General features: G+C 52.2%; 43 protein-coding genes (2 of these 43 cut by a window edge). 14 read left to right on the forward strand and 29 right to left on the reverse strand.

Annotated features, from left to right (window positions below; genetic code table 11):
• A protein-coding gene (locus tag ACTJJJ_RS02345) for a hypothetical protein (RefSeq protein WP_440701357.1) crosses the window boundary here: on the forward strand, positions 1 to 192 show its final stretch. The gene continues 495 nt to the left of window position 1, outside the view; only the last 192 of its 687 coding nucleotides appear in the window; the start codon falls outside the window, past its left edge; its stop codon occupies positions 190 to 192.
• Positions 193 to 287: 95 nt separating this feature from the next.
• On the opposite strand, the gene ACTJJJ_RS02350 is transcribed toward ACTJJJ_RS02345, so the two are convergent.
• Positions 288 to 3590 carry a glycosyl hydrolase gene (locus tag ACTJJJ_RS02350; RefSeq protein ID WP_440701358.1) on the reverse strand — a complete coding sequence of 1101 codons (3303 nt, stop codon included), beginning with the start codon at positions 3588 to 3590 and terminating at the stop codon, positions 288 to 290.
• A 450-nt stretch (positions 3591 to 4040) separates the two neighbouring features.
• On the opposite strand from ACTJJJ_RS02350, the gene ACTJJJ_RS02355 reads away from it, so the two are divergent.
• Together ACTJJJ_RS02355 and ACTJJJ_RS02360 are read left to right on the forward strand one after the other, a co-directional pair.
• Entirely contained in the window at positions 4041 to 4226 is a 186-nt protein-coding gene (locus ACTJJJ_RS02355; protein ID WP_440701359.1) for a hypothetical protein, read from the forward strand.
• A 2-nt stretch (positions 4227 to 4228) separates the two neighbouring features.
• Entirely contained in the window at positions 4229 to 4534 is a 306-nt protein-coding gene (locus tag ACTJJJ_RS02360; protein WP_440701360.1) for a helix-turn-helix domain-containing protein, read from the forward strand.
• A 98-nt stretch (positions 4535 to 4632) separates the two neighbouring features.
• Here ACTJJJ_RS02360 and ACTJJJ_RS02365 read toward each other — a convergent pair whose 3' ends face one another.
• Genes ACTJJJ_RS02365 through ACTJJJ_RS02375 form a run of 3 tightly spaced genes read right to left on the reverse strand, consistent with a single transcriptional unit; the run spans position 4633 to position 7929 of the window.
• On the reverse strand, positions 4633 to 7197 hold the full coding sequence (locus ACTJJJ_RS02365; RefSeq protein WP_188931084.1) for a TonB-dependent receptor: 2565 nt from the start codon (positions 7195 to 7197) through the stop codon (positions 4633 to 4635).
• Between the two features lie 47 nt (positions 7198 to 7244).
• Positions 7245 to 7505 (reverse strand): hypothetical protein, encoded by a 261-nt coding sequence (locus ACTJJJ_RS02370; protein ID WP_440701361.1) that lies wholly within the window; start codon positions 7503 to 7505, stop codon positions 7245 to 7247.
• Positions 7506 to 7518: 13 nt separating this feature from the next.
• A complete protein-coding gene (locus ACTJJJ_RS02375; protein ID WP_440701362.1) occupies positions 7519 to 7929 on the reverse strand; it encodes a DoxX family protein in 411 nt (136 codons plus the stop codon).
• Positions 7930 to 8151: 222 nt separating this feature from the next.
• On the opposite strand from ACTJJJ_RS02375, the gene ACTJJJ_RS02380 reads away from it, so the two are divergent.
• On the forward strand, positions 8152 to 9033 hold the full coding sequence (locus tag ACTJJJ_RS02380; RefSeq protein ID WP_440701363.1) for a glycoside hydrolase family 43 protein: 882 nt from the start codon (positions 8152 to 8154) through the stop codon (positions 9031 to 9033).
• Between the two features lie 136 nt (positions 9034 to 9169).
• Positions 9170 to 10831, forward strand: coding sequence for an arylsulfatase (locus tag ACTJJJ_RS02385; protein WP_440701364.1), 1662 nt, complete (start codon positions 9170 to 9172; stop codon positions 10829 to 10831).
• Positions 10832 to 10945: 114 nt separating this feature from the next.
• Here ACTJJJ_RS02385 and ACTJJJ_RS02390 read toward each other — a convergent pair whose 3' ends face one another.
• From ACTJJJ_RS02390 to ACTJJJ_RS02400, 3 genes are read right to left on the reverse strand one after another with little or no spacing between them, the layout of a single operon-like run.
• Complete coding sequence (locus ACTJJJ_RS02390) at positions 10946 to 11743, reverse strand: helix-turn-helix domain-containing protein (protein ID WP_440701365.1); 798 nt, start codon at positions 11741 to 11743, stop codon at positions 10946 to 10948.
• A 6-nt stretch (positions 11744 to 11749) separates the two neighbouring features.
• The gene (locus ACTJJJ_RS02395; RefSeq protein WP_440701366.1) at positions 11750 to 11902 is read right to left on the reverse strand and encodes a hypothetical protein; all 153 of its coding nucleotides are present in this window, start codon (positions 11900 to 11902) and stop codon (positions 11750 to 11752) included.
• On the reverse strand, positions 11883 to 12779 hold the full coding sequence (locus ACTJJJ_RS02400) for an SDR family NAD(P)-dependent oxidoreductase (RefSeq protein ID WP_440701367.1): 897 nt from the start codon (positions 12777 to 12779) through the stop codon (positions 11883 to 11885). Before ACTJJJ_RS02400 ends, ACTJJJ_RS02395 begins: the two co-directional genes overlap by 20 nt.
• A gap of 134 nt (positions 12780 to 12913) precedes the next feature.
• Here ACTJJJ_RS02400 and ACTJJJ_RS02405 point away from each other — a divergent pair, with 134 nt between their 5' ends.
• The gene (locus ACTJJJ_RS02405; protein ID WP_440701368.1) at positions 12914 to 13726 is read left to right on the forward strand and encodes a GntR family transcriptional regulator; all 813 of its coding nucleotides are present in this window, start codon (positions 12914 to 12916) and stop codon (positions 13724 to 13726) included.
• Between the two features lie 6 nt (positions 13727 to 13732).
• Here the strand turns inward: ACTJJJ_RS02405 and ACTJJJ_RS02410 are convergent, their stop codons facing one another.
• From ACTJJJ_RS02410 to ACTJJJ_RS02435, 6 genes are all read right to left on the reverse strand, one after another.
• Complete coding sequence (locus ACTJJJ_RS02410; protein ID WP_440701369.1) at positions 13733 to 14428, reverse strand: SGNH/GDSL hydrolase family protein; 696 nt, start codon at positions 14426 to 14428, stop codon at positions 13733 to 13735.
• A 90-nt stretch (positions 14429 to 14518) separates the two neighbouring features.
• Entirely contained in the window at positions 14519 to 17041 is a 2523-nt protein-coding gene (locus ACTJJJ_RS02415; RefSeq protein ID WP_440701370.1) for a hypothetical protein, read from the reverse strand.
• 12 nt (positions 17042 to 17053) lie between these two features.
• Positions 17054 to 18487, reverse strand: coding sequence for a RagB/SusD family nutrient uptake outer membrane protein (locus ACTJJJ_RS02420; RefSeq protein ID WP_426294956.1), 1434 nt, complete (start codon positions 18485 to 18487; stop codon positions 17054 to 17056).
• An 11-nt stretch (positions 18488 to 18498) separates the two neighbouring features.
• Entirely contained in the window at positions 18499 to 21687 is a 3189-nt protein-coding gene (locus ACTJJJ_RS02425) for a SusC/RagA family TonB-linked outer membrane protein (RefSeq protein WP_440701371.1), read from the reverse strand.
• A 104-nt stretch (positions 21688 to 21791) separates the two neighbouring features.
• The gene (locus ACTJJJ_RS02430; protein WP_440701372.1) at positions 21792 to 23291 is read right to left on the reverse strand and encodes an L-fucose/L-arabinose isomerase family protein; all 1500 of its coding nucleotides are present in this window, start codon (positions 23289 to 23291) and stop codon (positions 21792 to 21794) included.
• A gap of 97 nt (positions 23292 to 23388) precedes the next feature.
• Complete coding sequence (locus tag ACTJJJ_RS02435) at positions 23389 to 24639, reverse strand: MFS transporter (protein ID WP_440701373.1); 1251 nt, start codon at positions 24637 to 24639, stop codon at positions 23389 to 23391.
• Between the two features lie 151 nt (positions 24640 to 24790).
• Here ACTJJJ_RS02435 and ACTJJJ_RS02440 point away from each other — a divergent pair, with 151 nt between their 5' ends.
• Positions 24791 to 25798, forward strand: a complete 1008-nt coding sequence (locus tag ACTJJJ_RS02440) for a glycoside hydrolase family 43 protein (protein ID WP_440701374.1) — start codon at positions 24791 to 24793, stop codon at positions 25796 to 25798.
• 81 nt (positions 25799 to 25879) lie between these two features.
• Here the strand turns inward: ACTJJJ_RS02440 and ACTJJJ_RS02445 are convergent, their stop codons facing one another.
• Positions 25880 to 27076, reverse strand: a complete 1197-nt coding sequence (locus ACTJJJ_RS02445) for an MFS transporter (RefSeq protein WP_440701375.1) — start codon at positions 27074 to 27076, stop codon at positions 25880 to 25882.
• A 267-nt stretch (positions 27077 to 27343) separates the two neighbouring features.
• Between ACTJJJ_RS02445 and ACTJJJ_RS02450 the strand changes: the two genes are divergently transcribed.
• Entirely contained in the window at positions 27344 to 27724 is a 381-nt protein-coding gene (locus ACTJJJ_RS02450) for a hypothetical protein (protein WP_188931048.1), read from the forward strand.
• Here the strand turns inward: ACTJJJ_RS02450 and ACTJJJ_RS02455 are convergent.
• Genes ACTJJJ_RS02455 through ACTJJJ_RS02465 form a run of 3 tightly spaced genes read right to left on the reverse strand, consistent with a single transcriptional unit; the run spans position 27702 to position 29479 of the window.
• Positions 27702 to 28043: an ankyrin repeat domain-containing protein gene (locus ACTJJJ_RS02455; RefSeq protein WP_440701376.1), complete on the reverse strand. Its 342-nt coding sequence runs from the start codon at positions 28041 to 28043 to the stop codon at positions 27702 to 27704. The genes ACTJJJ_RS02450 and ACTJJJ_RS02455 overlap by 23 nt on opposite strands.
• The gene (locus ACTJJJ_RS02460; RefSeq protein ID WP_440701377.1) at positions 27947 to 28732 is read right to left on the reverse strand and encodes a hypothetical protein; all 786 of its coding nucleotides are present in this window, start codon (positions 28730 to 28732) and stop codon (positions 27947 to 27949) included. The genes ACTJJJ_RS02455 and ACTJJJ_RS02460 overlap by 97 nt, the downstream gene beginning before the upstream one ends.
• 42 nt (positions 28733 to 28774) lie before the next feature.
• Positions 28775 to 29479 carry a DKNYY domain-containing protein gene (locus ACTJJJ_RS02465; RefSeq protein WP_440701378.1) on the reverse strand — a complete coding sequence of 235 codons (705 nt, stop codon included), beginning with the start codon at positions 29477 to 29479 and terminating at the stop codon, positions 28775 to 28777.
• Between the two features lie 344 nt (positions 29480 to 29823).
• Here ACTJJJ_RS02465 and ACTJJJ_RS02470 point away from each other — a divergent pair, with 344 nt between their 5' ends.
• The 3 genes from ACTJJJ_RS02470 (at position 29824) to ACTJJJ_RS02480 (ending at position 34603) form a co-directional block, all read left to right on the forward strand.
• Complete coding sequence (locus ACTJJJ_RS02470; RefSeq protein WP_440701379.1) at positions 29824 to 33372, forward strand: two-component regulator propeller domain-containing protein; 3549 nt, start codon at positions 29824 to 29826, stop codon at positions 33370 to 33372.
• A 3-nt stretch (positions 33373 to 33375) separates the two neighbouring features.
• Positions 33376 to 34140: a LytR/AlgR family response regulator transcription factor gene (locus ACTJJJ_RS02475; RefSeq protein WP_188931041.1), complete on the forward strand. Its 765-nt coding sequence runs from the start codon at positions 33376 to 33378 to the stop codon at positions 34138 to 34140.
• Between the two features lie 76 nt (positions 34141 to 34216).
• Positions 34217 to 34603, forward strand: a complete 387-nt coding sequence (locus tag ACTJJJ_RS02480; RefSeq protein WP_188931039.1) for a hypothetical protein — start codon at positions 34217 to 34219, stop codon at positions 34601 to 34603.
• A gap of 28 nt (positions 34604 to 34631) precedes the next feature.
• Here ACTJJJ_RS02480 and ACTJJJ_RS02485 read toward each other — a convergent pair whose 3' ends face one another.
• From ACTJJJ_RS02485 to ACTJJJ_RS02505, 5 genes are all read right to left on the reverse strand, one after another.
• A complete protein-coding gene (locus ACTJJJ_RS02485) occupies positions 34632 to 36323 on the reverse strand; it encodes a glycoside hydrolase family 43 protein (RefSeq protein WP_440701380.1) in 1692 nt (563 codons plus the stop codon).
• Positions 36310 to 37995: a glycoside hydrolase family 28 protein gene (locus ACTJJJ_RS02490; RefSeq protein WP_440701381.1), complete on the reverse strand. Its 1686-nt coding sequence runs from the start codon at positions 37993 to 37995 to the stop codon at positions 36310 to 36312. The genes ACTJJJ_RS02485 and ACTJJJ_RS02490 overlap by 14 nt, the downstream gene beginning before the upstream one ends.
• Positions 37996 to 38043: 48 nt before the next feature.
• On the reverse strand, positions 38044 to 39690 hold the full coding sequence (locus ACTJJJ_RS02495) for a RagB/SusD family nutrient uptake outer membrane protein (protein ID WP_440701382.1): 1647 nt from the start codon (positions 39688 to 39690) through the stop codon (positions 38044 to 38046).
• Between the two features lie 20 nt (positions 39691 to 39710).
• Positions 39711 to 43016 (reverse strand): TonB-dependent receptor, encoded by a 3306-nt coding sequence (locus ACTJJJ_RS02500; protein ID WP_440701383.1) that lies wholly within the window; start codon positions 43014 to 43016, stop codon positions 39711 to 39713.
• Positions 43017 to 43147: 131 nt separating this feature from the next.
• Positions 43148 to 44194 carry a FecR family protein gene (locus ACTJJJ_RS02505; RefSeq protein WP_440701384.1) on the reverse strand — a complete coding sequence of 349 codons (1047 nt, stop codon included), beginning with the start codon at positions 44192 to 44194 and terminating at the stop codon, positions 43148 to 43150.
• Between the two features lie 124 nt (positions 44195 to 44318).
• Here ACTJJJ_RS02505 and ACTJJJ_RS02510 point away from each other — a divergent pair, with 124 nt between their 5' ends.
• Positions 44319 to 44516: a hypothetical protein gene (locus tag ACTJJJ_RS02510; RefSeq protein WP_440701385.1), complete on the forward strand. Its 198-nt coding sequence runs from the start codon at positions 44319 to 44321 to the stop codon at positions 44514 to 44516.
• A 17-nt stretch (positions 44517 to 44533) separates the two neighbouring features.
• On the opposite strand, the gene ACTJJJ_RS02515 is transcribed toward ACTJJJ_RS02510, so the two are convergent.
• Positions 44534 to 45082, reverse strand: coding sequence for an RNA polymerase sigma-70 factor (locus tag ACTJJJ_RS02515; protein ID WP_188931028.1), 549 nt, complete (start codon positions 45080 to 45082; stop codon positions 44534 to 44536).
• Positions 45083 to 45424: 342 nt separating this feature from the next.
• Between ACTJJJ_RS02515 and ACTJJJ_RS02520 the strand changes: the two genes are divergently transcribed.
• A complete protein-coding gene (locus ACTJJJ_RS02520; RefSeq protein WP_440701386.1) occupies positions 45425 to 46807 on the forward strand; it encodes a Gfo/Idh/MocA family protein in 1383 nt (460 codons plus the stop codon).
• Positions 46808 to 46817: 10 nt separating this feature from the next.
• Here ACTJJJ_RS02520 and ACTJJJ_RS02525 read toward each other — a convergent pair whose 3' ends face one another.
• The 6 genes from ACTJJJ_RS02525 to ACTJJJ_RS02550 form a co-directional block, all read right to left on the reverse strand.
• The gene (locus ACTJJJ_RS02525) at positions 46818 to 49331 is read right to left on the reverse strand and encodes a sodium:solute symporter family transporter (RefSeq protein ID WP_440701387.1); all 2514 of its coding nucleotides are present in this window, start codon (positions 49329 to 49331) and stop codon (positions 46818 to 46820) included.
• A 44-nt stretch (positions 49332 to 49375) separates the two neighbouring features.
• Positions 49376 to 50293: a dihydrodipicolinate synthase family protein gene (locus tag ACTJJJ_RS02530; RefSeq protein ID WP_426294938.1), complete on the reverse strand. Its 918-nt coding sequence runs from the start codon at positions 50291 to 50293 to the stop codon at positions 49376 to 49378.
• A gap of 25 nt (positions 50294 to 50318) precedes the next feature.
• Positions 50319 to 51470: a sialidase family protein gene (locus tag ACTJJJ_RS02535; protein WP_440701388.1), complete on the reverse strand. Its 1152-nt coding sequence runs from the start codon at positions 51468 to 51470 to the stop codon at positions 50319 to 50321.
• Positions 51471 to 51506: 36 nt separating this feature from the next.
• Positions 51507 to 52979: a RagB/SusD family nutrient uptake outer membrane protein gene (locus ACTJJJ_RS02540; RefSeq protein WP_440701389.1), complete on the reverse strand. Its 1473-nt coding sequence runs from the start codon at positions 52977 to 52979 to the stop codon at positions 51507 to 51509.
• Positions 52980 to 52990: 11 nt separating this feature from the next.
• Positions 52991 to 56335, reverse strand: a complete 3345-nt coding sequence (locus tag ACTJJJ_RS02545; protein WP_440701390.1) for a SusC/RagA family TonB-linked outer membrane protein — start codon at positions 56333 to 56335, stop codon at positions 52991 to 52993.
• 283 nt (positions 56336 to 56618) lie between these two features.
• Complete coding sequence (locus ACTJJJ_RS02550) at positions 56619 to 57317, reverse strand: FadR/GntR family transcriptional regulator (protein WP_188931003.1); 699 nt, start codon at positions 57315 to 57317, stop codon at positions 56619 to 56621.
• Between the two features lie 310 nt (positions 57318 to 57627).
• Here ACTJJJ_RS02550 and ACTJJJ_RS02555 point away from each other — a divergent pair, with 310 nt between their 5' ends.
• Positions 57628 to 57671, forward strand: partial view of a heme-binding protein gene (locus tag ACTJJJ_RS02555; protein ID WP_229221735.1) — the start only. The gene runs 802 nt beyond the window's last position; 44 of the gene's 846 nt are visible here — the first part of the coding sequence; the start codon lies at positions 57628 to 57630; the stop codon falls past the right edge of the window.

A 57671-nucleotide genomic window follows, 5' to 3' on the forward strand; every position in this document is an offset into this window, starting at 1 on the left:
ATTCGCTTTGTGCTGCACCGGTATTTCCCCGCGGCCGGCGAAGCGGTCCAAAAGGAATTGACCGGCTCTTATTCTTTCGGCTTGCTATTTCAGGGCATTGCCAACCGTGGGAACGATAATAGTGGTGCGCTAAGCCTTGAAGAGGAAAGCGGCTATTACGACCTGAGCGCTCCGTGCCCGCGGACTTGTTAATGGTAGGGGCAAGAATGGTCATGTGTTGTCAGGAATGGGGCAGCACATGACTCTCCCTGACGATACATGACCATTTCCTAATCAACCCATTTGCCTTATTTCGCGGGCGATGCAGCGATCAATTTCACCGGCCCGAGTAAGCCGCTGGGCAGCAACGGGGAATCGGCTTTGTAAAATGGCATTGTCGTAAAAGTGATCTTGTTCGTCACGCCGGGTTGCGCGTCGCCGATCAGCCGGTTCACCCAGGTATTGGTAACCTTCACCTGAATGCTGTTGGAACCTTTTTTCAACGCCTCGGTGACATCTATGCGGAACGGTTTTTTCCAGGTAATACCTACGCTTTTACCGTTGACAACCACTTCGGCCAAGTTTTTGACATCGCCCAGATCCAGCCAGTATCGTGCATTCTTACTGATAGAGGGTGCATTTAAAGTATTTTCATAAGTAGCAGTTCCCGAGAAATACCTGATACCCGCATCCGCATTCTCCGAAAGCGACGTGAGGGCATTCAGCCGGGCCTGTGAGGGAGCGCCCAGGCCCGGCTGGAAGCGGACGGTCCACGCGCCCGTAACGCCCGCGATTTCCGATTCCGCCCAAACCGGCGCAGTGTAAGAATTCGCGGCTGCTTTCGCACTAAAAACGATGAAATAGGCCTGCCAGGAGTCGAATTTCAACGGTATGGTGGTGCGCCCTTCGGCGATGTGGTAGGATACCTTGCTGATTTTTCCGGTTTCGGGGTTCCAGAGTAGCGGGACTTTATCGGTAACCCGGAAGCTGACCTGCGCCTCGTTAGCGTCGTTGCTGCGGTTGTCGAGCCAGTAAATATCGCTGTCGGCCGTTTGGCGGTGCACGTAAAGAATCTTCGCTTTCTCGCCGGTAATGGTCACGTCTTTGGGGGTAATGCTGCTCAAAACGGTTTCCAGCGGCTGTGAGGAGACATTTGAGTTGCGCCAAATCTGGTTTACCAGCGCGCCGAATGCCGAGGCATCGTCGCTCAGGCTGGGGGAGCGTTCGGGTTTTACGCCCGCCACCTTCATGCCGGAAGCTACCAGCTCGCCGATCTTTTGAAGCACCGGCAAAGTCATATTGCGGGCGGTAGAATCGAGCACGAGCAAACGGTACTGTTGCCCCGATGGCGTTACGATAGCGCCTTTTTCTACTTTCAGCATATTTTTGACCACACTCGCATTCGCAAAATCAAAAGCATAGCCTGCCGGGATAGCGGGCAGTTTTTGAGTGGAAATCTGCGTGATATTGGAATTCTCTCCGTAGTAATAGAGCACATCCACCACCGGCTTGCCCTGTTGCAGCATGAAGCAGCTCCTGCCCAGATAATCCATCCACGCCTTCGCCTGCTCGGCCCAGGTTTCCTGTCGGGTGAAATACTGTCCGAATGGCCCCAATGAGAAGCCCGGCTTCTTGTCGTCGAGTGGCTGGTGCACCGAAGTATGGATCACGAAACGGTTCAAACCGGAGGCCATTTCAAGATCGGCGGTGCGTTTCAGCTTTTCAGGATACCAGGTAAATGCATTGCCGACGGACGTCATCGACTCGGCGGCGACGAGATTTTGCCCGTAAATATGTGCTACCGATGCCGATTCGCGGATATCGGCCTCACTACGGACTTCCTCGTCGGCACCGCCCGCCAGGCTGCCGGGCGTCCACATCGCGGCCATCGGGACGTTGGCCTTGCGCTTCACATCCATGCCATCGGCCAGGTAAATGCGCCCGCCCTCGTGCGACTCGGTGTAACGTTTCATTCCCCGGGCCTTCAATGCATCGCCGATGGCCTCGTAATGATTTTCGACGATTAGCTCGCCGATCGTTTTGCGGAAATCCCACAGAAACCGGTCACTTTCCGCCGCACTTTTGACCACTGTCCCCGTGAGGACAGGGATCCACGGTGTAATATCGTAACCACGTCGTTTTTTGAACTCCTCGGGCATCGCTTTCGTCCAGGTCATGTGGCCCGCTTCGTAGCTGTCCAGTACCATATATTGCAACCCTTTCGCACCCATTTGGCCGCCCGTAGCGTCTTTGTACATGTCGAGGTAGGTGTTGATGTACTTCATAACGGCCTCCTTATCCAGCTTGTCCACTTCCAGGCCGGTTGCTTCCGGCGACGCGGGATGGTTTTTGCGACCGGTAAGCGAGTAGCCAAGCCGCACGATCACCCAATTACCGTTCGGTGGGGTCCAGTTCAGGCTGCCGTCCGCACTCATTTTGGAGGTTAGGTCAACTACATCGGTTAGCGGTATGGCATCGGCATCAGGCTGCACAAAGGATGCTGTATTCTCTTTCCACGGGCTGAAACCCGCCTTCTCTTCGAACTGGTCCATTCGATCGGTATTATGGAGCAGGATTTCGGCAACTTGCACGCCCTCCGGCTTCGGTGGCTCCCCGCTGCCGCCGAACATCGCGGCGAACGGATTAGATGGCGGCGGTAGCGTTTTAAATGCAATACGATAGAATCTGGCGGTTACCGGTGCGAATGCCAGGGTATTTTGAGGGACAGTACTGCCTTTGATGGGTGTCACATCGCGGAAGTTCACGCCGTCGTCGCTTACCCGCAACGTCCGATTGTTCGGTGCGCCGTTGAATTCTGCAAGTGCCCCGCCCGAGCTCGCGCCTACGATTGTCAATGCCTTGAAAGTCTGTGGACTATCAAATTCATATTGGATCCACATATCCTGGCCTACTTCCACGGGAGGCAGCAGACTGGTTTTACCCAAATCGCCGTCGGTCAGGTCGGAGACGGAGAATGTGCCGCCGCTGGACGTCACTTTCGGGTTCAGGGAGGTCATAAGCTTGTCGGTAGCCGGCAAGCGGTACGCGATCACCGCAGCGTCGGCATAATAGTCGGGTACTTCCCCGGTAGGTCCGGTAATGCCGCCTTCGGCCGGTAGCGGCACATTCTGAAACTTGCCGGCTACGGGTTTGGGTTGCGGAAGTTTGCCGGTGAATGTCTGGCCGCCAGGTACCCGGGTTTCGGTCCAGACATATTTTTTCATCGCGTCGGCTGCCGGCACCCACGGTCCGCCGGTCACGCTCCATCCGGGCGAGCCGGCAATGGCCATTTCGAGCCCCAGTTTTTCTGCGAGATCAGTAGTGTGTTTGAATGCGTCCTTCCATTCCGGCGTCATGAACACCAGTTTCTTCGGCGTCACATTGGGTGTAAAAAGGCTCGCATCGAAATTCTGGAAACCGCCTATGCCTACGCGTTTCATCCATTCAAGGTCTTTGGTAACGCCTTCCTTGGTGATATTGCCGTTCATCCAGTGCCACCACACACGCGGTTTGGCGGCGTCGGGCGGGGTTTGGAAGCCTTGCCGGAGAGTTGTGGTTTGTCCGAATGCGAGCGCAGGAAGTACCCATGCAAGTAGCGCGAGTTTTTTCATAGTAATATGCTGATTTACTGCCGGAAAACTGGTCTATCGGATGGTGAAGCGGTGATTTTGTGATATCTACTTATAAAATTTAACTGGGATTTTTTTAGATATTGCTAATAGAATCGATCTCGCTCAACATTCCTTTTTGTCAGGAAATGTTTTATATTTGAACTTAACTTATAAGTGAATCGTATCTATTTTGAATTGTATTCCCGGTCGAAGAAGGTAACCGTTTATTCGATCAGATTTGAAGGTTGTCCCGTCACAGAGACCGACCTTTTTCTAGACGAATATTTTGAAAAGGGATTTTTTGAAGACATTCGGTTAATCAGGCGCTGGCTGTACAACATTAAATCCCGCGGAGCACAGCCAAGATTTTTCCGGGCCGAAAACAATGTCACAGCAGGGCCTGTAACTTTTTCCAGGCTGCGGATTTACTGCATAAGGTGTAGTGACAGCATGATCATTTTGGATGGTGGCGGAGAAAAGAAAGGTCAGAAAACGCAGGATGGTGCGGAAACCTGGAAAACGATGAAGCTTATGATGGCTATCGACAAAAAATTGATTGAAAAGATTCGGGAAAAGGCAATTCACTATTCCGACGACCTGATGACCTTGCAGGGAGAACTTTTTGTAGACTTATAATTATGAACGCACTAGACAGAATTACCCCAGATCCGGCAATTGATAAATTCGTGGATACGAGCTTCGATCTTTCAGACCGTATACACGAGATACTGGAAGCTAAGGGAATATCACAGCGAGAATTGGCTGAAATGCTGGGCAAAAAGGAATCGCAGGTGAGCAAATGGATGACCGGCACGCATAATTTTACGATCAAAACACTGGCGTTGCTCGAAGTGAAATTAGGCGCTTCGATTTTTCAAATCACGAGTGGTCCCATTGAGCCATTGAAAAAGAAAAGAGCGGAGCCTGATGATGTAATGGCTTAGGGGACGGGGCGTCTTTTTGGTTTAATACAAAAAATCGGGACGCCCCAATGGAGCGCCCCGATCGACAGTGTTATAATATTCGTATTCCCTTCGAAATCTTAGAAAGAGTAGCGCAATGTTACACCGTAGGTGCGCTGGTCGCCTACGACACCCGCGTACTGTCCGTAGCTGCCCGGAGCTGCAAGGAGCAGTTCGTAATAGTCTTTGTTGAACACGTTTCTTGCCCACACAAAGAACGAAATGCCGTTAGAAGCTCGGAAACCAAGGCGACTGTTGGTCAGCGAGTAACCTTCGATGTTCAGGTATTTGGATGGCGATGGGCTGGATGAGAAGCCTGAGCGGGCGAATACGTCGACACCGAGGAAGTAGTTGCCTTTCAATCCAAGGAATGTACCTTTCACGGTCCCTTCACCACCTACCGATCCCGAAAATTTAGAGATACCTGGCAGTCTGCCACCTGAAATATCCTTGAAAGCCTGCTCGCCACCTACTTCTTCCAAAGGCACGGGAGCGTTTTTGAACTTCACATATTTGCCATCGGTATAAGCTACCGCCGCATTGAACGACAGGTGGCTGAACCGGATATTACCGTCCACTTCCGCGCCTTGAACACGAACTTTCTCAGCATTCGCGAGATACCCGCGGTTTACACCGGGATCAGGAGTCTGAACCTGGGTCTGGAAGTCATTGATGTCGGAACGGAACAATGTCAGGTTAAGAACCGAGTTGGCACTGGGTTTTGTTTTGATACCCAGTTCTTTATGGGCTACGTGCTCTGGTTTTACATTAGCCAGATCGAGCAATACCGCGCCGTTGGCCGTTGGTAAACCACCCACGTTCACACCGATGGGCTTGTAGCCGATCGAATAGGTAGCATAGGCATTGAAGCGGCTGCTGGCTTTGTATTGGAGCGACAACTGTCCTGAGAAGTTACCCTGGTCGTAGTTGGTATTGAATGCCTGGTCGGTATAAACAAGTCTTTTCAGTGCGAGCAATGCCGGGTCGGTCGTTTGCAGGCCACCGTATGTTTTTCGCTCATAGTCTACAACCTTCTTATCGTAGTTGTAACGTACACCAGGCAAAACGTGCAGCTTGTCGGTGATAGCCCAGTCGGCCTGTGCAAAAACAGCCAAGCTGGTGCTTTTAATGCGGTTGGTGGTGCGGATACCGAAGTTATCGAGCAAGCCCGGTGTTTTCCAAAGCTCACTGGTAGTGCTTTGTGCAAAACGCCATTGTGCCGAACCTGCTTCTTCCGTTTGTACCGGATCCGATTTCAAATCTTGCCAAAGGCCGAACAAGCCCACTACGCCGCTGAGTTTCGGAGAGATTTTACCCGAATAGCGGATCTCCTGTGACCATTGGTCGTGTACCGAGTTACCGGAAGAGATCGTGAATACCGGCAATCCAATATAATCGCGGTCGTTAAGCGGAGTCCATTTCCAGAAGCGCCAGGCCGAAGTGGCGGTAAGCGTTCCGTTCCCGATTTTGATATCTGCGTTGGCCGAAACACCACCCAGTCTGTTGTCGGACTTCGAAGGTGTGTCAAGGTCCAATTTGCGTTCGAATGCACTTGAATAGGGGAGTTTGTAGCCCAAATCAGCGATGATCGCGTCGAACTGGCGGTAAGCCGCACGTTTGGTAGGCACCACACCTGCTACCGGCCAGCCGTAACCATTTGGTTTCTGGTCCGAAACATCACCGATTACCGTAATGTTGACTTTGCTGCTTGGTTGGTAAAGGATCTGTCCGCGTACACCGATGTTGTTGATGTCGTTGATCGGCTGTTGCGTATGCTCATTGAAGAACAGGCCGTTGCGCTGCGTACCGGTGAATGAAACGCGTGCCGCAAGTTTTTTGCTGATCGGACCGGTGAATGATCCTTTGGCCTGAATATAACCGAAGTTACCGTAGCTCAATTCAAAGCTGCCGCCTGGATCGAATTGGGCACCGCGGGTGGTAATGTTGAATGCACCGGCAGTTGTGTTCTTTCCGAAAAGCGTTCCCTGAGGCCCGCGAAGTACTTCAATGCGCTCGATATCGATGAAATCCAGGGCGGTAGCTGCCGGACGAGCATAGTAAACGCCGTCGACATAAAAACCTACACCCGGGTCGATACCGTCGTTGGTCAGACCGTAGGTCGAACCAAGTCCGCGAATGTTCAATGTGGTGTTACGTGCGTTTGAAACGTAGAGCTGAACCGTAGGAACGAGTTCTTTCAAACGGTTCACATTGAACGCACCCGCATCTTCCGCTGCCGACCCGCGGATCACGGAGATCGGAATAGGTACTTCCTGTGCCGATTCCTGGCGACGACGCGACGAAATGATCACGTCTTCCAGGTTATCCGCCGAAGGGTCAAGCTTAATAGTTACCCCGCTGCCTTCAATCACTGTCTCTTTCTTGATATAGCCCAAAAACGAAACGACCAGTGTAAATGGAAGTTTCTGACCTGTTACAAGCTGGAACTGCCCGTTTGCATCTGTTGCTGCTCCGTTGGTCGTCCCCTTGATGGTTACGGTCGCGCCGATGAGTGGGGAGTCGGTAGCTGCATCAAGAACCGTTCCGGAAACCGTCGCATTGACGATCGGGGCGTTTTGGGCATGGGCAACAAATGAGGCGAGTAGAATTGCTGAACTGAATAGGGCTTTTAAAAATGGCTTCATAAATGAGGATAGCTTTACTGTTTTTCGATGGTGTTTTTGAGTGGTGGTTACTGCGAAACAGCCTGTCCTAGTGCTGCTTTCGGCGATTCGGACAACAACAGTAAGGTATAATCGGTGGTTTCATATGTAGGGATTGTAAGTTCGGGGACAAAGCTACTGATATTATTAAGTATATAGAAATAGTAGAGTAATATTTTTTTAAAATAATAAACAAAACAGGCCGGGAACATCGTCCGGGCCTGTTTGTAATGCGTTGTAAATGAGTAGACAATACGCTCAATGCCGTCGCCGGACTTGATGCGCGGCATATTGCGGTTTTTGTTAATGCGCCAAGACGGCATTCCGGCCAACGGTATTTCCGGAGTATTTTTCAAGCCGGCGGAACATGGCGTAAGTGACTGAAACCATTACAAATGCAATGATCGCATCGACGGTTGCCGCAAAGCCTATCACCGCCAGTTTAGACACGAATGCAAAGATGATATCGAACAAGATCCCCGCAAAGACCCATTCTTTCAGTCTGTGCAGCTTGTTGGGAGTAAGCAGCACGGCCACGCCTGACAGTTTGAAAACGCCGAGCAGGTAAATGAAATGTGCCGGGTAGCCCAGTTGCACGGTAATGTCCCACACGACGGGGTTTTTGGTCAATTCGAAAAAGCCGCTTGCGCCGAACCAAAGGGAAGTTAATGCCGTGCCTATCCAGTAGATTGTGGTTGTTGTTTTCTGTGTCATGACCTTGATTGTTTTTGAGTGAATGATGACACAAAACTGGCCTGAAATCAGCATCTGCACATGCGCAATCGTGCCGAAATGGACGCATCCACAGCCGGGTTGGACGGCGCGGGTGGTGACATTGGCAACGCGACCGGTGTTTTTTGGTATGGTTTTTACATCAAATGCGTAAACTAAATAGCTGCAATAGGCCGGGAAAGCCGGTTCTTGCAATTTCAGGTTATGGTAAAAGAAGGAAACCCCATTATCCGCAATCCCTACACCGCCGATCCGACGGTGCTTGTCCATGAAGGAACGGTTTATCTCTATACCGGTCACGACGACCCACCTCCCGGCGCCGACGATTACTATATGCAGGATTGGCTCTGCTTTTCTTCCAACGACCTCACGCATTGGACCGAATATTCATCGCCCCTGAAAGCCACGGATTTTCAATGGGCGAGCGGCGACGCCTACGCATCGAAAGTGGTTGAATATCGGGGTAAATTCTATTGGTTCGTATCCGTAACGCACGCGGGAGGGTCTCGGAAGGCAATCGGTGTAGCTGTTTCCGAAAATCCGACGGGGCCATTTGAGGACGCGAAGGGCTCGGCGCTGGTTACCCACGATATGTTACCGGTTAGCGAAAGCGACAAAGCCAACCTCGATCCGACCGTGCTGATCGACGATGACGGACGTTCGTATTTGTTCTGGGGTAATGGGCAATGCTATTTTGCCGAACTGCAAAGCAACCTTACCGGACTTGCCAGCCCGATTGCCGTGATCGATCTCCCCGGATTTGCGGAAGGCGCCCACATTCACAAAAAGAACGGCATCTATTATCTTGCTTATGGCTATGGTTACCCGGAAAAAGTGGCCTACGCGATGAGCCGCAACATCCATGGTCCATGGGAATTCAAAGGTATTCTGAACGAAATCGCCGGAAACTGCGCCACCAACCGGCCTGCGATTGTTGAATTTAACGGCTCGGATTATTTCTTCTATCACAATGGTGCATTACCCGGTGGTGGCAGCCACCGTCGCTCCGTGTGCGTCGACCGATTGTATTATCAAGAGGATGGTTCGATGAGCAGGGTGGTGATGACGACCGAGGGCTTAGGGTGACGTTGCAGGTGTTATAACGAACCCCAAACGCGCGCGGAATGAGTTGATTTAAGTTTATTTTGAATATAGTATATAGGATATATAGAATAAATATATTTTTGTGGCCACATCTCTTGTTACACTTTTTTCCAAAATCATGAAGACCTCTGCATTCTTCGCCCTGGCATTGATGACCTTCTCCGGTGTCGTGGCGCAAAAGAAACCCGCGCCCGACCGGAAAGGCCCGGAAAATCGCCCCAACATTATCCTGATCATGGTCGATGACCTGGGCTATTCGGACATCGGCGCGTACGGTTCCGAAATCAAAACGCCCAATATCGACCAGCTTGCCGGTGAGGGCATCCGCTTCCGCGAGTTTTACAACAACTCCATCTGTGCCCCCACGCGTGCGTCGCTCATCACGGGCCAGTACCCGCACAAGGCCGGGGTGGGGTATTTCAATGTGAACCTTGGCCTGCCCGCTTACCAGGGATATCTCAATAAAGAGTCGCTTACATTCGGCGAAGTACTCCGCAATGCGGGTTACAGCACGCTGCTGAGTGGCAAATGGCACGTCGGCAATGATAGTATCGCTTGGCCTAACCAACGTGGTTTCGACCGTTTCTATGGGTTTATCAATGGCGCGAGCAATTATTATGATATTGGTAAATACGGCAAAGGCCAGCCTGTGGAGCTGGTTGAAAACAATAAGCGCATCAATCTGCCGCCCGATAAATACCTGACCGACGAGATTACCGATCACGCGCTCGGCTTCCTCGACGAGCAAAGCAAAACAGCCAAGCCTTTCTTCCTTTACCTGGCTTTTAACGCCCCGCACTGGCCGCTCCAGGCACCCGAATCGGATATTGCGAAATACAAAGGCCGGTACAGCATCGGCTGGGATTCGCTGCGCAGAGAGCGGATCGAACGCCAGAAAGCATTGGGTATCGCCGACCCGAAACAGGCAATAGCCGTTCGGGATAAGGACGTGACGCCCTGGGATAATGTGCCTTATGATGAAAAATTGCTTTGGGAACGAAAAATGGAGATCTACGCTGCGATGGTCGACCGGGTAGACCAGAACATCGGCAAGCTTCGCGAGAAGCTGAAAGCGCTGAACAAGGACGATAACACATTGATTGTCTTCATTTCCGACAACGGCGCGCAGGGCGGCTACGCAGGCGCATCGCCTCGCAGGCCTCAGCGCAATACCGGCCCGGCGGGTACGGCAGGTTCGTATGTCTACCAGGATCAGCCCTGGGCGTATGTGTCGAACACGCCGCATTCGGCCTACAAGAACAATATGCACGAGGGAGGGATCAGCGCGCCGTTTATCGCCTGGTTTCCGAAGCAGATCAAAGGCGGACAGATCGTAAAAGGTACCGGCCACCTGATCGACCTCGCGCCGACGTTCTATGATTTGGCCAAAGCAGCCTATCCGGCTTCTGAAAAAGGGATTAACATCAATTCGCTTCCAGGCAAAAGCCTCGTGCCCGTGCTCACGGGCAAATCCACAGAGGTAGACCGTGGCGGCGAGCCGATTTTCTGGGAACGCGCAGGTAATAGGGCAGTAAGAAAAGGCAAATGGAAGATCGTTTCGACTTACCCGGCTTACAAATGGGAGCTATACGACCTGGAAACTGATAGGGGAGAAACCACCGACGTAGCCTCTGCGAACCCAAATATCGTAGACCAACTTTCCGCCGACTATTTCCGTTGGGCGGAAAAAACTGGGGTCGTGGAATATGATAAGATCAAGCCGGCCACTCCGATCGGTGCTCCCGCCGAACGGCCGAATCGGAGACCGCCTACTTTTTGAGCATTTGCATAGCGTCCTCGCATGTGCTTCGACTTCGCTGCATGACATCCGGATGTCAATGCTGAGCGAAGTCGAAGCATTTTTGTGAGATGTCACCAAAACGGCCTATTCTCCTCACTCGGTCGGCGCGTAGCCGAATTGCTTTTTAAATGCATACCCGAAATGCGACAGATTTTCAAATCCGGCTTCGAGGTAAACTTCCGACGGACGCCGTTTTTTCTCCCGGATGAGGTAATGCGCCAAGTCCAGCCGCTTTTCGGTGAGCCATTTCTGCGGTGTGGTTTGGAAGGTCTTTTTAAAATCGCGCTTGAAAGTGGTGAGGCTGCGGCCGGTGAGGTAGCCGAATTTAGTCATCGGCAGATTATACATATAATGATGCTCCATAAAATCGGCGAGGTTGATCTTGCCGGGCTCTCCGAAATCGGCCAGTAAGTGATCGATTTCCGGGGCGAGCGTCCTCAAAATGGTAATGGCTTCCGTGACTTTAATAGCTGCCAATGCTTCGGGTAACGGATCGCGCAGGTCGAAATAGGGTACCAGCGACGCCAGGCAGCTTTGCAGCAGCGGATGCTTGCCGAATGTCCTGAACCCGGGTTTGGGTACGGGCTTTACCTCCACTTTATTTTTAGCATAATAATCTTCCAGGCGCTTCGCCGTCAAATGCATTACCACCGATCGATGAGGTAACCCGTCCTTGGGGTAGTTGATTACCGTCACCAGCTCATGCCTCGGAAAGAAAAGCGTATCCCCCGCGCCGAAAAGGTGTGTTTGGCCGCCTTGCACGATCTTCGTTTCCCCCGAAATAAACCAGACGAGCAAATGCTCCTCAAAAAGCACGTCGCTTTTGTGAAAATGTTCGGTAAAACCGGAGATTTTCAGGTCGGGATGAATGTAATGCGCCTCGTGTGCCACCGGTTTTCAGTTTATTTCAAAAGTAATACCTGTCATTTGTTCGCTCAATGTCCAAAGCCTGCGGGCGTTTTCCGGGTCGATGGAATAGGGTTTTACTCCCCGTAATGTCAGCGGCTCATCGTATCGGTGTTCGATGTCGTCATTGTCGATCTCGGCCACATCGGTGTTTTCGCAATATACACCGCCCAACCGCCAGTTGCGGGTTGGTAGCACACCAAACCGTAGTTGCTGCGCCTTGGGGGATTGTTTTTAGCTTCCTGGCTACCTCCGGGTAAATGTTACCGCTGGCATCGTGCGTACCCATTTGCTGGAAAAGCTCCATCGGTGCAACACGGCCAAGGTCGGTGCCATTCACCGAGCCGGGGTGGAGTGAAAATGCACGCACGCCGAATGCTTTTCCCCGCCGGTCGAGCTCCACGGCAAATAGGTTATTAGCCGTTTTGGACTGGCCGTAACCCGCCAGCGTCTGGTATTCCCGGTGTTCAAAATTGGGGTCTGCAAAATCAAACGGGGCGATATGGTGACCGAACGAAGAAACGCTGATCACCCTCGCGGCACCGGCTTGCTTCAACGCGGGCCATAACCTGGCCGCAAGCTGAAAATGGCCCAGATGGTTGGTCGAGAGCTGCGATTCGTAGCCCCGCGCATCCCGTTGGAGCGGTACCCACATAATGCCCGCATTGTTAACCAATATATCCAGCGGACGTCCGGTTTGCAAGAATTTCTGCGTAAAACTGTCGATGGACGCCGGGTCCATCAGGTCGAGGGATTCGACGGTCGTATTCGGAATGCCCGCTACATTGCGGGTCGCCTTGGCCAGGTCCCGGGCGGGGACGATCACGTGCGCGCCGGCTTCCGCGAATGTCCTGGCCGTTTCGAGGCCGATGCCCGCATAGCCGCCGGTGACGATGATGGTTTTTCCGGTGAGGTCAATGCCCCTGATCACATCCTGGGCCGTAGAAAAGGCGTCGAAGCCGGAGCCGATGGGTTGCTGCGCATTGCCAGGGCGAATCTCTGTTGTTGCTGATTGTTTCATAAAAGTCTGATTGTTTTGATGAAACAAAATTAGCCTGACCCGCTCCCGACGGTTTTGTTTTAAAGTCCGATTTTATTTGTTTTAAAGGCCATCCCCAGTGCGCCTGAAAAGCCTGGGCAACAAAACCGGCCGCTATGCCTTTTGCAGCAGGTAATTTTGTTATTTTGGCGACAGATAAACACGACCGCTGGCACCTGATGAAACCGAAATTTGTAAGTATTAGTGATGAAATAATAGAAAGGATCAAATCGGGCGAATTGCAGCCCGGTGACAAGGTGCCTTCTGAGAATGATCTCATCAAAAATTACAAGGTAAGCAATACCACGGCGCGGAAAAGTCTGCTTGAAATTGAAAATCAGGGTTGGGCGCGCCGCATTAAAGGCAAGGGAACATTTGTGCTGAACCGGACGGTTGGCCATCACCTGATCCGCACGTTGGGGTCTATCAATGCCACCCGGCGCGGCTTCCACGAAAGCCTTATCGCCGAGGGCTTCGAGCCGCATAATGTGGTGTTGGAGAAAACGGTGCTCGACGATGGGATATCCTCTGAAATAGGCGGCAAGCATTTCATTATGGATGGGCCGGTGCTGAAAATCCACCAGTTGCGGTATGCCGACGAGGAGATTATCAAGGACGAGATCAAGTATATTTCCCTCACTCTTTGTCCGAAGATCAACCGCATGCCAACGGAGATCTCGTATTTCAAGGTTTATGAAAATACCTATCACCTGCGCATCGACGAGGTGAAGCAGACGCTGAGCACAGAAATCGTGCACCCCGGCTCGGAAGTGGATAATTTTGAATTAACGGCGCCCACACCGATGTTCATCCTCGACAGTGCGGTAATCTGCCCGGACAGCCAGGTGGTGGAAATCGAGCGCTCGTTTTACCGGGGCGACAAATACAAATTCGCTATCAGTGCGAACCCCGATTACCAGAACACCTGATCCGCATTAAAGGAAATAGGGAAGGAGGCTGTTCACAATAAGCGTATGACCGGCCAGATTCGGATGATTGACCGACGACATTACTTCTTTCAGTTTACCCTCTTTCACCACTTTTTGAAAATTGACATAGGGATCGGCGAGACCGGTATGATACTGTTTTGCCAGCTCACGAATTTGCGCTGCGTAGGGATCGAGCGGGTTTGCGGGATCTGAAATATCGATGCGCTGATCGGGCGAAGGCGTTACCAATATTACTTTGATATTTTTCGCCTGCGCGGCGAGAATCATCTTTGCCAATGCTTCACGGGTTTTATCCAAAGGTGAAAACCGGTCATTCAATGCATAATCGATGAAAATCACATCGGGCTGGTGCGGTAACACCTCCGATTCAAAACGCGTCGCACCTTTCAGTGAATTTTCCCCGCCAACCGCCGTCACGATCACATTGACGACGGCGTAAGGATATTTGTCTTTCAATGCCTTCAAAAACAAATTGGGATACGATTCCAGTGTGTGCACTTCATGGTTATCCCAAAAGCCTGCCGGTACCGAATGCCCGTGAAAAACGACGTTAATGCGCCGGTTCTTCGGCCATTGCGTACGCAGTTCGCGTTTTACATCCGATAAATAGGTCGTGTCGGCGACTTGGCCGAAGGCATTGGTAAAAGCAAAGAGCAGGATGGGAAGGAGGTATTTTAGCATGGTTCTTTCGGGGAAATGACTGAATGAGTCAGTAATTGTTAGTTAATTGGTCAGCGGTCCGCTGTCAGCCGTCAACGCGCAGCGCCCTCCTTACCACGACACCACCAGATCCCCCGTCACGTTTTCCACCACGTAATGCTTCCCGAATTTCGGATCGCCAGCCTTGAAGGAAATACGGCCCTCTTTCCACGGGTAGTTGGCATTCAGATAAGCATTGAACTGCTCGGAGCTAATGTTCTCATGCGGATAAATGCGCAAGATAGCATTTTTAAGGCCGGTAATGCGGTATCGCTTGGTAATGCCCATTTCGCCGGAATGCAGTTCTTTCAGTGAAACAATTCCCTCGTTTTGCTCCACAAATACCCGCGATTCGCGGTTCCAGGACGTCGGGAGGCTGTATACCGAATGCCCCTTGTCGAGCTTGGTATCCAGGCCGTTCAGCAAGGGCGCACCTTGCGGAAAGCGGAACTTGTTGCTAATGGTCGTGTTGGGATTATACCCTGCGAAAATGAATGCATTATGGCTTCTGGAAACCGTCAGCACCGGGTTTTTGATCGACGGATCTTCTTTCACGATGTTGAAATCTACTCCAAACTCATGCATGGCATACCTCAGCAGCAGCGGCCCGGTGAAGAGTTGGGAAGGATCGTCGGGTGTCAGTAGTTTTCCTCCTGTGAACTTGCTGGAATTGGTGCCGCGGATATACACCACTTTTCCGCCATTCCATTCCTTTGTACTACGGACCCAGGCTGCATCGCGTTTTTGGCCGCCCTGGCTCATTTGCGCGAGTACTTTGGTGGAGGGGTCTTTCAAATTCTGCACGCGTGTACCCACGCCGCCGCCCGAGAACAATGCATGATGGATGATTTTGTCGGGATAAGGCTTGCCCATCTGGTCAACGGCGTAAACCGAGCTGATACGGAACTCGCCATCGAGCGGCGTCACATTTTGCAGATTCAAAAGTTCGAGAAATGCTTTTCCTGCATGCCCGGCCGGGCCGTATACCATCAGTTTTCCCCCATTTTGAACAAATGAAACCAATGTCTTTTCTAATTCCGAGCCTGCTTCCGGCACAACCGTCAGCAATACCGATTCTTTAAACCTGGCAGGATCGATCTGAATGACTTTTTTAAATGAGGTAGTGGAAATCACCGTGTTGACCGGCAAGCCATTGTTCAATGCCTGGCGGATCAGCCAGTCGCCGTAATAGATTTCGGGGAGGCGATCTTTGTAGCGGAATGCCCAGTCGTAGTACTCGTCGAACGGGTAAACCCACACGAGCGGGCCAGGTGCGGTGGGGGCGTCGTAGCGGGCTTTGAGGATGTGCGGCGTAACTTCGTCGGGCACCTGCGTGGGCATGTTGCCGAAGGAATCGTCGATGCTCAGCAAGTTCAGGTGGCTCGGCAGTTTTACCTCGCCTTTGGCATTCATGCGCGACACGGCCAGGGGTAGGTAAATATCGTGCGGCTCCCGGCCGTAGCGGTCCAGCCAGGGGCTGTTGATCCACCACGGGTCGTGGGTGTAGTAGCGGAAAAGGTAGCGCTCGTCGGGCAGTTCGGCCATTCTCGACATATAGCCTACCATTTCCAGTCCGAAATCGCCGTCCAGTGCCGCCCAGGGCGAGTTGGGGGGCGGCAGTATGTTTTTGTCCTTGTAAATGGATTTAAGATCGACACCGTCGCGTGCCAGGTCGGCACCGGCCGAGAGGTTGGTACCGCGCGTCTGGACCTGCACATCCGGGCATTCGTTCCTGAAAAACTTCCAGAAATCGGCGATTTTGGAACGCGTCGCCGCCAGTTTGTCCTGGTCAAAACCCTTGCCATCAAAAATAGCACCGGTTGACGACCAGCCTTCCACTCCGAAGCCAAAGCCGTTGCTCAGCCAGATATAATCAAAACCCATATCTTGCAATAAGTGACGGCTCTGCCTGCCGAGAAACGTTCCAAACGGCGTGCCTTCGGGGATGCCGTTCGGGAAACCTGCGTAAGGCTGGCTATCGGCTTTCAGGACGGAGTAGCAGCTTACCATCGTATTGTGCCCCATTGCGCTGCCGCCCAGGATTTCGCGGTGGCGGTTGTATTTGAAATCCGATTGGGCGAATTCCGGCCCCGGATCGAACGTTTCGCCGATGCGGATGGGTTTGCCAGTGACCTTCCGCCCCTCCTCCTTTAATGCCTGCACAATGAATTTCAGGTCGCCATAGGTAAATTCCGGCGGGTTTTCGAGATACAAATAGGCCCTTTCATGAATCGAAAGCTCCTTAGGTCCGGAGTTGACCGCATGCCGGGTATTGGGGTTGCCGATATATCGGGCCCATTCCAGCCGTTGGGCAGGATCGCCTTTGTATTCGAGGATTTCGGAGCCGTCGCCGGTCCATAGCATCACCGACACCGTGTCGGCATGCCGTAGCAACGAATGCCACTGCGTGAACATTTCATGGGCAGTTTCCCGGATGTACGCTTGGTCGTTCTTCCGGAAGGGTTTCAGGGAAACTTCCAGGGTAATGTTGTTGAATGGCACACCTTTGAGCGTCGAGGTCTGCGGCTGGGCCGTGGCTGCCAACGGTGCCAGGAGCAACGCGATCCATGCCCGTAAAGTCTTATTTACAATCATTGGTATTAATCGTTAATATCCCGGATTCTGTCCCAGATTTGGATTGATATCGATTTCACGCAAAGGGATGGGCATCAGTACCTCATGGTCAGCTACGGTGAAACTCAATCCGTTGTCTTTGAAATATTGGTTCATCACCACCTGAAAACGTCCTGTCCGCACGAGGTCGAACCACCGGTGCCCTTCGAGGAAAAATTCGAACTTCCTTTCATTTTCGAGCGCGAGTGTGAATGCGGCCTTATTCAAGCCTGTTTTCGCCGGTAGCCCCGCGCGGCTTCGCACCAAATTAAGGTAAGTATGTGCTTCGGCCGTATTACTGGTCTCGTTTAATGCTTCGGCATACATTAACAGTACGTCGGCGTACCGCAATGCAGTAAAGTTGATGCCGCCATCGCCGACAATGCCGGTTGTGAAATCCACGAATTTCAGTCCAAAAAGGTCTTTCTCATATTTGCCGGATATCAGCTTCACCGAATCGCCAATGGACGCGGCCCGTCTTAAATCGCCTGTCTCGTAGGAGTTGGCCATCGTGCGGGTAGGCAAAACCCTGCCCGCACCCTGCATATTGCCGGGGAACATGCCCACGTCAAACCGGGAGGGCATGAAGATCGTCGAGAACGAATTGCCTTCGCCGACGTTACCTGATAAATATTTTACTTCAAAAATCGATTCCTGCAATTCGTCATTGCCGTTGGTGAACAATTTTTTGTAATCCGGATTCAATGCGTAGCTTTTCTGGTCAATCACTTCTTTCAAAACTGTTTTAGCCAGATCAAACTCCTTCACCGTAAGATATACTTTGCCCAAAAGCGTTTTAGCCGCGCCTACAGACGCCTGCGATTTGCTTAAACCGGTACCCCCATTTAGCAAGGCAGCTGCCTGCGTCAAGTCCTGGATAATGACCTGGTACACCTCGGCGACAGGCCTTCTGGTCATGTCAAAATTCATGATCTCGGCAGGACTTCGGAACGACACATCCACCATGGGCACCTTTCCGAACAGACGTACCAGATAGAAATAGGCGTAAGCCCGCAAAAATAAGGCCTCGCCCTTGTACTGGTTCTTTTGCGCGTCGGTCATAGGCACAGCGTCCAGCCGTGAAAGGATATTATTGGACCGGGCGATGGTCGCAAAGCTGGTGCTCCACACGGTATTCAGGAAATCATTGGATGCGGTCAGGTTCACCTCGTCGCATTCGGCTTCGGCCACAAGCGGGGAAGTGGATTTGATGTCGGTGTTATCGGTCGTAAGGTCGCCCAGGTCTATCAGCGCGGTGTTATGCAAGCCTTGTAAGCCGGCATAATTTCCTACCAATGCGGTTTCAAAATCCTTCGGGCTTTTATAAAACGAATTTTCGTTGATCTGATACTCGGGCTGCAAACTGAGGAAGTCGGAGCAGGAGCTGGCGCCAAGCGCGATGAGGCTGTATATGATGTACTTTTTCATGGGAAATGCTTTTAAAGGGTGAGTTTGATCCCAAGTGTATAAGTGCGCGGCAGGGGATAGTTGAGGTAATCGATACCTGCATTGACTATATTGTCGCCTGTAATGCTCGATTCGGGGTCGTAGCCGGGATATTTCGTGAATGTGTGCACGTTCGAAACATTTCCATACACATTCAGATTGCTCACGCCCATGCGCCGGGTCAGGTCTTTGGGCAGATTGTACGACAGCTTGATGTTTCTGATTCGGGTAAACGAATTATCGAACAGGTAATGCGACGAGGTGCCGAAGCCCAGTGCATGGTTACTGCGGATCGAACGTGGCATGATGCCATCGCCGGGGTCCGCCTCGGAGCGCCATCTTCTGTCGGTCAATACGAGGTTGTTTTGCACACCATTGTCACCGAGCAGGGAAGCCCCCGCGTCCAGATAAGTGTAGGCACCGTGCGAGCCGACAAGTCCAATGTTAAGGCTCAGGTTTCCCAGCGAAAAATTATTGTCCATCCCCCAGGTATAATCCGGCCAGGGTGATCCCACGATCTTCCGGTCACTCTGGTTGATGACGCCGTCTTTGTTCACATCTTCAAATTTGAGGTCGCCAGCCTGGGTTTTCGGATGCTGCAATGCGGCTCCGTCCAATTCGGCGCTGTTCATGAATACGCCGAGCTTGTTGATCAGGTAAAAGCTCGAAATAGGGGAGCCCACCTGGGTGATCTGATAGGCCGAGTTGGAGATTCTTCCGCCTTCGGTAGCCAGTTTCAAAACCTTGTTTTCGTTGTGGCTGAACGTGATGTTGGTGCTCCATTCAAACCCTTTGTGACGAATATTCACGGTTTGCAAACCCAGCTCGAACCCTTTGTTCTCGATGTCGCCGATGTTCTGTGTTGAACTGTTGAACCCGGATGCGGCGGGTAATTGCACGGCCAGCAGCAAGTCGGTCTTGCGGTCGCGATAGGCGTCGGCGGTGAGGATAACACGGTCTTTGAACAAGCTTAGGTCCAGTCCGATATTGGTCTGTTTCGATTTTTCCCAGGTCAGGTTATCGTTGGATAATGTGCTGGGGATAAGGCCGGGATTGAGCGCCCGGTTTTTGATATACCTCGTGGTCGATAACAAGCCGATGCTGGTGTAGTCGCCGATCTGGTTATTTCCTGAAATACCGTAGCTGGCCCTCAGTTTCAGGTTGGTGACCACGTGCTGGTTTTTCATGAAATCTTCCTCGGCCATATTGTAACCTACTGAAAACGAAGGGAACGAACCCCAGCGGTTGTTAGCGCCGAATCTCGAACTTCCATCGCGCCGCACGGTAGCGGTAAGCATATATTTCCCTGCATAAGAGTACGTTACCCGAGCCATCATCGAAAGCAGCGACCATTCATTGATACTCTGCGATCCTGCATTAACGATGCCTGCTGTGATGAACGGCACATACTCGGTCGGGAAATCGGAGGCGCCTGTGGAAACGAGGTCCCGGCTGTTTTTCTGGGTGGTAAAGCCGATCAGACCGTTTACAAAATGCTTGTTGTTGAAGACTTTGGCGTAGGTTAATGTATTTTCATTCAGCCAGTTCAGGTTTTCGGCCCGGGAGGTGCCGGCCGTTGCGGGGTAATTTAGTGTACCAAAATTGGGTACCGCCGACGATCTCCACAAGCGAATGTTATTGGTACCGAAATTCACGCCGATCGAGCTTTTGAAGGTCAGGTTATCATTAATATTAACTTCCACAAAATTGTTGGTAACCAGGTCCATCACTTTGCGCCGGTCGCCGGAGCCATCGGCCACGGCCAATACGTTAGCCAGAAACCCGAGGCCGTCGTTGACGTCGTTCTGGTTGAAATAGTAACCTCCGTTGGCATCGTAAACCGGAATGGTAGGCGAGGCGGCCAGTACGTTCGCCAAAAGCCCTCCCGCACCGTAATGCGATTCGGTATTCACAAACCGGCCATAACCGTACGAACCGAATGTAGAAGTTCCGATTTTAATGCGCTTGGTGATCTGCGCATCGAGGTTTACCCGCAGGTTGAAACGGGTGTAATCAGAATTGATAATGACGCCCTCTTGCGAGAAATAACCTCCGGAAATGAAGTATCTGGCCTTTTCAGTTCCGCCGGTGGACGATAGCTGCAAATTCCGTACTGGCGCTGTTCTGAACAACACATCCTGCCAGTCGGTATCGGTAGTAAGGGACTCCGGGTTCCTGAAATCGGGCCTTACCCGCGTGTTGACGGACCGCAACTCGTTGGGGTCCGTCGCTTTTCCTCCTGCATACACCCATGCATTGTCGCGTCCATCGACCACGTAGTCGGCGTATTGCCTGGCATTCAGCATTTTGAGCTTGTGCGCCACTTCCTGGAAACCGTAGGATGCGTCCACACTGATCTGCGATTTGCCGTAAGCGCCCCTTTTGGTGGTTACAATCACCACCCCATTTGCTCCGCGCGAACCGTAAATAGCCGTGGCGGAAGCGTCTTTCAGGATTTCAATGGACTCAATGTCAGAGGGGTTGATAGAGGCCAGCGGGTTCACGCGGTTGCCGGTATTGGTTGCCATCCCGGCAGACGAAAAGTTGTTTCCCCCATAGTTGCGCATATCCGAACCTCCCCCGCCCGAACCTATCGCGAAGCCGTCAATCACGTACAATGGCTGATTCCCGCCGGTAATAGAGCTCACACCCCGGATGAGGATATTGACATTACCGCCTGGGGCGCCGGTGGTTTGAGTTACCTGCACACCCGGCGCTTTGCCTTGCAGCATCTGATCGAAGCTGCCGGTCGACGGCTGAATGAATTGCTCGCCGGAAATTTTGGCAATGGAACCAGTGAGGTCTTTCTTGCGCTGTGTGCCGTAGCCGACCACCACCACATCCTGTAACTGATGCTGGTCGGCAGCGAGCATCACATCGATGACGGTGCGGCTGCCAACCTGTATTTCCTGCGGAACATAGCCGATAAAGCTCACAACGATACTGGCTCCGGAGGCTACCGAAAGCTTGAAGTTACCTTCTACGTCCGAAACGGTGCCATTGTTAGTGCCTTTCTCGGTAATCGTCGCACCGATAAGCGGTGCTTTGTCGGTGTCTCCGAGGATCTGGCCCGTGACGGATACGCGGCCGCCGGATTGGGCCAATGCAGGCACCACGCTGAGAAGGAGGCACAACAGGCCACCCACCCACAGCCAGCGCCCGGGGAATAGGGTACATTTCATAATTGTCAATTTTGAGGATTAAACTCGGGTTTGATAAAGGCAAGAAATGCTTGAAATTCAGCACATAATGCTGCTTGAAAGAGCGGACCTGGGGTATGTTGTTGCTAGTCTTCGCGGATGATGACGGCGTCGAGGTTGAGGTATCCGGCTATTTTAGCAATAGCGCTTGCATGGTGTCCTACGCCCAATGCAAAGTGGTGAGTAGGGCCTTCCTTCATCCAGCGTTGAAGGAAAGTGCGTACATCGGGTTTGAAGAAGCCCCTCGTGTTAGTGTTGCCGGTTGGCGGAATAGGGCCCTCAACCGACTGACCCTCAGCGATTACAAATTTAAATTTTCCATCGAAAGTAGAATTAATGCTCAGCATCGTGATAGGCCCTTCCTTGATCTTGAACTCTACACCCGCACCAAAACCAGGTTTGCCGTGGTATTTGGTGAGGCTGCGTAAAACCGGTTTTCCTTCCGCTATGGCCACATTATGCGGGCCGTCGTGGCCAACAAGTACAAAACCTTCCTTGAAATCGACCGGGTGGAACTCCGCGAAGCTGCCGCCTATACCTAAACGTTCCATGATCAGCATCGCAAAACAGGTTTTCAGGTCGGATTCTCCGCACATCGGGAAACCCGCGCCGGTAAGCAGCGAATTTCCGACAATGAGATTGGACATGACAGTGCGGGTTTCGCTATTGTCGGGCCCTTCGTAGTAGTAGGCCAGGCCATCGAGCTGCTTCGCTTCCACAAACTTTTCCAATGCCACTGTCACCCTGGCGGCCGTTTCCAGGTCGCTGTCGCGGAGCTTTTCCGAGATAGGGTCGGAAACCGGCTCGGGCGTGTCGAAAAAGTCGAGAATGCGCTCCTTCATGTTTTCGATATCGGCGGGGTCGGCGTGCTGGTAATGCGTCACGATCTCGTGCGCCTCGCATTGCACGATATGCGCACCGAAATGCGCGGTAAACATGGTCGAATCTGAATGCATATCCAGCATAGCTTCGATCGGATGGCCGATATGCCCGATCCGCGACGTCCGCACATCGTGCAGCACGGCGGCGATTCGGCAGTATTCCGCTATTTCCGCATCGGCCTGCGGGTCGTCATGAAGTGTTCCGATGATCATTTCCGGCACTTTTTTGCCCATACGCGCGGCCACGCCCGCAAACTCGGGCAGGGAGCAAATGTCGTCGTTATAAAGTTGCATGTAGGTCGATGCGCGGGTATAATCCATCGCATGGTCGGGTTGCAGGGCCACGAGCACGATCGGTACGTTGAGATTGCGGATGATAGTCCCGAAAGTGTTGGAAGTCGCATACGTAAGCATGTCGCAGAAAATCAGGTCCAGATTAGCCGCATTGAGTTTAGGTACCAGGTCATAGGCTTTCTGGACATTGTCGATCAGCCCGAAATCGATCAGCTCGGCATGCGCCATTCGTTCTATTTTTTCGATGAAAACGGCTTGTTTGCGGAGCATATCGTCGAGCAGGCCGTCGAACTGGCTCCAATATTTGAAATATCCCACCCCAAATACCCCGATGCGCGGCCTGGTAGGCTGACGTTTCCGGATGATGGCTTCTTTGAAGATGTGATTCTCGATTTGTAATGGATTTTCCATGAGTGAGTGGTATTGTTTCTATGATTTAAATCTTAACGCACTAAGTTTTTTTGGCAACAGTTTCCCCTTTTCGGGGTTTGTTTAAAAAATTGAAATGCTAATCCGCAACTTCTACGGGCGCCACTATTTCCTCCGGACGGTCGAAAAGTGGTTTTAATCTGGGAATCAGCAGAATGAATGCAAGGAACGCGATAGGATATAGCAACCCGGAAGCGATCCAAAGTGGCTTGTAGGAATATTCCTGCACGATTTTTCCGATCATCGGATTAAGTATCAGGCTGGATAATGCGCCCGCGGTACCCGAAAGGCCTACAACCGTAGAAGTAGCGCCCGGCCCGAACACATCCGAAATAGCCGTGATGTAATTGGTGATCCAGCACCCGTGTGCGAACATATAGAGCGCCATGAGCGCCACCGCGATGGCGACCGACGACGTGTATTCGGTCATCGGAACGGCCAGCGTCAATGCGGCGGCACAGCCCATGATCATTTTTCTGGCGCGATTGGTACTGACCTCCTTTTTAACCAGTTGGTCGGAGAACAGGCCGCCCAGGATATTGGAAATGCCCAAAGCGAGGAAGGGTATCCAGAAAAGGCTTCCTATTTGCTCAAAGGGCACATTTCGCGCTTCGCTAAGGTATTTGGGGATCCAGAACATCATAAAATACATCACCGGGTCGAGCAGGAAGCGCATGAGAACGAAAACCCAGGTTTCGTGCTGTCTCAGGACGGCGCGGAATGGCACCTTAAAGGTGTCCTGTCGCGCTTCGCTGATTGCGCCTGCTTTTTGCCGCCAGGGGATAAACAGCCAGATCGCCACCCACGCAATGCCGATAAGCCCTGGAAGTACAAACCCCGCGCGCCATCCGTAACTGTTTGAAATCCAAATTGTAAGCGGTGGTGCAATGACGGCCCCGATAGCCGATCCGCCGATAGCGATGCCATTGGCCAGTGCCCGTTCTTTTTGATCAAACCATTCATAAACCGTCTTGGCCGCGCCGGGGAAACAGGCCCCTTCGCCCAGGCCGAGGAGAAACCGGAACGCAAGCAACTGCGGGAGGTTCGCCATAACGCCATGTAACGCGTTAGCCACCGACCATACCCCCACGGCAATTCCAAGGCCTTTTTTGGCCCCGATGCGGTCGATCACCCAACCACCGACGGTGAACATCAATGCGTAGCTCAGCAAGAAACTGGTATTCACCCAACCATATTCCACGTCGCTGAAACCGAATTCCTTCTGGATGCGGATAACGGCGATGGACAGTACCTGCCGGTCCAGAAAGCTCAGTCCGGTAGCGATGAAGACCAGGAAAACGACCCACCAGCGGATATAGTTTTTCTTCATATTAACTTAACGCACTAACTTAGTTTTGGTCAAAAATAAAATGACAAAATACCAAATGCAAGGGTTTTCAGAATTTTTTCAAAAGCCGGCGCCGATTGCCGGTAGATTTGACGGCAGAGCGCCTCTGATTACTTCAATATTCATGTTCCAAATGATCCTATCCATTATCAAACGAGGTGTGCTATTATGCTCGCTGGCTTTCCCGTTGAGTGGCAGTATGTTCGCGCAAAATGTCGCGCAGACACTCAAAACCGACATTCCGCTGGATTCCATCCGCCTCAGCGATCCATTCATACTCGCCGACAGGCCGACTCAAACCTATTACATGACCGGCACCGGTGGCAAACTTTGGAAAAGTAAGGATTTAAAGAAATGGACGGGACCTTACACCATCGCACAAACGGATCCCAAATCGTGGATGGGGCCGACGCCGATGATTTGGGCAGCCGAATTGCACGCCTACAAAGGCAAATATTACTACTTCGCCACTTTCACCAACAAGGCTATCAAACTGGGCGAAGGCTTGGAGCGCCGTGCCTGCCACGTACTGGTGAGTGATCGTCCGGAGGGCCCATACGTACCAATGAAGGATTCGACCTACCTGCCGGAGGATAAACTGACACTCGATGCCACGCTCTGGACCGACACCGACGGCAAACCGTACATGATTTTTTGCCACGAATGGCTGCAAAATGGCGACGGTACCGTCGAAAAGATCGCGATGAAGCCGGATTTCAGCGGTACCACCGGTCCGTCGAAGTTGCTCTTCCTGGCCAGCGACTCGCCTTGGAGCACGGAAAAAAACAAGGACGGCACCGACCGCCCCAACAAGGTCACCGATGGCCCATGGCTCTTTCGAACGAAAACCGGGAAGCTGGGTATGCTCTGGACAAGCTGGATCTATGACGTTTACACGCAGGGTGTTGCCTACTCTGAAAGCGGCAAACTCGATGGCCCTTGGGTACAGGAAAAGGAACCAGTCAGCCCGCCCAACTTCGGGCACGGGATGCTTTTCCGGACTTTTGAAGGTAAACTGCTGATGTCCATTCACAGCCACCGAAGTGTAAACGGCCGCACGGTACGCGTTCCCAAACTCTTTGAAGTGGATGATTCGGGAGATAAGCTGGCGATAGGCAAACAGATTTTGGACGTAAGGTAATTTCTCCATTGCCGCCTGGTAAATGGATTAATCCAATGAAGTGCTCCAAGTTGTTCTATCACTTCCGCGGGCGCAAAAAAGCTAGGGCGTTTCCGTTGCGGGCTGCGGCCGGTCTCCAAACGCCAGCAGCACCGATACTAGTCCGAATACAAAAAAGCAAAGCACGAGCGGAAACACGCCGTGCGCCATCAGGTGGCTCGTAACAGACCCTATCAAAGCGCCGACGAAAAAGAAACATGTTCCGTAAATGGCCGAAGCCATTCCAGCCATATTGCCCATCGGTCCGAGGGCCAATGCGCTGCTATTGGGCTCGACGGCGAGGTTAATCGCGAGCATCGTGGTTACGGCAATAAAAAACAGCGGCATTTGCGGCGGATCGCCAAATGCCCAGGTACATACCAACAGCACCGCGCCCACAACGGTATAAATCGAGAGAAGCCATTTGATTGTCCGTCGGGCACCGTACCGCGCAGAGAGCCGTGAGTTCAGCAATGCACAGAGCGACATCGTGGCTCCCATACCCGCGAAAATCCAGGCGAAAAGCTCCGGCTTCCCGTAAATCTCTCCCACAATATGCTCAGAGCTGGACACATAGGAACTAAGGGCCGTAAAAAGCAAAGTAGTGACTGTCGTATACCGCAGAAATGCCCGATTGCTGAGTACGCGCACGATTGAACGTCCCACGTGCGTGCGGCTGAGCGGCGTACGTTGCGCGGCCGGGAGCGATTCTTCCAACCGCAGCGACCACAAAAAAACCGCTACCGCAAATAGGGGCGGCGCAAGAAATACCATTTGCCAGGATCCCACCGACATGATCGCCAGCCCGAGAAAAGGTGCTATTACCGGCGTGAACAGAAATATCGTAAAGATCAATGAGAGGATGCGCGCCATTTCATCACCCACAAAGCGGTCGCGGACGCCGGCTATTGTAGTCATGAATACCGCAGAAGCGCCCATACCGGCGAAAAAGCGCGCTACGAGCATGGTAGGCAGGTCGGGTGCCATCGCCGCTATAATGCCGCCGATGATGTACAGCGGAAATCCGATCCGTAGGATGGCAATGCGGCCAAAGCGGTCGGAAAGAGCGCCGAATACGATCTGAGCTACCTGGCCCATGAAAAAGAACGAAATGATCTGAGCCGTGTCGGTAGAGCCGGTGCTCAGTCCGAAATGCTTCCGTACTTCACCGAATGCGGGCAGCATAATATCGATGCCCAGCGCAGTGAGCGTCATAGTGCAAGCCGAGAGGGCGATGAATTCGCCGGGTTTCATTTTCATAGCGAGATGTTTCTGGCAAAGTTATCTCTTAGGAAGGGTGCAGCTGGTGTGCAAAGTAGACTTTCTCGAGGGGCAATCAGGACAAAATCTGCCGCTACGAAACCTACTGGTCAGTTTGTATTAAATATATAAGTAATTGGAAAAATATTATTGTCTTAAATATAGACAATAAATAAACTTCTTCTTTACATTTGTTGTATGATGGTCGCGGGGGTGCCACTTTCCCGGGCCGGACGGTTTCATTTCTTCACCAAAAACATATTGACTATGAGAAGGATTAGCTCTATTCTGATGATCCTGTGCCTGCTGGGCGCGGTTTGTACCAGCATTGCCCAAACAACGGCACCGGCCGATTTTTTTGCCGGTAAATGGGAGATTACCGTTGCCGGAACGCCCAATGGCGATGCCAAGCTCGTCGCTGACCTTGCGCGGACCGATGGCAAGCTCACCGGCCAAATCACCAACGCGACCGATCCAAGCGCCGAGAAAATCGCCATTACCAGTATCGACGAAGCGGCTGACAAGATCACGATCGGCTTTTCCGCGCAGGGGTACGACGTTACCCTCGACCTCTCAAAAGTGGACGACGATAACCTCAAAGGAAGCATGATGAGCATGTTTGATGCTACTGCGAAGAGAGTGAAATAGGAGTGTTGTCAGCGGGCGTCGATCCTTCCACGATCTTGCGCACTGCCTCAAAATCCGCCAGCGCCTGCTCGTCTTCGGGGTAGTAGCTATCGCCCTGATCAATAAAAACTTGCAGAGAGGTGCCGTCCGGCGTGGTATAGCGTGGGTCGGCACCTTTTTCAATCAGCATTTTACATACACCCCAATATTGTCGTTCGGCGGCGTAAAGCAGGGGTGAAATTTTTAGACGATCGCCGTGCCGCGGCATAATTGCATTCGGATCGGCACCGTGATCGAGCAGGGCTTTGGTGCAGTCATACGCACCATAAGGTGTATCCAACGCCGCAAAAATAATAGGTACCACATTGCGTCTGCCGCTGCCGAATTCGGTGGTTTTAGCATTTGCGCTCGCGCCTTATTTTCCAGCAAAAGGCGTAATATAAGCGGATTTCCATGCTCTGCCGGCTCGTAATGAATCGGTTGGTCGTCGGGGTTCTCACTTCTGATGGGCACGCCTGCATCCAGCAGGGCGTTGATGCAAGCGATATGGGGTTCCAGGTTTTTATGCTCGAAAACGGAACTTTTGACCGCCATTTCAAGAAGCGGATAACCGTAAGCATTCTTGCGAAGTTGGGGCCCAAATTCCGCGATGTATTTTTTTAACCTGTCGGGCTTACCATTCAGAATCGCCCTAGCCATTTTGTCTCTTTCTTTCTCTTCAAAAAACGGCTTCGCTTCTATCATATCCACGATCCCTCTTTTGAACCTGCTGATAGATGAACCGAACTGTGTCCAAAAAAGCGGGACCGCGATCAGTACAAATGCCGTATATCTGCTCCACTTAAAAGGAAGTAAATTGAGGGTGATCAATACGACCAGAACGAAAATGGCCAGGTAGTAAAATACTTTTCCCATGGAAGAAGCAGCGTCGCCGCCTTTCGCAGGGAACAGCGTTTCGAGCATGACAAGCGTGAAAAGTACGCCAATCACCACCCAGTTAATGACGGTGGCTATTTTCAGGTAGTTCATGAAATGAAGGAAGGGCGGTTTCGAATAGGGACTTGGCGTAATTTAGCCAAAAACGGGCTGGAATTGCATCATTGCCCGAAAGACCGGCTGTCCGGAATTGCTGCGAAAGCCGTCTCCATCAAACTTGTATACCTGATAACGGTCGGTAAAAATCCCATTTCCTGCGTAGTCGAAAGTATCGATATCGGCAACCCGGTAACCTTTCCCGTTCACGAAAACCTTACTTTGGTCTTTGTAGAATGAGACTTTTTGCCATTTTCCGATGTATCTGAAATGGCTGGCGTCTTCGGAAATCACATGATCGTCGAAGTATACGCGGTTAGCGTCCTTGCTCAGGCGCTCGTCGAGGCATTTGAAATTCCTGGCATCGGCGGAAATCAGATGGCATGCTTTGAAAACATGCCGGTCGTCGCGGCCGAGATCGGGCCCCAGGACCTGGAAGTAAACCGGATTGGCACCGGGGATGCTTTTGCCCCGAAAATAGACGTTTTCAAAATCGCGGGCATAAAGCGACGGGTTCGGTTGCCTTACAGCTCCGGCAGTGAGTATTTGAAAGGTCCTGGCGTGCGCATCGGAGATCGGGGATCTGCGTCCATCGCTTTCCGTGTAGTAAACAACTTTGTTTTCGATCTCATACACATCAAATGAAGGAGATGGCGCGAAGGATTCGGTAGCAGGGCGTAGGAGGAAACGGGTTGCGATGACCAGGATCAGGCATACGCAGGTAATGAGAAGCAGGATGAGCATGACGTTATAGGATGAGGTTAAGTGTGATAATGATTATTTTTCATGGCGTCAGGATTCGAGCCGCAAAAGTGCACACCGGGACATGCAACGTCCATTTTTAATGATGCAACGGTCGGTATTGACTATTTACCGGTAAATCAATGATTATTCGGTGCCTCAAAAAACCGCATTTCAGCGATTCTGAGGCGGTTACGGCGTTTTACCGATAAATAAATGAGGTAGTACAGTTGTATAGAATTGACGTATTTGGTCTTCAGATCGCACATATTGATGCGTGAATCGTCAATGAAATCCTGTAAGCAGTGGTGTTTTTCTATAAAAAGCTAGGCTATGTATTACCTCTTGTGGTCCTCTGTTTATTTGGAGGATCGCTCGGGGCACAGACGCTTTTTCAGAATATCAGATGGCAGGATGGCCTCAGTGCCAAGCAGATAAGGTGTTTATATAAAGATTCTTCCGGCTTTCTCTGGATTGGGACGTCGGCCGGCCTCGACCGTTACGATGGCGCTGTTGTGGAGCGTTTTCATGATGCGAACGGCGGCCAGAAGCATTTTGTGAATGCTATTTTACCGTTTCGCGGCGAGGATACACTCATGATAGGGCTAAGAAGGGGAATCCTGTTGTTCGATAAAAAATCAGGCAGGTTCTCGCGCGATCCCCGGTTTGCCGCACTTGCACAAAAGTACATCGTGAGCATACGCGTCGACGGTCAGAGACGCATCTGGATAGGCACATCCCAGGCGCTATATGTATACGACGGGCAAAAACTAAAACCATTGACGGAGGTTTTTCCCGAAGCCCGCAAGTTCGACTTCTCGCGTTTTCAGCTCACCTTTATGACCTACGACACCCTGCGGCGCGGTTTGTGGGTTGGCGGTAGCCGGCCGTTTTTTGTGGATTGTAAAGCAAACCGTGTTTATTTCAAAGGCAATAACCCATTGAATAGCCCGCTGTTGGAATCTGAGCATGTGAATGCCATTGCACTGGATCGCCGCGGCGATGTCTGGTATGGTTGCGATACAGAACCGACACTGAATTACTGGGATTATCGCACCGGCAAGCTTGAAAAATATTACGAGCTCGACGGAAAGCTGATCGGCGAGGGGTGTAATTTCATTTTTATCGACCGCCAGGACAGGCTATGGGTTTCTACATGGCTGTTTGCGGCATTCCTGAAAGAGCCCGGGCAGCCGTTTCGTAAAATAGAATACAGCCAGGATCAGGCCTACACGATCGCATACGGACATTTCCGAGATGCTATTTCGGATGCACAAGGCAATGTTTGGCTCGGTACGATCAACGGCGTGAGTAAAACGTTGCCCAAGAATCCCATCGAGGCCATTTACAAATTGCCCAGTTTTGCGTTTTTCCTGGAAACTACCTTCGCCCACGCCAATTCCATCACAGTCGACGGTAAGACGATCATCGCTTGCAAAGAAGACGGCGTGGTGTTCTATAATACGGTCGACCGCACCTACCGGAAATACCTCACGGCTAGTAAGAGGCTGCGGGATAACCGTTCGGTAATGACGGCCAAAGTGGGCAATACCTGGTGGTTCGCGGGCTTCGACGGCATTTATTCGCTTGCTCCCGGGCAGTCCGTCCTACAACGTTTCGATCAGATGAAGAAAGGATTGTCCTCGTACCAGGCACCCTTTGTTTTTCTGGACAAACAGGGTAATATCTGGTTTGAGATAGACGGCGACGCATTCTACCGCTATAATCCGGTGACCAAAGTCTGTGATCGCTTCGACGGTACCGATCCGAAATACGGGCTGTTCCAATTTGCCAACTCACAGGCATTCGCCCTGCTTGCCAACGGCGATATTCTTTTTGCCGTGGAGGGAAAAGGGTTATTACGCCACGACCATTCTTCCGGGCGGTTCATTACCCTGGCTGCACCTGAACTGGTAGACGAGCACATATATGCCATGCATGAAAGCAAAACCGGCGGGATCTGGGCGGCTTCGACAGCCAACGGATTGATGAGAATCGACGCCAATGGCAAGGTTATCAAGACGATCAGCACCAAAAGCGGCTTGCCATACGACCAGGTTTCATCGCTGGATATCGATGATAACGGCGTAGTGTGGGCCGCTACCCGCGAAGGATTGGCCGCCTATGACCCCGTTAGCAACAATGTCAGTAAAGTTGAGCTCGATCTCGGTAAAACCTTACAGGATTATTGGAACTATGTAACAGTGGCCGGAGGTAAAATTTATGCGGTAATGCTCGATCACGTCGTGGTGATTAATCCGCAGCATTTCGCTTCCGTACCCGTCCAGAAGCCGCCTGCCATTACATCCGTGAAGGTTTTCGGGCAGGAGAGGATCAGGGAACTGAAAGGCGATTTGCTGGAACTGAAACCCGACGAGTCTTTCGTAGCCTTCCAATATGCTTCGCTCAGCCATCGGGACATTCCTTCACTTCAATACAGCTACCAGCTCGTCGGGCTCGACGACGACTGGGTTGTGGCGGGCCGCAATATCAGGGCGTCTTATACTAACCTGCTTCCGGCCGAGTACGTTTTCAAGGTCAGAAGCACCGACGAAAATGGCCGGTGGATGAAGACTGCTCAAACGCTCCGAATTCGGGTGTTGCCGCATTGGTGGCAGACGTGGTGGTTCTTCGTCGTTTGTGCATTGGCGCTCGTGAGTATCGTTTACTGGTTTTATACTGTTTATACCAAAAGGCTCAGAAAGAAAGATCTCGATGACACGATCGAGTATTTTGCCAACAGCGTCTACGGCGATAACTCCGTCAATGAAATATGCTGGGACATTGCCCGTAACTGTATTTCAAAACTGCATTTTGAAGATTGCGTAGTCTATCTCCTGGATAAGGAAAGCGGCAAATTGATCCAGAAAGCCGCTTACGGGCCGAAAAGTCCGAAGGAGTATGAAATTCTTAACCCCATCGAAATCCAGGTAGGTGAGGGCATCGTAGGAGCTGCCGCGGCTACCGCTACGCCGCAGATCATCAGCGATACTTCAAAGGACGACCGTTACATTATCGATGACCAGGCGAGGGCGTCGGAGCTGGCGGTGCCTATTTTGCATGAAGGGCAGGTGATAGGGGTTATTGATTCGGAACATCCACGTAAGAATTTTTATACGCACGACCATGTCCGCGTGATCTCGACCATCGCTGCCATCAGCGCCAACAAAATTACCGAGGCCATGGCGCGAGCACAAGCAGAGCGGCAGGAGATCATGCTTTTGCGGATTAATAAAATGCTTGCAGAAAGCCAGCTGATGGCTCTCCGTGCGCAAATGAACCCGCACTTTATTTTTAACTGTCTCAATAGCATCCAGGAATGCATCGTCACTAAGAAATATACCGAGGCCAGCAAGTACCTCAACAAATTCGCCAAGCTTTTCAGGCTTGTGCTCAACAACTCGGGCAGAAACCTGGTGACGATCGCCGAAGAGCGGGACGTTCTCGAACTTTATCTTGAACTTGAACTGATGCGTTTCGGCCAGGGATTTACCTATTCCATCGACCTGGATCCTGAACTCGAAGACGATTATGTGCGGCTGCCATCGATGCTCCTTCAACCTTTCGTGGAGAACGGTTTGTGGCACGGATTAATGCATAAGGAAGGCGACAGACACATGAGAATCAGCTTTTTCCTGATCGGGCCGGAGCAGTTTGCGTGCGAAATCGAGGACAATGGCATTGGCCGGAAAAAATCGGCGGAGATCAGACAAAATTCCTCGCGCACAAGGGAACACGAATCGCGTGGAATACGTATCTGTGAAGACCGGATCGACGTACTTGCGCGGCAGGGCAACCACGCCACCCTCGAAGTGATCGACCGGTACGATCCCGCCGGTAACGCACTTGGAACGCTTGTCAGAATAGAATTATCTACCTATTTATATCAGACTTAAACAATGATCAAAGCACTTATTGTTGACGACGAGCCTAAATCAAGAAACGTGCTGGCGCATTACATTGAAACTTATGTTGAAGAGATCCGTGAAGTAAAGCAAGCCGAATCCGTGGATATTGCGCTCGAAATACTCAAAACGTTCCGCCCTAATATTGTTTTTCTAGATGTCGAAATGCCCGGTAAAAATGGTTTCGATTTTCTGAGGGCCTTAAAGGAGCCTGCTTTTGAAGTGATTTTTACCACCGCGTATAATCAGTATGCCGTGCAGGCGATCCGGTTCAGTGCGCTTGACTATTTGCTCAAACCCGTCGATCCGGATGAGCTGCGGGCTGCCGTCGACCGTTTCCTCAAAAAGCAGAACGTGCACCAGAACCCGGTACTGTTCGATAACCTTGTGCGCAACATCGCGCACAAGCGCGCGAGCGAATTCCGGCTGGCTGTGCCTTACCAGGACGGCGTGTCGTTTTTTACGCTCGACCAGATCATCCGGTTACAGGGCGAAGGCAACTATACCAATATCTTCATTAAAAGCCGCAAGCCGGTCCTGGCAAGCAAGACCCTGAAATATTACGAGGAAATGCTGACCGAATTCGGGTTTATCAGGACGCACAAATCACATTTGGTCAACCCGAAATTTATTGCAAAACTCATGGCGGATCACGATTTGGTAGAACTGCTTGATGGTAGCCGTGTAGAAATATCGAGGCGTAAAAAAGAAGAAGTGCTTTTACAATTACCACTCGGAAACCAGCCACTCGATAAGTGATAATGTCCGTTAAATCACTATTGTCGTACTTTGGAACATTGCCTCTTTTCTTTGAAGCCATTGAATTCTATTGGCTATGGAGATATTGGCGATTCGTGCAGGGCAATTGTTGCTCATTTTATTACTGGCAGTTCTGATCATCGGGGGGCTTTGGTTTGTGCTGCGGTTTCGTCGCACCATGTTGTTGCTCGGCGGCAGGGATATTGCGGATGGGCAGGTTGCCGATGCCGTGGTGCTGTTTTCGGAAGAGCATCTCGGCTCTTATTTACAAGGCGAAACCTACTATACATTCCAGGTACATGTGAAGCCGGCAAGGGGCCGCAATTTTGTGACCGAGGTCCACGTGTTGCGCGAACAACTCACCCGCATACCCCAGGCCGGCGACCGTGTCTCGGTCAAATACAATTACGCAGGTCGCAAACGGACGGTCGTGCTGAACCTGGACAGCATAAGCGCGGTTTAACCGTACAAGCTACCTGCATTGCATTGTTTTATTTGGTTATTCTAAACCACTCGTAATCAGCATATCCCGAATCGTTAGTCTGGTTTTCCCGGGTGCAGAAAATCCCCACTTTGGCGCCAATCCATCTTCCAACCTCCGCCTGGAAAGTCTCGCCCATCATCTTGAAACGGGTGCCATCCTCACTGAACCCGAATTCGCATTTACCGCCCTTGCTTACTTTGACGCGCAATTGAATATCGGTTTCAGGTTTGAATTCGGCCAGAACGCGTTCGGTTTCCGGTTTGGCGTCCGATGCCTTCTGGCAGACCGCGTAAATCAGTTCCGTTTTGTTCTTGCCGCTGCGCAGGTAAATACCCGCATAGCTTTGCCCCATAACCACCAGCCCGGTCTTTTCGTTTGTCAGGTTCGTATTCGGGGTAAATCGTAGCCTGGTGGTTACCGTAAATTCTTCCGCCGGGAATTTTTGTAAAAGCACGTTGGGCACATCCCACAGGTTTTTTGCCTGTTCGGGCTTTTGGTAGGAATATAACCTCAGATAACCTGCCGCGGGCATCGCCCAGGTTCCTTTCAGGTTAGCCTGCCATTGCCATTGTTTGCCCAAAGCCGGTTCGGTGAATTCGTCGGACTCGGGTGGGGTTGCCAGCGGGTACTTTCTGACGGTCAATGGTTTGGTGTAGGTCAACACGGGATCTCCAATGCCGTCGCCATCCGGGTCGGTACCGATAACCGGCCAGTCGTTCGTCCATTTCATCGGCTGTAAATGCACGACGCGACCGTATTCGTTTTTGTCCTGAAAATGCAGGAACCAGTCTTCCGATTTACCATCGACAGGGCTGGTCGTCAGCCAGGCGCCCTGGTGCGGGCCGTTAATGCCGGATTTTCCCTCGGCCATTACCACCTTCCGCTCGTAAGGGCCATACACGTTTTGGGATCTCAACACAATTTGCCACCCGGTTGCGACGCCTCCCGCAGGCGCGAAAATGTAGTAGTAGCCATTTCGTTTGTAAAACTTAGGACCCTCCACCGTCGGGTCGATCTTGTGGCCGTCGTACACGAGCGCCCCTGCGTCGGTTACGTTCGTGCCTTCCGCATTCATTTTCTTGACGGTAATCACACTTTTAATTCCCGCGCGGCTGCCCGCCCACCCGTGTACGAGGTACGCCTTGCCGTCGTCGTCCCAAAGCGGGCACGGATCGATCAGCCCTTTGCCACCTTCCACGAGTACCGGTTCGCTCCATGGCCCAGCGGCATTTTTGGCCTTAATTACATAAATACCAAAATCAGGGTCGGGATAGTAAATGTAGAATTCGCCTTTGTGGAAGCGTATTGCGGGCGCCCACACACCGTTTCCATGCTGCGTTTTCTCGAAATGTTCGATAGGCACCTGCCGTGGTAATGCATGGCCGATCAACGTCCAGTTGACGAGGTCTTTGGAATGCAGAATGGGCAGGCCGGGGATTGCATCGAAACTGGATGCAGTCATGTAGTAGTCTTCCCCCACACGGCAGGCATCGGGGTCGGAGTAATCGGCGTGGAGGACCGGGTTTCTGTAACGGCCATCCTGCAAATCGGCTACCCAGGTTTCGGAAACTGCCGTTTTGGAAACCGCAGTTGGTGAAACAATAGTTCTTGTTTTTGTATTTAAAACAGTATTTTTCTGTGCGAAAGCGGAGGTCGCCAGCAGTGCGCCGACGACCCAATAGTACTTATTTACCTTCATGAATAACCAGGCTCTTTTCCTGTGCTCCCTTTGAAAATTCCTTTACTTTTTTTGCCTTCGAAGCATCCGTGTGAGTGATGTTGATGTTCTGGCTGCGTTCGCCGGTGACCGAAATCAGGGTTTCGCTATGATCGTTATATTGCAGTGCGTCGATCGTGATATTGGTGGCATTATCGGTGAAAATAACCGGTTTGGAATGCTTGGTGATCAGTTTAACTTGCTTAAAGCTGATTTTGTCAGCGTCGATAAGTTCCACACCCGTTTCGGCAGAAAGTACCATGTTTTCCATGATGATATTGCGGACCGGCATTTCAGGCAGGCCGCGTACAAATACGCCTTTGGTAGCACCATTGCACACAATGTTTTCAAAATGCATGTCTTTGAAAACCGGTGTACCTTCATTGACGACCGGACGCATATCGCGCTCGCCATCCGTAGCGAATTTGACGAAATAGTAAAGGTCAAAGAAGATAGCTTCCTGCTTGATATCCTTCATATTGATATTTCTCGCAAAAATCTTCTCCACCACGCCGCCGCGCCCGCGCACCGATTTGAAGCGCAAGCCCTTATCGGTACCCATAAAAGTGCATTGCTCCACGAAAATATTCCGGGCACCGCCGCTCATTTCACTACCCACCACAAACCCGCCGTGTCCCTGGTACACGATATTGTTGCGGATAATACCGTTTTCGGTCGGTATGCCACGCTTACGGCCTTCTTCGTCCTTACCGGATTTAATGCAGATCGCATCATCGCCCACGTCGAGCACACAGCCTTCGATGAGGAAGTTTTTGCAGGATTCGATGTCCATACCATCACCATTATGCGCATATTCCGGGTTTTTGACGCGTACATTGCGGATCGTCAGGTCCTGTACCATCAGTGGGTGCAGGCACCAGGCAGCTGAGTTCTGGAACGTAACGCCTTCCAGCAAAACCTTTTTACAGTTATTGAAAACCACCAGATTAGGTCGAAGGAAATCTTTAATATCCGTAAAATCTCCCGGTTTTTTGCCGCCGGTCAGCAGCATACTTTTGTTCTCGACGCTCGCCTTTTTGAACTGTTCACTCGGATACCAGACTTTGCCATCGTCTTTCAGCACGCCACCGGATTCGATTTTCTCCTTCCACTGCGGTTCGTTGAGCTGGTTTTTATTGACTGCCCGCCACACATCGCCGTTGCCGTCCACAATGCCCTTGCCGGTAATGGCTACGTTTTCAAGGTCTTTTCCAGAAATAGGCGACTCGTTCCGCGCCGCGGCTTTTCCTTCGTAAAAACCTTCGGTAATGGCATATTGCGACTTGTCCGTCGTGAAAAGGAGCAGCGAGCCTTCCTGCAAATGCAGGTTTACATTACTTTTCAGCACAACAGGGCCTGTAATCCACAACCCGGCAGGTACCAGCACCACACCACCGCCTTTTTTGCTGCAACTTTCAATGGCCTGGTTAATGGCCCTGGTGTTGAGCGTGTGGCCGTCGGGCACGGCGCCGAATGCGGTAATGCGGAGGGTATCCTTTCGGAACACCGGCTGTTGGATCTTCGGCAGGTTCGACCAACTGTATTCGGGCGCATTCGCGCGGGGACTATTCTGAGCCGTTGCAAACTGCGCGGCGATGTTACAATAGCCCATCGCGACAAGGGCAAAAGCTGCAATTCGTATTTTGTAGGTCATAGCAAAAGCGTCTTCCTGCTTTTTGGGCAGGAAGACATTTAAAATGGATTATTGATAACCGGCATTCTGTTTAAACTCGCTCTTATTCACCACCGCATCCAGCTGCGTTTGCGGGATCGGGCGGACGGTGTGGTGTTCCTGGATATTGACCGCATTGTCGGGCGCGTATTTTTTGATGCGCTCCACGAGTTTACCAGTGCGTTTCAGGTCGAACCAGCGCAGTTGCTCACCTGCAAGCTCGCGTGCGCGCTCGTCGAGGATGAAATCCAGCGTAATATCCGCCGCTTTCACTTGCATGGCGGCTGCTTTGCCGGGCTTGGCCGCCCTGGTGCGGACCACATTCACATATTCCGCTGCTTTGGCAAGGTCGCCGGTTTGCATGGCGGCTTCCGCGGCGATCAGGTACACTTCCGCCAGCCGGATCACGAACACATCACGCGCGCTTTGCGCCTCATTCAGGCTCGCGCGGGTGGGATCCATGAATTTGGACAGGGTAGGGTAGCGCAGGTTGTCTTTCACGGTCCCGTCGGCAAGGTAAATATCGCTGCGGTCATAGGTCTGGTACTTTTTGGAAGCTTCCACTGCGTCGGCGATTTCAAGTTTGGTGCAATAAACAGCCGTGTCACCTTTGGCAATACCCGCGGGAAGCGTATTTGAATTGGCATACCACGATTCCATGAAACTGCCTTCGTAGCGTGCGTCCTCGGCCGGGAAAAGGTCGAGCAGGAAACGGGTAGGCATGTAGCGGTTGAAGGGGCGGCCATTGGTAATGTCGCGGGTCATGCCGGGTCGGTCGTCGTACTTCATCAGGAAAAGCAAATGCGCATTGTTACTGCCGCGCCCATGGCCATATGGGTTAAATGTCGAATTTGCAAGGTCGTTCAGCGCCAGGTTAGCGGAGTAATCCACGGTGTAGATCACCTCTTTGGATTTCAGGTTGCTCATTTTCCAGAGATCCGCATAATTCGCTTCCAGTTTGTAACCATAATTGCCATCTAAAACCGCTTTCGCCGTTTCCAATGCCTCTTTGTTCATGCCTCTGGTAAGGTACATTCGTGCCAGAAATGCCTGCGCTGCACCTTTCGTAACGCGGCCATATTGCGGCTGTGTTGCAGGCAGGTTGTTGACGGCGATTTTGAGGTCTTCGAAAATCTGGTTGTAGAAAGTCTCTACCGGGGTTTTGTTGGCCGTTGTCACAATGCCGCTGGTCTCGGTGGTCGTAAAGTGCACACCACCCCAGTTTTCGACGATATGCCAGTAGTAAAATGCCCGCAAAAAGCGCAGCTCTCCCTCGCGTACGGGGCGCAGGGCCGCCGACAAGCCAGCCTGGCCGATGCGGTTGATACCGCCGTTGCAGAGATTGATAGCTGCGTAGAACTCTCGCCATTCGTTGGTAAGTGCCGTGTTGCTGCCCTGGAGGTTGAGGTATTGGGTCAAATCGCGGTATACTTCGCCCGCACCGCTCGTCCAGATATCCGTGCCGGTTTCGGCGATATTGTATCCTTCTTCCTTGCCATACCACCAGCGCTGATACGAGTAGGCGGCGTTCACGAGTGTTTCAAAACCTTCGGGCGTGGTGTACACGGTTTCCGAGGTCAGGCCCGAGGGATTATATTCCTCCAATGTATTTTCACAGGCAAACAGCCCCAGGAGGGAAACCGCTATAAACCCTGTTTTCAATAGTTGTGATCTCATCGTTTGACTGGTTTAAAGGGTTACAGGTTCACATTCAGGCCAAAAACGAACAGTTTCGTCATCGGGAAGTTCTCCGATCCGCCGCGTTCGGGGTCGTAATCGAGTTTGGTGAATGTCGCCAGGTTCTTGGCGGTGGCGTAAATGCGCAGGCCGCGGATGACCTTCCAGTTAAACTTGTCCACCGGCAGGTTGTACGCGAGCGTCACGTTGCGAATGCGTGCATAGGAAGCATCCCGGTAACCCAATGTCGAAAGGTATTTGAGCCCCGCATTCTTGTTCGGACGGGGATAATCGTTGGTCGGGTTCTCCGGTGTCCAGTAGTCGAGGCCTGCGGTGCTGTTGCCGACACCCTGCTGATCGAACCGCGCGTAACGGTCGGAGTTGATCATCGATCCGATTCTCGCGTAAATCATTACATTTAAATCAAAACCTTTGAATTTGATCGTGTTGTCCAATCCCCCGCTCCATTTCGGGCGCGGTGTGCCGAGGATCACGCGGTCGTTTACGGCGTCGATCTTGCCGTCGCCATTTTGATCTTTCACTTTAATTTCACCAGGCAGCTGCGTGGGCGACATCGCCTTGGCCGCTTCCGCTTCCGAAGTTTGCCAGATACCCAGTTTCTCGTAATCGTAGAATACGCTGATAGGGCTGCCGATGAACCAGCCGTTGCCAATGTCGTTGCCCTGGGTTACGAGTTCCGTGATCTCCTCTTTGTTTTTAGTGAATGTGAGGCTTGAATTCCAGGTGAAATCGGCGGTGCGGATGTTGGTGCTTCCCAGTACTACCTCAATACCCCGGTTGCGGGTTTTCCCGATGTTCTGCTTCACGGTCGTTACGCCGGTAGTAGGAGGCAAGCCGCGGTCGAGAAGCAAGTCGGAAGTCCGGGTGTCGTAGTAGTCGACCGAACCGTTGATGCGGCCATCGAATAATCCGAAATCGAGCCCCAGGTTTTGCGTAGCCGAAAGCTCCCAGCCCAAAGCCGCATTCCCGACATTTCGGGAGAAAGTGTAAGCCGGATAGGCCACTTCGTCAAAGCCGAATGCAATGCGGGTCAGCGTGGTTTGCGTCGCATACGGCCCCGATGGGTCGTTCCCCGCGATTCCGTAGCTCAGGCGCAGTTTCAGGTCGCTGAGCTTTTTGAAATTCTTCATAAAACCCTCATCGATGATCCGCCACGCAAATGCAGCCGAGGGGAAAAACGTCCATTTGTTGCCCGGTGCGAGTTTGGAGGAACCATCTTTCCGCGCCGTCAGCGTGAGCAAATAGCGGTCTTTGAAACCGTAATTCACACGTGCTGCGAAGGACACGAGGTTGTTTTTAGCATAGGCAGAATTGATCTTGATCTCTTCCGTAGCACTACCGAGCGAGTAAAACAGCTGCGAGGGAATCAATTGGTTGACCCCGGATGCCTGCGCATTGTCCGAAACGGTCGCCAGGGAGCTACCAATACCTGTAAATGTAAAATTGTGCTGTTCGAAAGCCTTTTGGTAGGTCACCACGTTCTCCCAGTTGATCGTCCGGCCGTTGGACACGTTGTAGGTAGCCAGAGACTTTCCGGTCAGCGAGCGGTCGATGGATTTGGGCGAAGAATAGGCGCCGTTGCGCGAGCTGGAAAGGTTCGCACCCAGGGTACTGCGGAACGTGAGGCCCTTCAATGGCGTGATTTCGACGTAGCCGTTCGTTAGTGTGCGGGTTGTCAGGATATTGTTGTTGAAAACGCCAGGCTGCTCGTCGGAGAGCGGGTTGGCCGTCTGCCCGTCGAGCATAATAAAGTTAAAATTGCCGTTCTCATCGTACAGTGAGCCCAGCGGACTGATCTTGTTGGCCTGGTTCAAAGGATCGCGGCGGACGCTCTGGTTGTAGTACGTCAGCTGGCTTTGCAAACCGATCTTCATCCAGTCCGTCAGCGTGTAATCGACATTCAAGCGCGCCGTGTAGCGCTTCATTTCGTCGAGTTTCAAGATTCCTTTTTCATTGAAATAATCAACCGAAACATAGGATTTCAGCTTTTCAGAACCGCCGCGGAAGCCGAGCTGGTAATTCTGCTGGAAACCGGGATGGATGAGTTCTTTCTGGTAATCGGTCCAGGTACCTTTTTGCAATGCATCATATTCGGCCACATTGGTAAAAATCGTCGGATCGTCGGCGGCGGTGTTCCAGACGCCCGCTGCACGCCACGCTTCACGTTTGAAATCGCGGAACTCGTTGATGTCCATCGCACGCGGGTACATCGTTACCTGCGAAACGCCGGCATAGGAGTTGAAGGAAATATCGGGGCGGCCGCTTTTCCCTTTTTTGGTTGTGATTAAAATAACGCCGTTGGCACCTCGCGAACCGTAGATAGCGATAGACGACGCATCTTTCAAAACCTCCATCGATTCGATGTCGTTGGAGTTGATATCCGCCAAGTCACCATATTGAACCCCGTCAACGATGATGAGCGGCGAGTTATTTCCACCTATCGAACGGTTACCACGGATCGTAATGTTCACGCCCGCTCCCGCCTGACCGCTGCTGCGCGTAATGTCCGCCCCCGCGATCTTACCCTGCACGGCATCGAGGACGTTGTTGGAAGGCACTTGTTTCAATTGCTCGCTTTTAAGTTGTACCACCGAGCCGGTCAGGTCACGCTTGCGCACGGCGCCATAGCCAATCACGACCACTTCTTCCAATGCGCTTACATCGGGTTTCAGCGAAATATTGAAGATCGTTTGTGCGCCCAATGCAACATCCTGACTTTGGTAACCCACAAATGAGAAGGTCAGGACAGCGCCCGCATCGTCCGGAACGAGCAGACTGAACTTGCCCTGGCCGTCTGTGGTAGTACCGCGGTTGGTACCTTTCAGGATCACGCTTACGCCAGGGAGCACGGCATTCTTTTCGTCGGTGAGCACGCCGGTAATGGTCCGGTCCGCCGCCTGGGTTTTCGCAGGCGCCATCGATTCGTCACGCGCCAGGCTTTCGAGCACGATCTGCCCGCCTACCACGCGATAAGTAAGGTTCAGTGGAGAAAGAAGTTCGTCCAAAACCGCGTCGAGACGTTTTTTGTTTACTTCCACACTCACATTCCTGGCCACATTCACACGCTCAGAACTATAAACGATCCTGGCTTTGGTTTGTCTTTCAATGCTGCTGATGACTTTTTCGAACCGCTGGTTCTGGAATTTCAGCGTAACGAGCCGGGACATTACTTCCTGCTGACTGCCCGCCAGTACCGTATGGCAGGCCAGCAGCGTCACCGTTACGGCCCATAGCAATAACTTGCGCGGCATATTCATACCCCGGTAATTGGAAAGCCTTAAAAGTAAAGGTTCTGTTTTTTTCATACCTTTAAATGTTTTATTGAATGGAGATTTGATAAAATGAAGCTCCCGAAAAGGCGCGATTCGCTGTCGGCCTTACAGGATTTGCTGGCGCTGGCCCATGTTCGCTGCATGGCCAGCGTTTTCGTTTGCGGCTATGTCTGCATATGGGAATGGTTGGGTTTACGAGTTCGAAAAGCGTGGGTACTGCGTATTTTGCAACCGGGGCCCGAAATACGGATAGTCGAGCCGCGGACTTTGTATTTTGCGCCTAGTGCTGCGCAAATGATATCCAGCTGTGTAAAAAGGGGCTGTCCACTCAGGTCGGCCGTCAGCGGGCAATTCATAATCTGGCTGTTTTCGGCCTCCACATCCACACCCCACGCGTCACGCATATGTTGCGCAACCAGCGATAACGGTGCATTGTTGAATTGGAACGATATGCCCGCGTTGAGCATGCGTGGTCGGTCGGCCAGTCCCGCCGAGAATTTGCCCGAGTTGCGGTTGAATGTGGCGGTATGGTTGGGGCTTACCAGCATATCCACGGCATCTTCGCCCGTTTTTTCGCTGTAAACCGACACAAGTCCTGTTACGACTTCCACCTTTGTTTGCTGCCCGTCGGGCGCCGTGCTCACGTGGAAGCTCGTGCCCAACACTCTCGTGGTAACGCCTCCCGAATGCACGTAAAAGGGCTTCTTAGGGTTTTTACGAATGCTGAAAAAGCCGTTCCCCTTCAAAACCACCTCTCTTTTTCCTCCCTCGAAGCGGCTTGGATAGCGTAGTGAGCTTCCGGGGCGGAGTTCCACCACGCTGCTGTCTTCCAGCATCACAGGCAGGATGTTGGTGCCGTCGTTACGCTTTTCTTCCCAGGCATAGGCAGTCAGCGGCACATGGCGATCGCGAACCCTTCCCGTGAAAAACCAGCCGATCAGGAGCAGGGAGGCCGCCATGGCGGCCCATCGGAGATAGATGGATCGAAAGGGGCTGTTGCCATTTCTCTCATGGAGGTCGGGGAGGAAAGTCTTTTCCTGCATTTCCGCCCACATTCGCTCGCTGGTACCTTCCAGATCACTTTCGGAAACTTCACCGGCATTTTCGTTTTCAAGCAATGCAAACCAATGCTCCACCAGCAGCTTCTCCTGCTCGGTGCACCGGCCGTCCTGATATTTCTCCAATAATGCTGCGAATTGTTCCCGGTTCATTGCCTGATATGGCTGCTTGCTTTTTAGTTAGTAGTCAAATTCAGGGCCGGTGTTCCGCAAAAGTTTTTAGAAATTATTGGATAAGTTATGTTAAATCGGACTTTGGGGTAGAAAGTTCTGGCTTTTGTGCTATGAGGGGAGGAAAGGAGGAAAGGGAGGAAAGGGAGGAAGGGGAGGAAAGGGAGGATGGAGGAGGGAGGAAGGGGAAGGGGAAGGGGAAGGGGAAGGGGAAGGGGAAGGGGAAGGGGAAGGGGAAGGGGAAGGGGAAGGGGAAGGGGAAGGGGAAGGGGAAGGGGAAGGGGAAGGGGATTGGATCGGATAGAAATCCCCTCCTCCCTTTTAAAGATAATCTTTCAAATAGGAACGCAGCGCCTTTACCACTAGGCTGAGATGATGCTCTACCGTTCGCTGGGGCATTTGGATTTGGGTGGCTATTTCTTTGGTAGAACGGTTTTCGAGGCGGTGAAGGCGGAAAATGGTCTGGGCTTTTTCGGGGAAATGACTCAGGCGCGCTTCGATGCTGCTCATCAGTTCGCTCACGTTCAGCTGATCTTCAGTGGTAGAAATCGAGTCGGAATACCCGACAAATGCGTGGGCGAGGTATTTTTCGTGTACCATCGCCGATTTGAAATGATTGATGCATGTGTATTTGACCGACGTGACGAGGTAGGCTTCCAGGTTGTCGATCTGCAAAAGGCTGCGGCGTTCCCACAATCGGAGGAACACGTCCTGGACGATGCTCTCTACGGCCTCACGGTCGTCGATCTTGCGGAGCGCGAGCAGGTACATTTTTTTCCAGTAACGTTGGTAAATCTCCCGGAATGCCAGGCTGTCGTCGTCCCGCAGGGCTTCGACGAGGTGTTGGTCCGGTAGAGATTTAACGTTCATGTGCAGTTACTGAATGTGGTTAAATGGGTGTCGGGTCAATGTTTTGAAATTGTATTTTTCCGATAAGTGGCAAATGCTTGCATTGTTGCCCGGACTTAATTTGAACCCATTTTTGATCGTGACCAATGTAATCGCCCGATTTTTTTACGCAGACGTTGCCGGGAACGTTGTCATTCGGGAATTTTATAGGGAAAGCCATACTTTTTCCCGGCAATACCAAATTATACGACAACATTTGTCAAACTGACATTTGAAATATTGCAAGAATTGTTTGTGTAAAAACAGCGGTAAAAGTCTGCCAAAACCTGCTTTGTTTTCCGCTAATCATCATCTTGGTTTGTCATGACTATTTCCAGAAGAAAATTCATCCATACTGCGACCGCCCTGGCTGGTGGAGCGGGCATTTTACCCATGATCACCGACTTCGCGCAGGCCGGTTCTGTCCGATCAGCTGCCGGGTCGCCGGCCGCAGGGCCGCCGGCCGCAGGATCGCCGGCCGCCGACAAGATCCGTGTTGCGGCGATCGGTATCAACAGTATGGGGTGGGCGGACATCAATGCGGTGATCCGAAATCCGGGTGTGGAATGCGTTGCGCTCTGCGATGCCGACCGCAATGTGCTGGACAAACGGGCTGCCGAGTTTGCCTCGAAAGGAATTCAGGTGAAAACCTATGGCGATTACCGGAGGATTTTGGAAAACAAAGATATAGACGCAGTGGTGATCGGCACGCCCGACCACTGGCATTGCCTGATGATGGTCGAAGCGTGCGAAGCGGGCAAGGATGTGTATGTAGAAAAGCCCATCGGCAACTCCATTGCCGAATGCCGGGCGATGGTGGCGGCTCAGGAGCGGTACAAGCGCGTGGTGCAGGTGGGGCAATGGCAACGCAGCCAGAAACATTTTCGCGACGCGGTCGATTTTGTGCATTCGGGAAAACTCGGGAAAATAGGGTTGGTGAAAGTTTGGGGATATTTTAATTATGGTAATCCAATCCTAAAACAGCCAGACGGTACAGCCCCGGCCGGCGTGGATTATGATATGTGGCTGGGACCGGCTAGCAAGCGGCCATTCAATCCCAATCGTTTCCATGGCTCGTTTCGTTGGTTTTGGGATTATGCAGGTGGTATTATGACCGATTGGGGCGTGCATTTGCTCGACTATGCATTGCTGGGTATGAAGACTGCCGGATCGCCGGCCGCCGGATCGCCGGCCGCCGCCGCGCCGAAACGTGTGAGCGCCAGCGGCGCAATGCTGCGTAACCCCGGCGCGGAAACGCCCGATACGCTTACGACACTCTTTGAATACGAAGGTTTTAATATACAATGGGAACACGTGATCGGCTATGGCGCGGGCATTTACAACCGCGAGCACGGCGTCGCATTCCTGGGTGAGAACGGCACGTTAATCGTCGACAGGCGTGGTTGGGAAGTCGTACCGTACGAAAAACGGATGGAAGCCGTTCCGTTCCAGGCTTCGTCGGACAATGGCCTTGATGAACATGCCAAAAACTTCGTGGAAGTGATCCGCTCGCGGCGTATGGACGACCTGCATGCGCCCATACATGTAGGCGCGGAGGTCGCGATTCTTTCTCAAATGGGTAATATCGCTTATCGAACGGGGAGTACGCTTCGTTGGGATGCCCAAAAAGGGGAGTTCGACAATGCGGCGGCCAACAAGCTGATCGGTAACGAGTACCACAACGGCTATAAAATGCCACGGGTATAGCATTTAATGGTCAGGAAGGCCGGGGCTGGGGAACCGCCTTACTGATGAGCCAGCCAAATATCACACAACCAAAAATCCCGACGCCAGGGTACAGGAAGAAATGTACCCAGCCATTCGCCTGCACAAAATACAACAGCACCGCGCTTATGAAAAACCCGGCGAGAATGCCAGTGCTGTTAATCGAAGGGACGAATATCCCCGCCACGAACATCCCGGCCAGGCAGCCGCCGAATATCCCGATCAGTTTCAGGTACTGGTCCCAAATGCTGTTGTTTTCTATAAAAACCAGCCAAACGGCAATTCCGATCCCGGCCGCGCCTAGTACCAGCGTCGTGTAACGTGCAAAGCGGAAGCGTTGCAGATCGGTGGATTTTGGCACAAAATGCTGGAAAAAATCGGTAGTGACCACGGTGGCAATGGAGTTCATCGAGGAACTGATAGTGGACATCGTAGCCGCGAAGAGCCCCGCGATCACCAATCCGCGCAGGCCAGCGGGTAGTTGTGTGGAGATAAACCAGGGGAAAATATCGTCGGTGCGCGCCATCGGGTTCAGCAGGTGAGGTGACTGTCTGAAATACACCCACAATGCCGTCCCAACCAAAAAGAAAATCAATGTGGCCGGAATGACGAGAAATGCATTCGTCCAAATCGAACGGCGGGCTTCGGCTTCCGTAGGAGTGGTGAGGTAGCGTTGCACCACCACCTGATCGGAAGTGTAAGTGACGATTTGTGTTAAAAAATTACCCACCAAAACTACCCAAAGCACCGGCTCGGTGATAGCCCAGCCGCTATTCACCATGTGGAATTTGCCGGCGTCACCCGCTTGTGTAAATAGTGATTCAAAGCCTCCTGAGGCATTTGCAATAAAAAACAAGCTGATAAACGCCCCGCCGAGCAACACCCCGACTTGCATTACTTCCGTCCAGACCACGGCTTCGATCCCACCCGAAATGGTGTAGGCGGTCGTAATAAGGCTGGTGAGGGTGATGCACAGCATGAGGTTCATCCCGGTGACCGTGCTTAGTACCAATGCAGGGAGGTAAATCACGATCCCCAATCTTCCTACCTGAAAAACAACAAATGTGAAGCTGCCCACCAGTTTGACGGTTTTATTGAACCGGAAATCGAGGTATTCGTAGACGCTGGTGATTTTCAGTTTGCGGAAATAGGGCAGGAAGAACCAGATCACGATCGGTGCCACGACGATGATCATCGCATTGGCAAAGATGTAGACCCAGTCGGTAGCGTAGGTTTTCGCGGGGATGGCGATGAATGTAAGCGCGCTGAGTTTGCTCCCGAAAATGCTCAGTCCGGCCGCCCACCAGGGAATGTTCTGGCCGCCGAGGAAAAAATCGTCTGTGCTGGCGCTCATCTTGCGCGAAACGTAAATGCTAATGCCCAGTACCAGCAAAAAGTAAACCGACACCACGCCCCAGTCGATCCCATTGAATGTGCCGGTACTTACTACCGGACTGCCCGCCACCACGCGCGGCGTGCGGATGCCCGGTTGCACCTCGCCCGAGGGGATCACCGGTTGCCCGTTCCACGTCACAAGCGGCGTAGTAACCGCTCCCTTACCTTCCGAAAATGTCCCCAGCGATGCCCATGTGTCGGTAATGCTGTGGTAGGCCATGATTTCGTTGCGAAAACCGGGATGGTCCTCTTTAAGCTCCATTACCCGTTGGGCATTGGCACCATCATCGCCACCCACTACAAGCAGGTGCGACTGCCCGGCCGCATATGCGGGGGAAGGTGCGGCAGCCACGGCGTTCGGCAGGTCGGCAAGGCGCTTCCAGCTTTTCGAGGCAGGATTATAGGCAAGGCATTCTTTCAAATAGGTGCGCCGGGCGACACCGGCATGATGGTGCAACTCTACGCCGCTGAACAGGAAAAAACGGCCATCCTGTGCACCCGCAACGGCCAGCATGCGGCCATTGCCGGGGATTCGAGGCAGTTCGTGCCATTGTTTTTTGTGTAAATCAAATTCCCAGAAACGGTTCAATGCATGGGTGTCGGACGGAGCGGTGGTGCCCCCTGCCACATATATTTTGTCGCCGAGCACCGCGCCGGACGCATAGGCAAGGGGAACCGGTGGCGCCGGGAGTAGCGTCGTGGTAATCCGGCCGTCCTTCCAATTCAGATAAAATGCCTGCTTGTAATGCTGTGTACCATCGGCGCCTCCGAGGCAGAAAATGCCTTCCGGGGTTGTGAGCGAAATGCCGTATCCCATTGCCTGGGGCAATTTACCCGCGTTCTTCCAGGTTCCCGACGGATTTTCCAGCACAAAAATATCGTCATACCAGGTTTTGGGCGCGTTACCCCACGGTCCGGCGTTGCCCGGGAAGTTGGCACCGCCCGCGACGATCAGCGCGTCGTTACTGACGCCGGCATAAGCACCCGCAAACCCAACATCGTCAGGAAGCGGTGGAAGGCTTTTCCATCGCAACGGCGAAGGGCCGACCAATTGGGCATTGGAAGTCATAGTTTGTAGGAAAATAGTCAGGAACAGCAGTAAGCGGGTCATTGCGTCATTCGGTTATACACTCATTCACTCATTTACTCATTCAATCATTGTCCCAGGAATTTGAAGAACCCGATTTCAGTGAGCTGGCGATTTAATTCCTGGTATTGCTCGTCGGACAGGGTCACGAGCGGGAGGCGGCAGGGACCCATATCGAAGCCGAGCATTTTCATCACGGCCTTTTGTGCGGGAATCGGCGGGTACTGCACCACGATCCGCACCATCTCGACGCAGAAAAGCATTTGCTTCCGCGCCTTTTCCATCTCGCCCGCTTCAAAATACTCCCTTACTTTCAGATAAAGAGGTGCTGCGAAGTTGAATGTACTGCCGATGCACCCTTTGGCACCCATCGACAATGCGGGCAAATGATTTTCATCAAAACCATACAATACATCGTATTTGCCGCCTTCGTGATTCAGGCATTCCTGGTATTCCCAAAGCGTAGCTGCGGTGTATTTCACTCCGGCGAAGTTGGGGATCTGCTTTTCGGCAATGCGCATGAAGTCGAGCACGTCTACGGAAAAGCCGGTGAGTGAAGGAATATGATAATAATAAAAAGGTAGCTCTGGTGCACCTGCCGCAATGTCGGTCATGCAGTCGGCCAGGTTTTGCACGGAAGTAGGTTTGAAATAGAATGCTGCGACGGACGAAATGGCGTCTGCCCCCGCCTCTTGCGCGTGACGTGCCAGCTTGCGCGCTTCCGCAATGCTTGCATGCCCTACGTGTACGATCATGCGCAGGCGGCCTTTACCGGCTTGGATGACGGTTTCGGAAACCTGCATCCGTTCTTCGAGTGTCAGATTGGGACCTTCGCCGTTGCTGCCGCAAATGAATATGCCCGAAATACCGGTACTGATCAAATGTTCGACTAATGCGGGCAGCAGCTCGTAATGCACGGAGCCATCAGGATGTAAGGGAGTGAAAAGCGCGGCGATGAGGCCGTCGGTGTGTTGGATGGTATTCATGTGGATTGATAAACTTGAAATTCAACTATTTGCGGTCCCCGAACAACCATTGCGGGGTGATGGTTTGCAGCACGATCTGCTCATAGGCACCGGTTTTTCCCGCTTCGTAAAGGCACAGGATATTGCCGTCGGGCAATGCCGCCATGCTCGAATAGGCCGATGGGCCGGGGAAAATGGTCCGGATAACCGGCCAGGTTTTTCCCTCGTCGAAACTGGCGCGCAATGTCAGGTTGTGCCGTTTGGTAGTGCTGGCAGGATTGAGGAAGAGCATTGCACTACTCCCTTTCGGACGCTGGTACCGGATGATCGACGCCTGACATACCGGTTCAACGAGCTCGGGAATGTCTTCGGGGGCCGTCCAGCTAACGCCGCCATCGTAGCTTACCGACTGCGCCAGCCGCCCATGGCCGAAATAGGAGCGCATATTCATGAGCAGCGTGCCGTTGCCGTCGGCCACTTCAATTACCTGACATTCATTCATTTTGGGTGTGATCGTCCCGCCCAGCTGCCACGTTTTACCGTGATCGTCGCTGTAAATGGCGTGCGCGCCGTATTCGAACGGGCCGTTACGGACCTTGCCGTTCGGGTCGTCGTAGCTGAAATCGCAGGGGATCACCAGCCGGCCTTTGCGCGGACCGTTTTTGATTTGTATGCCAATGCCGGGTCCGGTTGCGTACCAGCCCCACTCGGGTTTCTTGGTAGTTTGGGTTATTTCAACCGGTTTGGCCCAGGTGGCACCGTGGTCGGCGCTGCGGGAGAGCCACACCGTCCGGGTCGACTCGGATTTTTTAATGATAATGTCCTTTTCGGGTACGTCGCCCCGGTTTTGGGTAAGTAGGAGGAGAATTTCGCCTGTTTCCTCGTCGAGCACCGGGCAAGGATTGCCGCAGGTATTGGTACCATCGTCCCAGACGACCGTTTGCGGCCCCCAGGTTTTGCCATTATCCGTCGAGCGTTTCATGAGCAAATCAATATCGCCGGCATCGCCGGTGCCGTCTTTGCGGCCTTCACAAAACGCGATCAGTGCACCGTTTCTGGCTTTGATCAGCGACGGAATGCGATAGCTTTTGTAGCCGCCTTCACCTGCGCTGAACAATGCACGCGTTTCGGGAATGTCTTGCGCAAATGCCCTAGTGGCGCCCAGGACGATCAGGATCAGCAATGTTCTTTTTATCATATCAAAACATCAAATAAAATTCTTGAAAAGTAAAGGTTAATAATCCGCTGTCTGGACCAATAGCTTGTTATTGGCTAGAACCGTCGTATTGAGCGGCCAGAAAAGCGGCGTTTTCTTGCCCACCAGGTTCGGTACAAATTGGTACACATCGATGGTGCCTCCTTTGTGAAACCTTGCGAGGTCGTACCACCGCTTATTCTCGAAAAAAAGCTCCCGACCACGTTCGTCGAGGATTTCCCGCTCCACGGCTGCCTTTGTTTTTGCTCCCGCGTAGGCGCCGGTGCCTGCCCGCGTGCGGATTTTGTCGAGGGAGGCGATCGCCTCCTCCATTTTGTTAAGAGCTGCGTAGGCTTCGGCTTTCATGAGATAAATGTCGGCGAGGCGGAAAATGATGAGCTCGTTGTCGGAAATGCGGTCGTCGGAATATTTGGTACCGGGGTATTTGGTGATCCAGGAAATCTTCGGGCCGGAAGTTTGCCGTTCGGTAATCCAGGTGTACGGAATGCGATTGTCGGGGGTGCTTTTGCTAAATAATGCCCGCGACGGCTGGCTGATCTGGTAGGCTCCCTGGCCGGTGGTGGAAGTTTGGGTGTAGGGCAGGCTGTCGAGATTGACGGCACCCTGCACGATCGTCAGGAAGGGTAATGCATTTACGCCATAATTGCCGCCCGTTTCGTCCCGGCTGAAATAGGCCGATAGCATGACTTCCGGGTTATTGGGTGCCCGCAGGCCTGTCACGTTTTTGAAATCCGCATTCAGTGAAACGCCCGAAGCTTCTGCTTCCGAAATAGCCGCGATAGCCGTATTGAAATCCGCATCGCCGCCGCCGAGTACTTTGGCGCTCCACAAACTGGCTTCCGCTTTGAGTGCCTGCGTTGAGCCATATGCGAAGCGGTATTTGCTTGGGTATGAAGCCGCATTGAAATTGCCCACAGATTTGTAAAACCCGATTGCTTTATCCAGGTCCCCCTGAACCTGCTTCATCACTTCGGCAGCCGTAGAGCGTGGCAGTAACGGCACATTTTCGTCCGTCACCGCTTGCAGCATCAGCGGCGCGTCTCCGATAATGCGGGTCAAATGAAAGTAAAAATAGGCGCGTAGACTGTAAGTTTCGGCGAGAATGCGCTTTCTGAGATCGGGATTGCCGGCGAATGGGAAGGCTTCTATCCTCGCCAGCAGCAGGTTGCAATGGCCGATGGCCTTATACCAATCGTTGTAATTGATAGCGCCGGAAGTAGGGGTGATGATCTGCGACCATGCCACGCCGAAACGCGAGTTGGAGCCGGCGATCAACTCTTCGCTGCGCTCGGTACCGTAGCTTACATTGTTTGCAAAAGTTCGCATGTAGGTATAAATCCCCGTCAGGTATGGTTCAAAATCGCCTTCATTCTGAAAATAAACCGCCTCGGTGATGCTCGACTGCGGCTTCACGTCCAGCAAACTGTCGCAGGCACTCAGGCTTGTGAGAGCAAAAGCGGTTAGGGTGAGGAATTTAATTCTTGGATTCATAATACTTTCTGTTAAAATCTGAGCGTGGTTCCTACCGAAAATTGGCGCGGGCGCGGGTAGCCCACGGCGTCGAAGCCGGTGTAAGTTTCCGGGTTAATGCCTTTGTACCTGGTGAGATAACCGAGGTTGTACACGCTTACGAACACATTCATTCCGGTGGAATGGATTTTTTTGAGCAGGTTTTTGGGCAGGTCGTAGGCCAGTGAAAGCTCGCGCAGGGCCAGGAAATTGCCCTTTTCGATCATGGCCGATACGTCGGATCCATAGCCGTTGTTGTTGCCCAAAGTCGCCGAGCGGAGGTAGTTGCGCTGGCCGAAATCGGCATCTGCGAATGAGAAACGGGCATATTTCTTACCGGTATCGCCCGATTTTTGCCAAATGTCGGGCCCGAGTGCCTGCGAAGGCGCCCCTTCGTTGAATGCCCTTCCGGTTCCGAGCGAGCGGGCCAGTGCGCCGTTGCTGATCATATGCCCGAGCGCATAGTCGACGGCCACTCGCAGGGACAGGGACTTATAAGTAAAAGTATTCTGCATTCCGCCGATTTTGTCGGGGTTGCGGTAGCCCATGAACACCTGGTCTTTGGTGTCGATCACCCCGTCGTTGTTGAGGTCGTCGAAGATGAAGTCGCCGGCGTGCTTCCCGGTGGTAATGCCGGAGGGTGAAGCGAGGTTGTCTTTTTTGGTAGCGTTCCAGGCCTTGGCCTCCTCCTCGGTCGAGAATACGCCCAGCACTTTGTAGGCGTACAATCCAAACGGCCGCTCGCCTTCTGCCAGTCCACCGGCTTCTACGTTTTTGCCTGCGGCGCGGTCGTAAACAAGATCGCCGCCTTGCCGGTTTTTAGCCCGGCCGTTGTCGGGTAGTTTTTTGATAGTGGTCTGGTTGAGGGCAAATGAAAAACTGGATCGCCACGTAAATGCGCCGGCTTTGATCACCGTCGCGCCCAGTTCTATTTCAACGCCTTTGTTTTGCAGGGTCCCGTTATTGTAAGTAATGGAGGGGAACGGCGCTTCGGAAGGCAGTGGTTTCGATTCTAACCTGTTTTTTGTGAGTTTGTTGTAAAAATCAACCGATAATGTAACCCGGTCACCGAACAGCGCTGCGTCGAGTGCGAGGTCGGTGGTTTCGGTGAGTTCCCATTTAAGGTTCGGGTTCGAGAGATTGGCCCTCAGGATACCGGAGCCCAATGCGTACGTCGCTGCGGAATAGCCACCGTAGGTATCGGTGAGGCTCAGGTCGCTGGAACCGGCCTGGCCCCAGCTTGCGCGGAGTTTCAGCATACTTACCGGTGCGATGTTCCAGAATTTCTCCCGGTGGATGTTCCAGCCCAGGGAGGCCGAGGGAAACAATGCATATTTGTTTTGAGGGGCGAAATTGGAGAACCCATCGTACCGCAATGCGCCGCTGAGCAGGTATTTCCCGTCGTAATCATAATTGAACTGCCCGAAGTAGCTCGCCGAACGGCTTTCCGAAAGGGAGGTCCTGAAATCCGTCACGTTGGTGTTCACCACGCCGTTGATGACCGACGTCGAAGGTTCATTAATAGTATAGATGTAGTCGCTCGTAGCGCGCTGCGAACCGATATTGATAATGCTGTTGGTGGATTTGGTAAAATTGAAACCCGCCAGGAATGTAAAGTTATGGGCATCACGCAGGCTGAGGTCGTATTGGAGGATCTGGTCGATCATCAGTTGCCGGAAGTTGTTGGTATCCTCATTCTTCTGGCGCTGGGTACCGGGCTGGATTTCGGAGGCCGGTGTGCCTTTCCGCATAAACATATACCGATAATCCTGCATTAAATAGGAGATGGCCGCTTTGTAACTCAATCCTTTGGCGATTAGGAGGTCACCGGCAATGCGTGAAATGACCCGCTCGGTGGAGGACCGGACGTCGTCGTATTTCAAAGTGTGGAACCGGTTGCGGGTTGCATAGTTCTCGCCGGGCGTCGGGTTACCGTCGTCCTTGTATATGCGTATGAGCGGGGTCAGGCGCGTGCCGCGTGTGAGCTCGTTCTGAAATGCCTCCACGTAATTGGGGAGCACATTCTGGTAGTTCACCATCGCATCGATCCGGAAATTGTCGGCCGCTTTGAAACCGAAATTGCCGAGCACATCGTATCGTTTGTATCTGGTACCTGCGAACGTACCTGCCTGATTGGTATAACCTGCCGACACATTGTAACTCGCCCTTTCGCTGCCGCCGTCGACGGATAGGTTGTGGTTTTGAGTAACGCCGGTGTTCCAGAGCATGTCCTGGTAATGATTGTCAGCAAAAAGCAGCTTCGTACCTGGGTTGATCGGGTCATCCATGGTCTGCCACCCGTTTGCCAGCAGCCGGTCGACGTAAGGCTGGCCTTCTACGGCTACGATGTTGTCGTACAATGCGGTGAGGTTGATATTGTTCCCGTATTGCCCCGGCGTGGTATAAATGCGTGTTCCGGCCGAGAAACCCCCGTTGTTAAGCAGGTTGTTTTTGTCGATAGGGTCGAAAGTCGCCTGGACTGTCTTTCTTGCCAATGCGAGGTAATCCCTCGCATTCAGGTATTTATAATCCCGCGCATTGGTTTCCCAGGTTGTGCGGTGGTTGAGGGAGATATTGGCTTTGGTATTGAACTTTCCCCCTTTGGTTTTGACGACGATCACGCCGTTCGCACCTCGTCCACCGTAAATGGCTGTCGCCGCGGCGTCCTTCATCACCTGAAACGATTCGATATTGTCGGGATTGATGTCACTCAATGACCGGAACACGCCATCCACGATCACCAGCGGCCCGCTCGACTCCGAAGTCCCCACGGAATTGCCGCCCGAATTGCCTAACCCTGTCCCATAAACGTTGAGCTTCGTCCCGCCACGAATGATGATATTGGTCGCCCCGGCGCCCGGCTGCCCGGAATTGACCGGTACCGACACACCTGCCATTTTGCCCTGCATAGCCTGCACAGGGTTGGGATTAGAAGTATTTCTGAGCTCTTCAGTCCCCAGTTTCGACACCGCAGCGGTCGTTTTTGCTTTGGATTGGCTTGTATAGCCCACCACCACAACTTCGCTAAGCGCCTTTTCGCTTTCCGAGAGGGAAATATCAATTTTCGAACGGCTTGAAATGGCTACTTCCTGAGGATCGAAACCGACGTAGGAGAAAACCAGACGGCCCGTGGCTGGTGCCTGTATCGTATACTTTCCATCGGCATCGGTGGTGGTACCGGAGGAGGTACCACCGAGGATAATGCTCACGCCCGGCAGGTTCTCGCCCGTCCCGGCTGATCTGACGGTCCCGGTGATGGTCAGTTGCTGCGCCGTGACGACCGGAGCCAGGAGCAACAACGCACAGCCCAGCAGGACTACCGCGTACACTTTCTTCATAGGATCGAATTTTAAAGAGTCAGGAATTTGATATGTTTATTAGTAGTTATGTACTACATAATAACAAAGATAGAAGCTTTGCTACTGAACATCCAAATATTTATTCAGAAAATAATGCAAAATATGGTGCCGTTGCGCGGTTTATAGTCGTTGTTGCATCCCCACGGGAATTGATGTCCGTTTTCTGCCGATGTTACATGTCTGACGACATTTTGCGATCTGCCATCAATCTTCCACTAATAGTCTGGTAATGCAAAATCGCGTAGCGATGTAATATACCGTTTCAAGCTTTCAAACGGTCGAAGTGTGGCTTTAAATGCGCCTTCATACCTCGACGAAAATCTTCCGAATCACCTGTTTTTAATATTTCAACCAAATCGTGATGGGTAACCTTGCCCACATCCGCCTGGCCATTGACCTGGATCTCATAATCGAGCACATATTCGAATACGGGCAGCAGCATTTTCTGGAAACGCATATAAGTGTCGTTTCCGGTCATCTGGTAAAGCTTGCCGTGGAAAGCGATCTCATGTTCTACGCGGAAGGGCTTCTGCTGCTTGTTTACCTCCTGGGCAACAATCGTTTCAAGGGCGGTAATGTCTTCCGGGGTTTTGCGCAGGTAAATGAGGTCGGCCAGGCCCATTTCCAGTACGAGCCGCAGTTCGAAAATGTCTTTCAATGTGTTTTTACCGAGGATCAGCGGATCGAGGACGCGTTCGAGCGAGCCGAGGATATCGGGTTGGGTGAGCACCATCCCGCGTTTTTTGCGGGTATCGATCATCCCGAGCATGCGCAGGCGGCTGAGCGCCTCACGCACCACATTCCGGCTCACGCCCAGGGCGTCGGCCAGTTCCTGTTCCTTGGGCAATGCGTCGCCGGGTACGAAGGATTTCCGTTTCAAATACTCACGCAGCCTCGACTCGACCATGTCGGCCATGGTAGAAGCCCCCAAAGGCTGGATATCGTTTTTCAGATCATTCATAATTGCAATGGCCAGGTGCCGGGTCGGAAGAGAGATTTGGATGCAAAGCTAATAATTCCTTTTGTAGGACATAACAGAAGCGCCGAATTTACCCACCCTGCGAAAACCTTTGACCGTTAAATAAGTCCACAAGTAGTATTAGTTTGGCTACACCTTCTATGATCTAATTTGTAGAAAATATAAAACTAATTCTATATAAACGACATGGTGAATGCCGATCGGGTGATTTGTGAAGGGTTGGTAACGGTCGGATTTACCAGCCATACTTGTTACCCTGCATCCTCTTTTTTTCACTTAAACCATCTACACCATGTTAAAAGTTACTAGCAATGCCCTTCAAACCACTCGTTTAGG

It is taken from the genome of Dyadobacter sp. 22481 (assembly GCF_052044875.1).
Taxonomy (GTDB): domain Bacteria; phylum Bacteroidota; class Bacteroidia; order Cytophagales; family Spirosomataceae; genus Dyadobacter; species Dyadobacter endophyticus.

What these genes read in the sequence shown, in the direction of transcription:
- ACTJJJ_RS02435 (WP_440701373.1), bottom strand. Translation starts at nt 24,639, where the DNA reads ATGAAGAAAAACTATATCCGCTGGTGGGTCGTTTTCCTGGTCTTCATC.
- ACTJJJ_RS02365 (WP_188931084.1), bottom strand. Translation starts at nt 7,197, where the DNA reads ATGAAGCCATTTTTAAAAGCCCTATTCAGTTCAGCAATTCTACTCGCC.
- ACTJJJ_RS02495 (WP_440701382.1), bottom strand. Translation starts at nt 39,690, where the DNA reads ATGAGATCACAACTATTGAAAACAGGGTTTATAGCGGTTTCCCTCCTG.
- ACTJJJ_RS02490 (WP_440701381.1), bottom strand. Translation starts at nt 37,995, where the DNA reads ATGACCTACAAAATACGAATTGCAGCTTTTGCCCTTGTCGCGATGGGC.
- ACTJJJ_RS02410 (WP_440701369.1), bottom strand. Translation starts at nt 14,428, where the DNA reads ATGCTAAAATACCTCCTTCCCATCCTGCTCTTTGCTTTTACCAATGCC.
- ACTJJJ_RS02485 (WP_440701380.1), bottom strand. Translation starts at nt 36,323, where the DNA reads ATGAAGGTAAATAAGTACTATTGGGTCGTCGGCGCACTGCTGGCGACC.
- ACTJJJ_RS02415 (WP_440701370.1), bottom strand. Translation starts at nt 17,041, where the DNA reads ATGATTGTAAATAAGACTTTACGGGCATGGATCGCGTTGCTCCTGGCA.
- ACTJJJ_RS02360 (WP_440701360.1), top strand. Translation starts at nt 4,229, where the DNA reads ATGAACGCACTAGACAGAATTACCCCAGATCCGGCAATTGATAAATTC.
- ACTJJJ_RS02445 (WP_440701375.1), bottom strand. Translation starts at nt 27,076, where the DNA reads ATGAAAATGAAACCCGGCGAATTCATCGCCCTCTCGGCTTGCACTATG.
- ACTJJJ_RS02350 (WP_440701358.1), bottom strand. Translation starts at nt 3,590, where the DNA reads ATGAAAAAACTCGCGCTACTTGCATGGGTACTTCCTGCGCTCGCATTC.
- ACTJJJ_RS02420 (WP_426294956.1), bottom strand. Translation starts at nt 18,487, where the DNA reads ATGAAAAAGTACATCATATACAGCCTCATCGCGCTTGGCGCCAGCTCC.
- ACTJJJ_RS02440 (WP_440701374.1), top strand. Translation starts at nt 24,791, where the DNA reads ATGATCCTATCCATTATCAAACGAGGTGTGCTATTATGCTCGCTGGCT.
- ACTJJJ_RS02370 (WP_440701361.1), bottom strand. Translation starts at nt 7,505, where the DNA reads ATGCCGCGCATCAAGTCCGGCGACGGCATTGAGCGTATTGTCTACTCA.
- ACTJJJ_RS02505 (WP_440701384.1), bottom strand. Translation starts at nt 44,194, where the DNA reads ATGAACCGGGAACAATTCGCAGCATTATTGGAGAAATATCAGGACGGC.
- ACTJJJ_RS02425 (WP_440701371.1), bottom strand. Translation starts at nt 21,687, where the DNA reads ATGAAATGTACCCTATTCCCCGGGCGCTGGCTGTGGGTGGGTGGCCTG.
- ACTJJJ_RS02430 (WP_440701372.1), bottom strand. Translation starts at nt 23,291, where the DNA reads ATGGAAAATCCATTACAAATCGAGAATCACATCTTCAAAGAAGCCATC.
- ACTJJJ_RS02480 (WP_188931039.1), top strand. Translation starts at nt 34,217, where the DNA reads ATGGAGATATTGGCGATTCGTGCAGGGCAATTGTTGCTCATTTTATTA.
- ACTJJJ_RS02475 (WP_188931041.1), top strand. Translation starts at nt 33,376, where the DNA reads ATGATCAAAGCACTTATTGTTGACGACGAGCCTAAATCAAGAAACGTG.
- ACTJJJ_RS02530 (WP_426294938.1), bottom strand. Translation starts at nt 50,293, where the DNA reads ATGAATACCATCCAACACACCGACGGCCTCATCGCCGCGCTTTTCACT.
- ACTJJJ_RS02400 (WP_440701367.1), bottom strand. Translation starts at nt 12,779, where the DNA reads ATGAAACAATCAGCAACAACAGAGATTCGCCCTGGCAATGCGCAGCAA.
- ACTJJJ_RS02450 (WP_188931048.1), top strand. Translation starts at nt 27,344, where the DNA reads ATGAGAAGGATTAGCTCTATTCTGATGATCCTGTGCCTGCTGGGCGCG.
- ACTJJJ_RS02515 (WP_188931028.1), bottom strand. Translation starts at nt 45,082, where the DNA reads ATGAACGTTAAATCTCTACCGGACCAACACCTCGTCGAAGCCCTGCGG.
- ACTJJJ_RS02550 (WP_188931003.1), bottom strand. Translation starts at nt 57,317, where the DNA reads ATGAATGATCTGAAAAACGATATCCAGCCTTTGGGGGCTTCTACCATG.
- ACTJJJ_RS02355 (WP_440701359.1), top strand. Translation starts at nt 4,041, where the DNA reads ATGATCATTTTGGATGGTGGCGGAGAAAAGAAAGGTCAGAAAACGCAG.
- ACTJJJ_RS02375 (WP_440701362.1), bottom strand. Translation starts at nt 7,929, where the DNA reads ATGACACAGAAAACAACAACCACAATCTACTGGATAGGCACGGCATTA.
- ACTJJJ_RS02535 (WP_440701388.1), bottom strand. Translation starts at nt 51,470, where the DNA reads ATGATAAAAAGAACATTGCTGATCCTGATCGTCCTGGGCGCCACTAGG.
- ACTJJJ_RS02460 (WP_440701377.1), bottom strand. Translation starts at nt 28,732, where the DNA reads ATGAACTACCTGAAAATAGCCACCGTCATTAACTGGGTGGTGATTGGC.
- ACTJJJ_RS02465 (WP_440701378.1), bottom strand. Translation starts at nt 29,479, where the DNA reads ATGCTCATCCTGCTTCTCATTACCTGCGTATGCCTGATCCTGGTCATC.
- ACTJJJ_RS02520 (WP_440701386.1), top strand. Translation starts at nt 45,425, where the DNA reads ATGACTATTTCCAGAAGAAAATTCATCCATACTGCGACCGCCCTGGCT.
- ACTJJJ_RS02525 (WP_440701387.1), bottom strand. Translation starts at nt 49,331, where the DNA reads ATGACCCGCTTACTGCTGTTCCTGACTATTTTCCTACAAACTATGACT.
- ACTJJJ_RS02380 (WP_440701363.1), top strand. Translation starts at nt 8,152, where the DNA reads ATGGTAAAAGAAGGAAACCCCATTATCCGCAATCCCTACACCGCCGAT.
- ACTJJJ_RS02540 (WP_440701389.1), bottom strand. Translation starts at nt 52,979, where the DNA reads ATGAATCCAAGAATTAAATTCCTCACCCTAACCGCTTTTGCTCTCACA.
- ACTJJJ_RS02385 (WP_440701364.1), top strand. Translation starts at nt 9,170, where the DNA reads ATGAAGACCTCTGCATTCTTCGCCCTGGCATTGATGACCTTCTCCGGT.
- ACTJJJ_RS02500 (WP_440701383.1), bottom strand. Translation starts at nt 43,016, where the DNA reads ATGAAAAAAACAGAACCTTTACTTTTAAGGCTTTCCAATTACCGGGGT.
- ACTJJJ_RS02405 (WP_440701368.1), top strand. Translation starts at nt 12,914, where the DNA reads ATGCCTTTTGCAGCAGGTAATTTTGTTATTTTGGCGACAGATAAACAC.
- ACTJJJ_RS02545 (WP_440701390.1), bottom strand. Translation starts at nt 56,335, where the DNA reads ATGAAGAAAGTGTACGCGGTAGTCCTGCTGGGCTGTGCGTTGTTGCTC.